This window comes from Thiomonas sp. FB-Cd, from assembly GCF_000733775.1.
Taxonomy (GTDB): Bacteria; Pseudomonadota; Gammaproteobacteria; order Burkholderiales; family Burkholderiaceae_C; genus Thiomonas_A.
Window position 1 is genome coordinate 964,823 of the sequence record NZ_JPOE01000002.1, and the last position, 57,671, is coordinate 1,022,493.

A 57,671-nucleotide genomic window follows, 5' to 3' on the forward strand; every position below is an offset into this window, starting at 1 on the left:
GTGCTTGGGGACTCGCCTGTGGCGCGTGCGCTGGCGGCGCTGGCGCCGCGCGTGGGGTTTTCGGTATCGGTGGCGGCCGAGGGCGCGACCGAAGCGGACTTCCCCGATGCCGAACAGGTTCTGGCCACCGACGACGCGGCCAGCGTGCGCGAAGCGCTTCCGACGCCAGCCTTTGCCGTCGTGGCCACCCAGGGCCGACGCGACCTGCAGGCGCTGAAGGCTGCGCTCGGCCTGCGGCCCACGCGACTGTGGTTCGTGGCAAGCGCCCGCAAGGCCGCGGTGCTCAAGCAAAGCCTCGTCGCCAGCGGTGAAGATGGGCAGCAGGTCGCGGCCATCGTGGCGCCTGCGGGCGAACATATCGGCGCGCAAACCCCCGAGGAGATCGCGCTGTCGGTGCTGGCAGCAGTGGTGGCCGCACGCCGTGCACCCGCGCACGCCACCGCGGACACGGCGGCCGAGCCGCTGCCGGCCACGACCGTCACGGCGCAAGAGCCTGCGGCGCCAGCCCATTCCTGCTGTGGCGGTGCGGCGAAAATGGCCGCCGCGGCCGTGGCGCAAACCGCTGAGGCGGCGGCTGTGGCCGAAGCGCCTGCAGCGGCCCCCAAAAAATCCTGCTGCGGGGGCTGAAGCACCATGGGTTGCATTCTCAAAGGAGGCGGCGGGCTGTACAGCCGGCTCGCCGTTGGTGCGGTGCTGCTGGCCGCGGGTTCGGGCTCGCGCATGGGCCATCGCCCGAAAAGCCTGCTGGAGCTCGGCGGCGTCCCGCTGATCCGGCGCCAGATCATTGCGCTGTCGGGCGCCGGTGTGGACGAGTTGGTGGTGGTGCTGGGCCACCATGCGCAGCGGATCGAGCAAGCCGTGCAGGAGTTTCCCGTCACTGTGGTGCACAACCCGCAGCCCGATGCGGGGCAGGTGTCGTCGCTGCGCCTGGGTCTGCAGGCGCTGTCCTCAAAAATCGACGCCGTGCTGGTGGCGTTGGCCGACCAGCCGCTGATTCATGCGCAGGACATTACCGATCTGATTGGCGCATACAAGAAACGCGCGGCCCCCGCGCAGGTCGTGCAGCCCACGGTGGATGGCCAGCCGGGGAACCCGGTGATGTTCAGCGCCGCCGTGCGCGAGCAGATTCTGAACGGCGACGCCCGCATCGGCTGCCGCCAGTGGCAAGCCGCGCACCCCGATGAGGTGCAGCACTGGGCAACGCCCAACCAGCGCTACCGCATCGACGTGGACACCCCGGAGGACATCGAGGCCTTGGCCGCGCGCACAGGCCACCAGCTGCGCTGGCCGGCAGACCTCGTGCGCTCGGCGTGACCCATCGCGACATGCTCACGCCCACTCCATTGCTTGCGCTGTGGCCGACGCCCCTGGGCTTGCACCGTTTTGCGCAGGCCGACTCCGTCAACAGCCTGCTGGCGCGGGTGTTCCAGGCCATGCGCGCGACCGATCCGAATGCGCCGCACGACAGGCGAGCGTTCTACGCCAGTGGCGACGACCTGCTTGAGCGCATCCGCCTGCCCGAGTGGGACGCGCTCGTTGGCTTCATCGTCGACAGCATGCGCCAGACCGTCGTGCTGGCCAACCAGGGCGCCTGGCCCGTGGCCACGCCCGGCCTGCAGATCGCCCTGCGCGGGATGTGGTTCCAGATCGCCAGCCAGGGCAGCCACCACGACGTGCATACCCATGGCAACTGCTCGTGGTCGGGCGTGTATTGCCTGCAGGTAGACCCCGAGGCGCAACGCGCAGCGCATCCGGTTCTGGGCGCAGGCAACGGCGTCACGCGCTTTTACGGCCCCCACTTCAACCATTTGGGCGGCGCCCACATGGATTTCGGCAACGCCTACCTGCTCTCACCCCATCTCGATGTGCCGCCCTTGCCAGGGCAGCTGGTTGTGTTCCCGTCCTGGCTTGCACACCAGGCCATGCCCTATGCGGGCGAAGCCGAGCGCATCATTGTGTCCTTCAACGCCAGCGTGCACGCGAGTTCGGGCTCCGATCAGCTGCACGCCTATGCCGATGCGTGAGCCCATGCCTGTGCCAGCCGTACGCCGGCCGTGCAGCGCCGTTGCCATCGCTCGGCCGGTGCCGGGCCTGGGGCGCAGTGCCTCGTCTGTGCGGCTGTCCTCGGCAAGCACTTGCACCGGGTTTTTCGGTTGGCGGCGATGCGCCGGAAGAGTCCCCGCACGCCCCGCTCTCACGTTCTGGAGTGGATCATGAATAGCGTCGACATCGAAGTCATGCGCACCGCGCTGCAATGGTTGGACAAGGGACACCGGGTCACGCTCGGCACCGTGGTGCGCACCTGGGGTTCGGCGCCGCGTCCACCGGGCTCGCTCATGATCATCCGTGACGACGGGCAGGTAGCCGGTTCCGTGTCGGGCGGCTGCATCGAGGATGACCTCATCGAGCGTGTGGCCCGCGGGGAGCTGGCCTTGCGCAAGCCGGAGGTCACCACCTACGGACAAACCGCCGAGGAGGTGCGCCGCTTCGGCCTGCCTTGTGGCGGCACGGTGCAGATCGTGCTGGAGCCGCTGGCGCCGCACTCGCAGCTGCGCGAGCTGCTGGTGGACATTGAGCGCCGCCATCGCGTGCAGCGGCGCATGGACCTGAAAACGGGCCTCGTCCGCCTGGAGCCGGCACTTGACGGCGACCGCGTGACGTTCGATGGCACCCATCTCGTGACCGTGCACGGCCCGCGCCTGCGCCTGCTCATCATCGGTGGCGGACAGCTCTCGCGTTACCTGGCATCGATGGCGGTGATGATCGACTATCAGGTCACGGTGTGCGAGCCGCGCACCGAATATCACGAAGGCTGGAGCGAACTGCCCGGCGTCACCCTGTCCACATTGATGCCCGACGACCTGGTGCTGGCCATGAACCTGGACCACAACAGTGCGGTGGTGGCGGTGACACATGACCCCAAGCTCGACGACCTGGCGCTCATGGAGGCGCTGCGCACGCCCGCGTTCTATGTGGGCGCGTTGGGATCCATGCACAACAACGCCAAGCGCCGTGAGCGGTTGCTGCAGTTTGACGTCAGCGCCGAGGAGGCCGCTCGCCTGCGCGGGCCGGTTGGATTGCGCCTGGGTGCGCTGACGCCGCCGGAGATCGCCATGAGCATTGTGGCCGAAATGACCGCGATGCGCCGCGGCGTCGACTTGAGCCAGCCGTTGGTTCGGTGGGAGGCGTCAACCACCGTCTGCGCCCTCGCCTGAGCCGCTGCGCGCGGCGGTGCGCTTGGCGTTGCGACCGTTCCCGCGCGCGCGTTTGCCTGGACGCCGCGGTTGCTCCTTGTGGAGATTGTGGAGATTGGGCCCGGCCGTTGTGGAGATTGTGGAGATCCAGCCGAGGCTCGAAAAGCAATGCTATTCGCAGACCGGGGTGGAACTGCGGAACGTCAACAACCCATCGCTGAGCGTCGCCATGACCCTCGGGGATGGCGCGATCGTCGCATCATCGGCGCGTTTGATGGCGACACCGATGAGAAGTTGGACTGGCGAATCGCGGGGAAATTTGCCTGGTGACTCGGAGTCCTGCGTTTCGAAGTCACTTCAAGACGGCACGCCCGTGCGTGATCGTGGCTCCAGGGCGCCGTGTGCCGCGCCATCTGGCAAAAGACGCTCATCTTTGACGGCGCAGAGATCTGGGATGGGTTCGACGGGGACGTGCGCCTTTGAGCGTTTTAGAGGGAAGTTCGCCAAACTGTGTGTAGTAATCGTGCGCGAACCGCGCCAAGTGGAAGCAGCCCCAGCGCATGGCGGTCGATGTCACGGAAACGTCTTCGGCGTTTGGCGCTTGCAAGGCGCGCCGCACTTCGTTGAATCGCAGAGTACGAAGATACAAGCGCGGCGGAATTCCAAAGGCTTGCAAGAAGCAGCGCTGCAAAGTGGAGCGACTGACCCCCAACGCGCTGCACAGGTCGATCACGGTCAACGGTATGGCCGTGTTCCTCATCATGGCGCGCGCACGCTGTGCGAGGCAATAGGCATCGATGCGTAGCATTTGCTCGGGGCGACGCGCTGGTGCAAACAGAAGGCCAACCAAGCGAGCCATCATCAATGACGCAAGCAGGTCATGGTCGAGTGCGACCGATGACGACAATGCGCTCAAATGTTGGAGACAGAGCAGCGTATTGGCCACCGCGTTCAAATCGCCCGGTGCGACGCCGACAAAAAGCAGCGGTTGACGCCAACGCCCCGGGACAAGGTGGCCCAGCGTATCGGCTTCTCGCAGGAACGCGGATTGACTCAATCGGCAGGAAAAAATCTCGCTGGCAGGCAAGAGGATTTCATGGTCTTTGCGACCTGGCACATACGCGATGGCGCCCCTGGACAGCAAGTCCGGCCCGCCCCCACCCTCCGGAAGGGAAACCTCGCAGATCGCGCTCAGCGTGCAGCACTCGACCGGGACGTGCTGCCGCCTGAGCACGAGGCGACTCTGCCGTTCGACTCTCACGAATCCGCTCGGCAGTTCGAGTTGTTGGTATTGCCCAGTAAAGGCGCCGGATTCGATCTGGGTGGATTGCATCGACGGCGCCATTTGTACTGCATGGATCCAGCCAGCTCCACGTCAGTCGTGGAGCGATCCAAACCAGAGCAGGCGGGCTCGCGGTGAACAGCGCGATGAGGGATCCAGGCAGTTGATCCCCCCTGAATGCGTGGGCGGCGCATCGAGCGAAAAACGCCGCGATGACTGATATCGGATAGAGCTCACCTTGCCATCTGCTTAATCTTCGTGTCGTCAAGTTATCACTTGACTGTTGAAATGGCAAGTTCCACTCCATTCCGCGTCTCATATGAAAGGGGTTCATTATGTCTCGACTGCTACTTATCGTCGTCATCATCGGCATGCCATTGTTGTTGGCGGGTTGTGGCACGGCACTGCTTCTCTGAAACAGTGGCTTGCGGCGACCCTTACAGCATTTATTTGGACAAGCACGAGGATGTGAATGCTCCCACGACTAAGCGCCTTGTGGCGCTGTAGTCGGGGATGTGCGGTGTCCATGCTCAAGCCGAGACCCGATTGCGCCCCAGGTGCTTGGCGTGATACAGCGCGCGGTCGGCGCGCTCCAGCAGGTCGCTGGCGCGCCGGTCTTCAGCCAGCGCCTGCGCATACCCGATGCTCACCGTGAGGTGCGTCACCTGCCCCTCGCCCAGATCCACCGGCGCCTCCTCCACCCCCTGGCGGATGCGCTCGGCCGCGCGGTATGCCTCGTCCGCGTCAGCCCCCTCCAGAATCAGCAGGAACTCCTCCCCGCCCAGCCGCCCCAGCCGGTCCACGCTGCGCCGCCTGCCCTCCACCGCATCCACCACCTGGCGCAGCACCCGGTCCCCCACCGCATGCCCATGCCCGTCGTTGATGCGCTTGAAATGGTCCAGATCCAGAATCAGCACCGACAGCGGCGACTGCGCGCGCCGGTCCCGCCGCCGCTGCAGCGCCTGCTCCAGCTGCTCCAGTATCTCGCGCCGGTTCGCCAGCCCCGTCAGATCGTCGTGCGTGGCCATGCGCTCGAGCTCGCGCTCCATCGCCTTGCGCTGCGTGATGTCGCGCCAGATCCCCTCCACCCCAGCGTACTGCCCCTGCTCGTCGCGCAGCGCCTGCGTGCTGATCGATATGTCGATGATCACCCCGTCCTTGCGCCGCATGCGCCCCGGAAAATCGTGCACGAACCCCTGCTCGCGAATCGCCGCAATCAGCGCATCGCGCTCGCGCATGTCCGGGTAAAACGCCGCCGCCGGCAAGCCGATGATCTCCTGCGCCTCGTACCCCAGCACGTTCTTCACCGCCGGGCACACATAGCGCGTGATCCCCTGCGCATCCGTGCGGTAAAACACATCCTGCATCGTGTGCATGATGCGCTGGAAATTCTCGTCCGTCTCCCGCAGCCGCTGCTCCATCGCCGCGCGCTCGCTCATGTCCAGGAACGCCGCCAGCACCCCGCCCTGCCCCTCGTGCTCCACGTGGTTGCTCGTCATCGCCACCACCCGCTGGCGCCCGCTGCACGTCAACGCCCGAAACTCCGTGGGCGGGTTCGACACCGCCTCGCGCTCGGCGCGCCGGATGCGCGCCAGCACCCGGTGCAGATCCAGCGGATGGATGAAATCCACCACCGCGCGCCCCACAAACGCCTCGCCCTGCCCCGCCTCCATCAGCTCCAGCGCCGCCGCATTCGCATACCGGAAGCGGTCGCCCACGATCACCACCACGCTCGCCGGCAACCGCTCCAGCCACGCCAGCTGCGCTTGCACCCCGTGCGGGTGCCCCATGAAGATTGGCGCCTGCGTCATGATCGCCCGCGGCCGCCCTCAGCCTTGCGCCCCACGCGCCGCAGCACCCCCACGTAATGCCCCAGCCGCTGCTCCCCGGCGCGCCGCCCCGGCATGCAGCTCTCCAGCTCGAACCACGTCCCCACCGCATCCATCTCTCCCATCGCGTCCCGATGCCCCGCCGCCGCCGTCCACCCCGTCACCCGGTACGCATGCTCCGCCGCCAGCGCCTGCGCCACCAGCACCACGATCCGCTCGCCGTCGCGCACCCCCACCAGCATCGCCGCATGCCCCTGCGGGTGCGCCGCCGATTGCAGCACCACCGGCTCCGCATCCGACGCCAGCCAGCGCCCGCGCCTCCACGCCTGCCCCGATGCCACCTCCTGCATCCGCTCCTCGTCCATGATCGCCTCCCTCACCCAGTCCCGTTTGGATGCCTCGAAGTTTAGGAACGCCCCACCGCCCACGCGGTGAATAAATGCACACATTCGCCCCTTTTCTGCCCCCAGGCGCCCTTGCCGCCCCCTATGCACCCGCGTCAGGCGACGATCCGGACACGGGTAGTGCCAAAGTGCAGGGCGGCAAGATGCCAAGCAGGCGTGCGTTGCGCACGCATTGCGGCGGCGGGAACCTCGTCCCCGTGCCGGGGCGGGCTCGGGGGTGTGCGCCCGGCTGGGCCAGAGCCGCCGTGCGGCCCCAAGGAGGGCCGGCGACGGGGCTCAGCCCAGCGCGTCGTTGACCTGGTCGTGAAACTCCGCCAGGTTGATCGCAGCGCCGATCTCGCGTGGCAGCGCGTCCCGCACCGAGAACACCCCAAGGATCTTCGACGTGGGCGCCACGACCGGTAGATGCCGGAAGCCGCGCTCGATCATGATCAGCACGGCTTCGGAGACTTTCGTGTCGGGCCCGACGCACTGCGGATCATGCGTCATGACCTCCGACAGCTTGGTCGTTTGCGGATTGAGGGCCTTGGCCAGCACGCGCGTCATCAAATCGCGCTCGGTCACGATGCCCACCATGCGCCCCGAGGGGTCAATGACCAGGACGCTGCCGCAATTGGCCTTGGTCATGACACAGGCCGCATCCCACACGCTGGCCTGCGGGGCCAGGCTAATGACGTGGCGGTGCGACATCGATTGGAAAACCGTGCGTTCAGTCATGATCAACCTCCCGACCCTACTGCGGCAACCCGAACCCTGGCAAGACGCCTTCAGCGCAGCGATGCATTGATCTTCTCAAGCGCCTGCGCGCCGGGGCAAAGCTCGCTCGCCTGCAGTGTATTGAGCGGCGTGTCGCTCGTATTGAGCGACACGTGCAGATCCACCGCAACCGGATCCAGATACAGCAAGCCTGTGACGATTTCTCCGCGCGCCTGGCGCTCGTGCATGTAGCTCAGCGCTGCGTAACGATCGGTTGGATCATAGTCCGCGTGCAGCTTGCTCAAGCGCAACGTGGAGCCGTCGTGCTGCAGCACGTCGATCGTCGAGCCGGCAGCATAGTCCACCGTGATCTCGCTGTGCGCCGGCAGAAAGTCGATGCGGCTCACGGCCTCGTCGTGCCAGCGCACGTAGTCGTAGCTCTTGGTGCTGCCGCTATGGTTGTTGAAGGTCACGCACGGGCTGATGACGTCGATGAATGCTGCGCCGCCATGTTCCAGTGCGCCCTTGATGAGGGGCACAAGCTGCTCCTTGTCACCTGAAAAACTGCGCGCGACGTACGTGGCGCCCAGTTGCAGGGCCAGACCGACCAGATCCACCGGATTGTCCCGGTTGACCGCCCCCTTCTTGCTCTTGGAGCCGCGATCGGCCGTGGCAGAGAACTGTCCCTTGGTCAGTCCGTAAACACCGTTGTTCTCGACGATGTAAGCCATGCGCACGCCACGGCGCATGGCGTTGGCAAACTGCCCCAGACCGATGGAGGCCGAATCGCCATCGCCGGAGACCCCGAGGTACAGCAGATCCCGGTTGGCCAGGTTGGCGCCCGTGAGCACCGAGGGCATGCGCCCGTGCACGGTGTTGAAGCCGTGCGAGGCGCCGAGAAAATAGTCCGGTGTCTTTGAGCTGCATCCAATACCGGAGAGCTTGGCGACCCGATGGGGCTCGATATTGAGCTCCCAGCAGGCCTGCACGATGGCTGCCGAGATCGAGTCATGGCCGCAACCGGCGCACAGGGTGGACACGCGGCCCTCGTAGTCGCGGCGCGTGTACCCGACCGCATTGGTGGTGAGGGTTGGGTGATGCAGTTTCGGCTTCGCAAGGTACGTCATGCCGCCTCCTTTTGCAGCGGGGTCTCCGTCTGCACCGGGGTCAGGTTTTGGGCAATCGCTTCGCTGATGAAGCGCGCCGTGATGGGCGTGCCGTCATAATGCAGCACCTTCACCAGACGCGCCGGATCGATCGACAGCTCGTTGACCAACAGCGTGTGCATCTGGGCGTCGCGGTTCTGTTCGACCACGAACACCTTGTCGTGTTCCGCCATGAACTGGCTCACCGACTCGGCAAACGGGAATGCGCGCAGCCGCAAGGCATCGAGCTCGTAGCCTTGCTGCGTTAGCACATCGAGCGCTTCGCGCATGGCCGGACTGGTCGAGCCGAAGTACAGCACGCCAAGCCGCGTTGCACGCTCGGCGCGGCGCAGCTCGGGCTGCGGCGCAAGCGCGGCCGCCGTCTTGAACTTCTTCAGCAGCCGTTCCATGTTGTACACGTAGTCGGACCCCCGCTCCGAATAGCGCGCGTACGGATCACGGGTCGTGCCGCGCGTGAAATAGCTGCCGAGCGTGGGGTGCGTGCCAGGCAATGTGCGCCAGGGAATTCCGTCCCCATCCACATCCTTGTATCGACCAAAGTCCTTGCCGGCCTCGAGCTCCTCCGCGGTCATCACCTTGCCCCGGTCATAGGCGCGCGCGTCGTCCCATGTGAACGGCTTGCACAGGCGCTGGTTCATCCCGATGTCCAGGTCACTCATGACGAAGATCGGTGTCTGCAGCCGCTCAGCAAGGTCCAGTGCGGCCGCTGCATGCTCGAAACATTCATGCGGGTCTTCCGGGAACAGCAAGACATGCTTGGTGTCGCCGTGGGACGCATAGGCGCAGGCGAGCAGATCGGATTGCTGGGTGCGCGTGGGCATGCCCGTCGACGGTCCGCCGCGCTGCACATCGATGATCGTGATGGGGATCTCGGCAAAGTACGCCAGGCCGATGAACTCCGTCATCAGCGAGATGCCGGGGCCGGATGTGGCCGTGAAGGCCCGCGCGCCGTTCCAGCCTGCGCCGACCACCACGCCGATGGATGCCAACTCATCCTCGGCCTGGACGATCGCCACCCTGTTCTTGCCGCTTTGGGGTTCGACGCGGAATTTGTCGCAGAACTTCTGGAAGGTTTCCGCCACCGACGATGACGGGGTGATCGGATACCAGGCTGCAACCGTCGCCCCTCCGTAGACGCAGCCAAGTGCCGCCGCGCTATTGCCGTCGGTGAAAATCTGGTTGCCCACCTTGTCGGCGCGCTGCACCCGGATGCCCAGCGGCGCCTGGAGATGGTTTTTGACGTAATCACGCCCAAGGTGCAAGGCCCGCACGTTCGATTCGAGCAGCAACTCCTTGCCCCGGTACTGTTCGGCAAAGAGCGTCTCGAAGACCGCGGCGTCCACATCCAGGAGCACCGACAGTGCGCCCACATAAATGATGTTCTTGAACAACTGCCGCTGACGCGGGTCCGCATAGGCCGCATTGCAGATCTCGGTCAACGGAACGCCGATGACCTCGATGTCCTTGCGCAGCGCCGACTCCGCCACCGGGCGCGTGCTGTCATAAAAGAGGTAGCCGCCGCTTTGAACTTCGGCCACGTCCGCGGCCCAGGTTTGCGGGTTCATGGCCACCATCATGTCCACCCCGCCGCGCCGGCCGAGATAGCCCTTTTCGCACACGCGCGCTTCGTACCACGTCGGCATCCCCTGGATGTTGCTGGGGAAAATGTTGCGCGGACTCACGGGCACGCCCATGCGCAGGATCGCCTTGGCAAACAGCTCGTTGGCCGAGGCCGAGCCCGAGCCGTTGACGTTGGCAAACTTGATGACGAAGTCGTTGACCGCCTCGATGCGTTTCATGCGACCTCCAGGGTGCTGGGAATGGGTTGAGCGGCGCGGCTATACGGGCCGGCCTGAACGGTCGTGAGCTGAAATTTCTGCATGTCCCAGGCCCCCGTGGGGCAGCGCTCGGCACACAGTCCGCAGTGCAGGCAGACATCTTCGTCCTTGACCATGACGCGCCCGGTCTTGAGCGGCGCCGACACGTACAGCGCCTGGGTCAGGTTGCGAGCCGGCGCCTTCAGTCGCGTGCGCAACTCCGCCTCCTCGCCGTTGTGGGTAAACGTGATGCAGTCCATCGGACAGACATCCGTGCAGGCGTCGCACTCGATGCAGGCCTGCCGATTGAAGACGGTTTGCACGTCACAGTTCAGGCACCGGCTGGCCTCCTTGAAAGCCGTGGCGGCGTCGAACCCCATTTCCACCTCGACTCGGATGCTCGCCAGAGCCACCTCGGCGGCGGCCCAGGGCACCCGAAATCGCGTGTCGGGGGACACGTCATTGTGATAGGTCCACTCGTGGATCCCCATCTTGGTGGACATCAGGTTGGTGGTCGGAGCCGGGCGCACGCGCACGTCCTGTGCGTGCACGAAGCGGTCGATGGAAATGGCCGCCTCGTGGCCATGCGCCACCGCCGTGATGATGTTCTTCGGGCCGTAGGCCGCATCCCCACCGAAAAAAACGCGCTCGAGCGTGGACTGGAACGTGCTGCCATGCAGCACGGGCAAGCCCCATTTGTCGAACGCAATGCCCACATCGCTCTCGATCCAGGGAAAGGCGTTCTCCTGGCCCACGGCGATCAGCACGGCATCGCACTCGACAAACACCTCGGGCTCGCCCGTGGACACGAGGGTGCGCTTGCCGTTGCCATCGTAGACCGCCTCGACGACATCAAAGCGCATGCCGGTGAGCTTGCCGTTTTCGTGCACGAACGCTTTCGGCACATGAAAGTTGAGGATCGGAATGCCCTCGTGCAGCGCGTCTTCCTTCTCCCACGGCGACGCCTTCATTTCCGCAAAGCCGCTGCGCACGATCACCTTCACGTCGGTGCTGCCCAGCCGTCGGGCCGAGCGGCAGCAATCCATGGCCGTATTGCCACCACCCAGCACGATCACGCGCTTTGCGCTGCTCGTGATATGGCCAAACGACACCGAGGCCAGCCAGTCGATGCCGATGTGCACGAGGTCCGCCGCCTCACGGCGTCCGGGAAGATCCAGATCGCGCCCACGGGGCGCGCCGCAGCCGACGAAGATTGCGTCGTAGCCCTCGTTCAGCAGACTGCGCATGGACTGCACGCGCTGCCCACTCCTGAACTCCACACCCATGTCCAGGATGTAGCCGGTTTCCTCATCGATCACGGCCTCGGGCAGGCGAAACCGCGGAATCTGCGAGCGGATGAACCCCCCGGCCTTGGCTTCCCCATCAAAGATCGTCACCGCGTAGCCCAGTGGCGCAAGATCACGCGCCACGGTGAGGGACGCAGGTCCGGCGCCGACGCAGGCGACGCGCTTTCCGTTGCTGGGGCCGATGGCCGGCATGCGGCTCCTGACGTCGCCCTTGTGGTCGGCCGCGACACGCTTGAGGCGGCAGATGGCCACGGGCTCGGGCTGTGCGCGGTTGTTCTGCTCGACACGGCCGCGGCGGCAGGCGGGCTCGCAGGGCCGGTCGCAGGTGCGCCCGAGCACGCCGGGGAACACGTTGGAGACCCAGTTCACCATGTAGGCGTCGGCGTTGCGGCCTTGCGCAATCAGACGGATGTACTCCGGCACCGGAGTGTGGGCCGGGCAGGCCCACTGACAATCAACGACTTTGTGGAAGTAGTCTGGATCGGCTGTGTCCGTGGGTTTCAACTCGGTCTCCTGCAAGGCGTGCTGAACAACTCCGACGGCGACCGTCAAGCCAGCGCCATCGTCTGAAGCCGCCCCAAACCGCGCGCGCTTTGCCGGCCAGGGTGCAAAGTGCGGCCATCCGAGCACCCCATTGCCTTCCAGCGCCCATGGCCCCTTTTCTGCGATTTGGGTGGAAATCAGTGTAGAACCTCGGGCGCCCCAGCGTTTCCATGCAAGCGGCCATTTCCCGACTTTGTTTGATTTGGAACAAGTCGGCTTTTGCCGGTTCGACCATGGCACAGCCTCGCGCATTTCCCCGTTTGTTTGACTTCGGACAAAGCGTGCCTCGCCCAGCCGCGCTGCAATGCAATCCATTCACGGCCCACCGGGAAGTCCGTCATGCAAGCTGCCAATCTCGCGAAGTACCTGCAAACGCACACCATTCTCTCCGCGCTCAGTGCGCAGCAATTGGCGCCGCTGGTGGCCCATGCCAAGGAACAGCATCTGTCGCCCGGCGAGGTGCTCTTCAGTCAGGGCGACGCAGCCCGGCACTTTTATGTCCTGCGCGAGGGTGCCGTGCAGATCGGTGTGCCGGCGATCAACGGCCCGGCACTCGAAGTGCAGGCGCTAGGCGCGGACGCCGTGATCGGCTGGTCGTGGCTCATTCCACCGTATCGGTGGAGTTTCGAGGCCAAGGCGCAATCGGATGCGTCCCTGGTGGCGTTTGACGGCAAGGCGATCCTGCAGGAATGCGAGAAGGATCCGGCCCTGGGCTACGCGCTGATGAAAGTCTTCGCCGCGCTGATGTCGCAACGGCTGGATGCAGCGCGCCTCAAGATGATGGAAAGCTGGATGCCACCCGGCTGGGCCTGAGGGCACGACACGCCCCCCGGCCGTGTGGCCATCTGGGGCGGTGACTGCGGCTCCTGGGTCTCATCCAAGAAAACACGTCGACAGCCACGGCACCGCGGCGACGATGAGGATCCCAACGAGCAATGCCACCATGTAGCCCAGCATCGGGCGGATCCCGGCGTCGGGATTCACGCGCCCAATGGCGCACGCCGCGTAGTAGCCGACCCCAATGGGTGGCGTGAACAGGCCAAGCCCCATGGCCAGGACCGCCACCATCGCGTAGTGCACCTCGTTGAGACCGAGCTGCTGCGCAATCGGAAACAGCAGTGGCCCGAACAGCACCATCGCGGGAATGCCCTCGAGCACCGATCCCAGTGCGATGAAGAGCACGATCGATACGGCAAGAAAGGCGATCGCGCCACCGGGCATGCTTGCCATGGCGCTGGCCAGATCGCCCGAGAACCCCGACTGGGTCAGGCCCCAGGCAATGGCCGTGGCCGTGCCGATGATGAGCAGGATGGCGCCCGACAGGCTGGCGGTGTCGATGAGCATCGGCACGATGCGACGCCACTCGAACTGGCGGTAGAACAGCAAACCGGCAAACACCGCGTAGACGATGCCCAGCGCGGAAACCTCGGTGGCTGTTGCAACACCGTCCACCACGGCCCCGCGGATGACAAACGGCAGCACGAGTGCGGGGACGGCGACGGCGAACAGGCGCCCGATCTCCCGCAGCGGTGCGCGCCTGACCTGACTCAGGTCCTCATGGCGATGGCGCATCCACACCACCACGCACAGAATGAGGCCGGTGACCAAAGCCGGAAGCATGCCTCCGGTAAACAGCGCCGAAATCGACACGCCGGTGACCGATCCGATCGTGATGAGCACAAGGCTTGGCGGGATGGTCTCGGTCTGCGCGCCCGTGGCTGCAAGCAGCGCGACCAGTTCGCCGGGCTGTTCACCGCGCCTTTGCATCTCGGGGAACAGGGCCGGTGCGATGGCCGCCATGTCCGCGGCTTTCGAGCCGGAAATGCCCGAGACCAGGTACATCGCCCCCACCAGCACGTACGACAGGCCGCCGCGAACATGCCCCAAAAGGCTGGCGAGAAACGCAACCATCGCGCGCGCCATACCGGTCATCTCGATCAACAGTCCAAGAAATACGAAGAGGGGCACGGCAAGCAAGATCAGGTGGGACATGCCTTCGTCCATGCGTCCCACCATGATGAGCAGAGGCGTCTGCGTGGACAGGGCAAGATAGCTGAATGCAGCCAGACCGAACGCGAAGGCGATCGGGATGCCGGCGAACACGCAGGCTCCGCCCACGCCGACAATGAAGATCAGCAGGTTGAGTCTGCCCAACGGACTGAACAGCGGTGCGGCGGCCCAGAACGCAGCAACGAGGAGCGCAACCAGCGCGCACGCCATCAGCGCATGCCTGGGCTTGGCCACGCGCGCCAGGCGAAGCGTGGCAACCAGCCCCATCAACACGATGCCCACCGGCATCGCCGCCGCGCGCCATACATCGGGCAGACCGAGCGCCGGCGTGGTGATCGCAGCCTGATCATGCGCGAACAGGGTTGCGGGCCAGACCACCAGGACAAGAAACGCCAGGCTGGCGGCGATCGCCACCGCCTCGGCGAGCGCCCGGGCCTGCGGCCGGAGCCTGTTGACGAGCGCCGTCATCCGCATATGGTCGCCGCGCCGCAGCGCAACAACCGAGCCCATCATCGCAAGCCAAAGGAAGAGAATCGAGGCCAGTTCGTCCGACCACACCAGGGGGTGGCGAAACACCGTGCGCGCAACAATGCCCGACAGCAACACGCCAATCTCGACCAGCACGAGCAGGCCGGCCGGGATCTCGATGGCCCAGCCCAAAACGCGATCCAACCCGCCCAGCCAAGTGGGGGGCGGCAAGCCTGCGGCGCCTGCTTGCCCCGTCCCCTGCCCCGAAGGCTGGCCCATGACGGCACCTGGCGGGCGCCGTCCTTCATCGCTCATGCAAGTCTCCCGGAGCTGGCCTCCAGGATGCCCCATGCCTCATCGCCAAACTTGGCCTTCCACTGCGCATAGAACCCTGCACGGCGCAGCTGGTCGCGGAAGCTGTCGGGTTTCGTGGCGTTGAATTGCATGCCCTTGGCGGTGAGCTGCGTCTGCAGCGTCGCGTTGAGCGCCGCCACGTCCACGCGCTCCTTCATGGCTGCCGCATTGACGTGCTTGGCAACGATGGTGCGCAAATCGGCAGGCAGGCGATCCCACAAGCTGCGGTTCGAGAGGAACCAGAACCCGTCCCACATGTGGTTGGTGAGCGAGCAGTACTTTTGCACCTCGTACAGCTTGGCGGTCGAGATGATCGCCAGCGGATTCTCCTCGCCATCGACCAGCTTGGTCTGCAGCGCCGAGTACACCTCGGAGAAATTGATCGAAGTCGGCGCGGCGCCAAAGGCCTGGAACATCGACGTCCACAGCGGTGAGACCGGGACCCGGATCTTGAAGTCTTTCAGATCGGCCGCTGTGCGGATCGGCTTGGTGGACGAGGTGATCTCGCGAAACCCGTTGTCCCAGATTTTGTCCATGGCCACCAGGTTGGCCTTGGCGATCTGGCCGCGCACGTAGGCCCCAAGCTTGCCATCAAGCGCCTTCCACACGGCGTCGTAGTCCGCAAACGCAAAGCCAATGCCGGTGATCGCCGCTGCCGGCACGAGTGTGGCCAGAATCAGGCCCGACAGCGTGAAGAAGTCAATGCCCCCAGCGCGCAGCTGCGTCAGCATGTCGGTATCCGAGCCGAGCTGGTTGTTCGGAAAAATCGTAATGTTGACCCGCCCTTTGGTCGCGGCGCGGATGGCGTCGACCATCTCCTTCGCACGCACGTTCATCGGATGCGTGACAGGCAGGTTGTTGGCGTACTTGAGGTTGAAAACCTCCGGCGCCGCGTTGGCGCGCGTCTGCGGCAGTCCGAGCATGAGCGCGCCGCTGCCGGCAGTTGCAAGGAAATCGCGTCGGGTGATGGTCATTGTTATGCCTCCTGAGATTGTTGTGGATGATGCGGCCAAAACCTCCACTTCAAGGCGCCGCGACCTGGCCTGGGCCGCGGCGGTTCAAATCTGTGCGCTCAGGTTCCCCATACGGCCCTGGCAAGCCGTGGCGACGCATCGTCGTGCATGCGCTGAAGATCGTTGCCGGGCAACTACGCGGCATTGCGGCGCAGCGTGGGCAGGCCAACGCCGGCTGCCTCGAACCCGCCATCGACGGCAAGCACCTGGCCGTTGATGAAACTGGCATCCGCACTGCACAGGAAGCCGACGGTCGCGGCCATCTCTTCGGCCGTGCCGTACCGGCCCAGCGGAATGGCGTCGTAATAGTCCGAGCGCACCGCAACACTGTGCACGAGCTTGGCCATGTCGGTTTCGACCGGCCCGGGCGCAATCACGTTGGCGCGGATGCCGATCGTGCCCAACTCCACCGCCTGCTGCTTGGTCAGGTGAATCAAGGCGGCCTTGCTCGTGCCATAGGCCACGCGCAGCGTGCTGGCGCGCAGTCCGGAAATCGAGGCGATGTTGACCACCGCGCTGCCTTGTCGCATCAGGGGCGTGAAGGCCTGCGTGCACAGGAAGGCGCCATCGAGGTTGGTGCCGAGCACATGGCGCCACTCGGCATAGGACGTTTGCGCAATCGGCTTGAAGACCGCCACACCGGCGTTGTTGACCAGCGCATCCACACGCCCGAACCGGCGCTCCACCGCTGCGGCAGCGCGCGCGACTTGCTCGGGGTCCGACACGTCGCAATGCACGGCAAGCACGTCGTCGGCACGCGCCAGCGCCTTTTCCGTGCGCCCCAGTGTCTCGGCATCGATATCCACAAGCGCCACGTGGTAACCGTGGGCGAGGAACCAGCGTCCGATCGCAAGACCGATTCCCCGTGCGCCACCAGTGACGACCGCCACGCGAAACTCAAGACCCGTTGAAGGCATGCAAATGTCCTCGTTGCCCTGATGAAGAACCCTCAACGCATCGTATTACATGTCCCTGCACGGCAGTGCGCGCAGTGTCCAGCGCACAGCGCACGGACCTCATTTTGTGCAGAGTCGACAAGGCTCGCAGCCGGCGCTGCGGCAGCAGTGATGCGTGCCGGGCCTGGGCCGTGCAGCCTTGGCACGTCGCGTCCGAAAAGCCTGCGCGGGTCTTCCCAGCGAGCAGCAGGTGCAGGCGATCGAGCCTGGCGCAAGCGTGTGCGTGGTCGGGTCCGGCACTCACCCATTGGAGTGCCGGCGCCTTCAATCAGCGTTGCCCGAAGAGAAGCGTTCCGAATTGCCGAGTCGGGTCGACGACGCCGACGAGCAGCTGTCGGGTCGTCGAGTTTGCGGTCAGGTAGCTCAGTCCGATTCCACTGGCCGTGCCATTGGCGAGCACGCAGGGATAGGAGCCAAAAGTGACTGCCACATCGAAGACGTTCTTGCCCGAGGCACGCGGCGTCAGCGTGCCGCTGAAGGTGCAGCCTTGCGACGAGCCCGAGAAGGTTCCATTCGGATTGATCGTGACAGCAGCGGGCGCGCCTTGCAGCGTGTAGGCCGTCCAGGGTCCGCTCACCGTGTTGATATCGGCTGGCGCGCTGTACGTGTAGGAGCTGCTTTGAGGCACCGTGCCGGTAAACGTGTTTGAGACGCTGGTGTTTGACGCGCTGGTCTCGTTGACGGTTCCATTTATGCTGACCCCTGGCGTGTACGTGGCTGATAGCGTGCCTGAGAGCGGTTGCCCGCTGGAGGTGTAATCACGCAGGTTCGAGCTCGTGAATGTGGTTCCACTTGATGTCCCCTGCCCCTGGACAAAGCCCTTGACCGTGAGCCCCGTACTCGAGCTCGTCCCGTAGATGGTGTAGTAAGTCCCGTCCTCAAGCACCACGGTGTCGAAGACCGACCCGCTCGATGTGCTTCCGGTGTAGACGCCTTCCGCAGTCGCGGTGGCGGCTGTCGTGGTCGCTGTTGTCGACGTGGTCGTTCCACCACCGCCACCGCCGCCGCACCCGGCCAACAGCGCGCTGACGCCGAATGCGCCGATGAATGATGCCCTGAACTTCATGGTGATCCCCCTGAAACGTTGGTTAGCCCGGTCGGACGCCGGCACATGTGCTGGAAATTTGCAAAAAAAGTGCACATGAGCAACCATGCGCTTAGACGCTCCATGAGGAAGGTGGCCCTGCAACAAGTGTGAGGAAACATTGCCAAGCGCGGCCCGAGCCTGGGCGATCGCGGCGCAAAGCCGCGATCTGTATACAGGCTCCGGGTCTTCTGGTGTCCGGCCAGCGACGGCCCGCACTGTGGCGTGCGCGCATGCGTGTCCCGAAGGCACGCGATCAGACCGTGCCAGCTTGCCCATGCGAGTCCCATGCCCATGCGTGAGCACCCAGGCCTCGCCCCTCGCTCCACGTTCGAGGACGTCCCCCACCCACCAGCGCGCCAGTGCGCCGTGCGTCGGATCGCGTGCTGGCTTATAGCTGGCGAAGCCCGGCTCGACGTCGCGCACACTCAGCGGATTCGATCGGCGTCGGCAATCCGGAGTTGTGTTCGGCTTAGAATCGTTCGCGCGGCGCTACCCATTGCCGTGCATAAATTTGTCGCGGATCAATTTGATCATTGGATCCGAGTGCGGCAAACGACCAATCGGAGGACTGTCGAGCATGGCGTTGCGTCAATCGCTCCGATTCCGATAATTCTTTCAAAAGGAGAAATGCGTTGAAGAACAAAACACTCGCCACGCTCATCGTTCCGATGATTGCCGGATTGGCATTCACCCTCGGCTCGACCACCGCAATGGCTGCCGGCGCATCGACGGCCCCGACCAATATTGTCGTGGGTGCCGATACAACATTCCCCCCGTTCGAAACCGAGGTCAACGGCAAGGTCACGGGGTTCGACATCGATCTGATCAAGGCCATCGCCAAGGCTGAAGACATGACGGTGACCGTGGAGACGATGCCCTTCGATGGGATCATCCCAAGCCTGCAGGCCGGCAGAATCGATGCCGCCGTGGCTGGCATCACGATCAAGACGGGCCGCTTGAAGAGCGTCGATTTCAGCGATGCGTACTACAAGTCGGGTTTGTCCGTGCTCGTGAAGAACGATTCGAAGATCACGAACTTTGCTGGACTCAAGGGCCACGTCGTCGCCACCAAGCAGGCCACGTCGTCGGTGGACTACATGACCAGCCACGGCTTCAACCCGAGCTACATCAAACAGTTCCAGGATATCGACAGCGCGTATGAGGCGCTGGAAACGGGCGGCGCCGACGCGGTGGTTTTCGATAACCCCGTGAACGTCAATTTCAAGACCAGCCACCCGAACGTCAAGATCGTGGGCCCGCTGCTCACGGGCGAATACTACGGCGTTGCGATCAGCAAATCGAAGCCTCAACTGGTCGCGAAGATCAACGCCGGTCTGGCCAAGATCAAGAAAAACGGCGAATACCATCAACTGTTCGTGAAGTACTTCGGCGGTGATGTGAGCGGCCAGGTGATGGCCGTCATGAAGCCCGCTGCAGTTGCCGTCGCTGACTGAAGAGCTTCAATTCATCTGCCGGATGAAACGGATACGCGCGGTGCGATGCACTGCGCGTTTTCGTTACGGCTGTACACGCAACTGATCGCTTCGGTCAAACCAGCAACGCAACGCTCATGCACGTAATCTGGCAAAACCTTCCCGTCATTCTCGACGGCTTGCGCTTGACGATTCAGTATTCGATCGCCGCGATCATCCTGATGGTGATCATCGGACTCGTCGCGGCGCTCATGCGCCTGTCCCGTTTCAAGGTGCTCCAATGGATCGCGACCGCATACGTCGAGCTATTCCGCTCGACGCCGCTGCTGGTCCAGCTGTTCTTCATCGTACTGGGGTTGCCGGCGATTCTGCCGGTTAACGAATGGTTCGGACAACTGCTGTATCCGGTCCTGGCCGCGGCGATCACGCTCAGTCTGAATGAAGGCGCGTACGTGACGGAAATCATCCGCGCTGGGATTCTCGGCGTCGACCGCGGCCAGAAGGAAGCCGCAGAGAGCATCGGGATGACGGGGATCCAGACGATGCGCTACATCGTCCTGCCGCAAGCGTTCAAGCGAATGATCCCGCCGCTGGTCAATCAGGCGGCGCAGACGATCAAGGACACGTCACTGCTCGCGCCGGTGGGCATCGTCGAACTCGTCTACAAGGGCGAGGTCGTGATTGCGGCCACATTTGAATCATTCAAGATCTGGGGCCTCATTGCCACCCTGTACTTCATCATCATCTTCTCGGTGTCGAAGTGCGCATCGTATCTGGAGAGGAGGCTTCAAGTTGATAAGCGTTAAGAATCTGCACAAATCCTTCGGCCATCACGAGATTCTCAAGGGCATCTCGAATCATGTCGACAACAATGAAGTGGTCGTCGTCATTGGTCCGTCCGGCAGCGGCAAGAGCACGTTTCTGCGATGCCTGAACGGGCTGGAGACGGTGACGAGCGGTGAGATCGAAATCGCCGGCATGAACCTGACCAATCCCAAGGTCGACATCCACAAGCTGCGCCAGCACGTCGGCATGGTGTTTCAGCAGTTCAACCTGTTCAAACACCTGACCATCCTGGAGAACATCACGATTGGCCCGCGCAAGGTCAAGAAGATGGGTGTCGAGGAGAGCACCCGGATCGCGCGCGAGCTGCTCGCGAAGGTTGGCCTGGCCGGCAAGGAAAGCAGCTACCCCGATCAGCTGTCAGGCGGCCAGCAGCAGCGGGTGGCGATCGCCCGGGCGCTGGCGATGCAGCCCGACGTCATGTTGTTCGACGAACCCACCTCCGCGCTCGATCCGGAAATGGTCGGCGAGGTCCTGCAAGTCATGAAGGATCTGGCAAAGGAAGGGATGACGATGGTGGTCGTCACGCACGAGATGGGTTTTGCCCGCGAGGTCGGACACCGGCTCATCTTCATGGACAACGGCTATATCGTCGAGGAAGGGCCGCCGAAAGACGTGTTTGCAAACCCGCAGGCCGAGCGTACGAAGAATTTTCTCGCGAAGGTGCTATAACGACGGCGTGGATCCGGCGACGGATCTTTGAGTTGGCCAAGCCAGTGCCCAGCGATGTCGGCTGCCGGGCCCTGGTTTTTCTCTGACGCCGGCACATGTGCTGGACATTCATAAGCCAGGTTAACGAGCAACCACGCTCGGAAGCTTTCCATGAAGGGGGTGGCCCTGCAACAAGTGTGAGGCGAGGTTGCGAATCGCGGCCAGCCGAATCAGCCCTTGCTGGGCTCGAACACGAGCTCCGGAACGATCACTTCCCACGCGTCGACGCGAAGCCGCGACCTGTACTCAGGCTCCGAGTCTTCTGCTGTCCAACGAACGACGGCGCGCACTGTAGCGTGCACACATTGGTGCCCGGGATGGGCGAGATAGGCCCGCGCAAGCTTGCCCACGCGATTGCCATGCCTATCAATGAGCTCCCCGGCCTCGCCCCTCCACACAAGCTCGATGACGTCCCCCACCCGCAAGTGCGCCAGTGCGCCGTGAATCCGATCGCTTGCTGGCTTACGGCCGGCGAAGCTAAGGTCGACGTCGCTCAGACTCAGAGGATCGATGATCCGATCCATGCCGCCCAAAACGTGCGTTGGAATTGGCGCCTGACGCCAAAGTACCGAATCGTCACCGTCCAGCCGGCCCAAAAAGGGGTGCCCCGCGGCACACACCAAGGTCAAGGTCTCAATGGCGCGTGTCATCGCCACGTAGAACAGCCTCCGCGCGGCATCAGCGTCGTCGTCGAGCGCACCCTCCCACCCGCCATCCAGAACCGCGACATGATCAAACTCAAGCCCCTTGGCACCATGCGCGGTTGTCAACAAAACCCCCTTCTGGACTTGGCGCTGACCTCGCCCCCATTCCGCTAGCCATTCCCGGAAAAAGGCCGTTGAGATCGGCAGTTCGCCCGCCTCCAAGCCAAACTCAGTGACTGCCAGTCGCAGCATATCGATCCAGGGGGATGCGGGTTGGTGCGCAACCCAGGCCTGCAGCATCTCCGCCGTAATCAATCCTTGATTAGGAAACGCTTCGAGCATGGACTGGACTTCACGCAAACGCCAGAATGGAATCGGCTTCGCGTCCGCCTTCTGAGCTGGGATGCCAAGACGGGTGCACAAGGCCAGAGCCGGATTCAGCGCGTTCCAATTGCGCGCAAGCAAAGCGCAGCGCGCCCAATCCCACCCGGGCGCGAGCGCCTGCATGCGCTGCCATTCGGCAATGACTGCAAGGGCCTGTTCCTTGGGGTCATGCGAGCAGCGCAGCACCTGCACGCGCCCCTGTACCACAAGATCCAGAGTGGCCCATTCGCCACCGGGCGGACGCTTCGCGCGCGCCCGGTCAACAATTGTGATCGGATGATCGACCTTCATGCGGTCCGGCGCCGCAGCGATGACTGCGTTCGCCGCGGCGATGATGTGTTTGGTCGAGCGATAGTTCTCCACCAAGTAAATCGGGCGCGCCGCGTAGTCCATCTCGAAACGCCGGATGAACTCGACGCGGGCGCCGCGAAACGCATAGATATTCTGATCGTCATCACCCACCGCAAAGAGGCTTAGCTTTTGTTCGGCATCCTGCAGTGTGCGACCGGCGAGCGCTCCAATCAGCGCGTAAAGGCGTTCATCAATATCCTGGTACTCGTCAACCAGGATCCACCGAAATCCGCGCAGCAACCGATCGCGTTGGGCATCAGCCTCATCCTGTGGGAGTCCCCGCCCTTGCAGAAGCGCAACAGCTTCATCGAGGATTGCGTCGAAATCGCGCTCGTCATCGCCGGCGCGCAGGGCTCGGCCCTCAAAGCTTGCGCCCACCAGGCGCATGGCTAGCGCATGGCCTGTCATCACCAGCACCCCCTTGGCATCGTCGCCAATCAACGTGTTCAGACGCCTGCGGATCTCACCCGCCGCGCTGCGGTTGTAGGTCAGCGCGAGGATGCCGTGGGAATTTTCCCGACGGACACGAACCAGATAGGCGATGCGATGGACCAGCGCGCGCGTCTTTCCCGATCCGGGCCCCGCGAGGACCAGAACGTTGCTTTGCTCGCGGTCATCGGCAACGATGCGCTGCTGCACCGGATTGCGAAGCGAGCCGACGATGGCCTGCCACGATTCCGGCGTGGTCTGGCGTTCGAGCTCCTTATCACGCCCGGGAAGCCAACGCACCAGGAACTCCTGCTGCGGCAGCTGGAAGTAGTCCATCGCCAGGCGCAAGGCGTCGGCCATGGCGTTCAGACCCCGCTGAACATACTCCGCCATGACGTGGATCTGCAGCACCTGTTCCTGGTAATGGATCTGCAAGGGCTGAAACTCGACCTTGCCGAAGGCGCGGCGCTCTCGCTGCAGACGGATGGTCATTGCAGGGCGGAAAACGGCCAGGCCCTTGTTGAGGCGAATGACTTCCAGCTCATGCAACCAAAGCAAGCCCCGATCCAGCAGCTTGCCCAGCTTGTCCGGCCTCACCGACGCGCCCACGGTGACATCGGTGCGTAGCACCTGGGTCAGCTCGCCCAATGTGGTCTGAGCAAGCAGATCAATCCCCCTTGCCCCACTCGGCAGCGTCTGCAGAAGGTGGTCGAGCAGCAACCCTGCGGCATTGCGTCGCACCTCCACGCCCTCAATGATGCGTCCCCACTCACGATTCAGGCGCAGCTCAATGGCCTCGGCATCGAGCCGCTTGAGGGTCATGTTGGCCGTGCCACCATCGTCGTCGCGCCCGCCCAAAGCAATGCCGCGAAGACAGCGCGCCACGATCTCCGGTAGCGCATCCGGATGCCCGTCATCCTTGAGTCGCTGTGTCAGATGACGGATGTGCAACACGCTGGGCTCGCCCTTGGCAAGATCCGGCGCCGACTCGCGCAAGCGCTCGATCAGCACGCCTTCCAGAGCAACGATGCGCTCCAGGCGCCTCTTCGAGGACCGCTCGACGCCTGCGTGGACAAACGCGGTCAGGGCCGTATCGTTGCGCGCAATGCCGAGTGCCTCCAGATCGAAAAGCGCCTTGCGTACACCCGAGGATGCAAGTCCAGTTGCTGCCATCAGTTCATCGGTCGAGACCCCTTCGTCGGCATCCGCATTCATGAGCACCTCAACCAGGCTCAGAAGCTGCCTTTGGTATTCGCCTTGGGGGATGCGCCCCTGCAGCTTTGCTGCGGCCTCGTCCAAAGAGGCGATGCGAAGTGAAGACGGAAAGACCTGTACATGGTTTTCCTCGCGCATCAGCAGCCGGGACTCTTCGAGCCAAGCCACAGCCGTGCGCACCCGTGTATCGTCAGTGGCCGTGTCGCGCTCGAAATCTCGGGCCTCATCCTCCAGGAGAATCTCACCCGTCGTCACGATGACCTCGACGGACTCATCGGGCCGCGCCTTTTTCCGCCGCTCCAGGGACCGCAATGCACGCAGAATGGACTGAATCTCAGCCTGGGTGAGGCGTGCGCGGGCTGACAGTCCGAACTGGCGCTCGATGTCCTCAGGCGTGTACAGAAGGATGCAGGTTGCCGCCAGACGATCGCGCCCGGCGCGCCCGGCCTCCTGGAGATAGTTTTCCAGGGAACCCGGAACGTCCGCATGGACGACCAGCCGCACATTAGGCTTGTCGATGCCCATGCCAAAGGCATTGGTCGCGACCATGACGCGCAGCGCGCCCTCGATGAACTGGCGCTGCGTGTCGGTCTTCGCTTCGCCCGACAATCCGGCGTGGAAATGCTTTGCGTGGATCCCAGCCTCGCGCAAAAAAGCGGCGAGATCCTCGGTCCGCCGGCGGCTTGCGCAGTACATGATCGCTCCACCTTCTGCCCCTTCGGGGAGATGATCCAGCAGAAGCTTGGCCACATGGGGAAACTTCTCGGCCGGCGACGTCGGAACAACCGCGAAGTCCAGGTTATCGCGCCGTGCACCACCGTCGAAGACCTTGAGCACGACGCCAAGTTCGCCTTGGAAGTGGGCAACGATGTCTTGCACGACGTCGGGTTTGGCCGTTGCCGTGAGGCAGAGTATGGGCGGAATCGGCCCATCGCAGGCCCTCTCGCGAATGAATCGGCCTACGTAGCGGTAGTCAGGGCGGAAGTCGTGGCCCCATTTCGACAGACAATGCGCCTCATCGAGCACCCAGGCACCGATCTCGCGCTGCCCGAGAACGCGCCGAAACGTTTTGCTGCGCAACTGCTCGGGCGCGACGATGACAATGCCCGCGTCGCCGAGGCGAATGCGATCGAGCGCCTCCCCGCGTTCGGGCATCGACAACAGTCCGCTGATCGCCACACAGCTATCGATGCCTCGCCCCTGCAGACCCGTGACCTGATCTGCCATCAGTGCAACCAGCGGTGAGATGACAACCGTCAACGATCCGGTCTTGTCGAAGCGCGACAGCGCGGGAATTTGGTAGCAGAGCGATTTCCCGGTCCCGGTTGGCAGGATGCCAAGGGCGTGATCGCCGTGCATGGCTGCCTCGACGATCGCCTGCTGCAATGGGCGACCGTCCTTGTCGGCCGGCTCGGGGCGAAAGGCCGAGAATCCGAACCATTTGCGCAACTCCCTTGTCGCATCGTGGCGCTCGCGACACCATGCGCATGTGGGGTCGGTGCAGGCTCGGTCGCGCAACCTTTGAATCAGTGAGCATGCTTGTGGGAACTGATACCGGACCCAGGGCGGCATCACCGAATTGTCGCCCGCGACGGACAGCCACGCCAAGGCATAGGCAAGGGGCCAACCTCCATTCTGAGCCTGGCTCAGAATGTCGCGCGCCTGGGTCAGGCAGGCGCTTCCGGCCAGTAGCCGCCCAATCGCCATGCCGAGTTGTTCCGGCGTGGGATCCAGAGCAGCGCGCAAGGAACGAAAGTAGCGCCCGAAACCGGCCTCTTTGCGAGACCCACGCGCGCACAGGCCGTGCCAGGCAAGCAGCAGATCAGCTGCCGTCTCGCGCATGCCTTGCAGCACCCGGTATTGATCATCAAAGAGATCGAGGGTCAGCGCCGTGTCGAGCAGTGGGTCATTGAAGCGCGCACGCTGCAACTGGCCATCTTGATAATGTTTGACCAGGTGGTGGTAGGGGTTGCGCGGAAATGCCAGGGGGTTGAGCCACAGCGTGTCAAGCACGGGCAGGCTCAGCAATGCAAGGCCGGGCGCGACAGCCGCGAGGTGCGGCCTGTCGAATGCAAGGATGTTGTGCCCAAGCAAAAACTCGCAGCCTTCGGCAAATGCATCGAGCTCAGCAAGCCCCCGCTCCACGTCTCCCCTGTGGAACACAAACTCCGTGCGGTCACGGCCGCGCTGTGCCGCAAAACGGTGAATGCGTCCATCCTTGACGCCGACCTCGAGATCGATACAAAGGCAGTTGGGTGTGAGTACGCGTGTTGCTGCTCGCGCCTGAGACCCCACGTTAGACGTTATTGATTTGGCCCTCATTCATGGCATTCTCCCATCGTTGGCGCGCTTCATGGCCTACACGGCCCTACCCGGACAAATCCCGATCAGGTCCCACTTCGCGTTTGCGCGCCCGGAAGATCCCGATCATGAGGTAGACAAAGGTCAGGATGAACGCCGATGCCAGCACGATCAAACCTGTGCTCGACGACCTCACCGGGCCGGCTTGCACATGTTCCTGAACCTGCGCCGTGAATGCCTTGAGCGCCTGCGCATGCTCGAAACCCGCGCCAGGATCGAGGCGCTCGGCCCGTTGCAGCTCGGCTTGCGCCAGGGGCCACTTGCCTTCATCGGCCAGCAAGCGGGCATCGACATAGTGCACTGCGGCCGAATCCGGATGCGCAGCGAGAACCTGCGCAATGGCCCGGTCCGCTTGGGCAAAGTGGCCCGCCTGCACGGCCGCTTCGACGACAGCCTGGATGGTCTCAGGCGCCGGGGCTTGCGCCGCGAAGACGGGCGCGACCAGGGCGGCCGCAAGGGTGCCGGCGAAGAAGGGGCGCAAACGTTTGTTCACACGAATCATGATCGAAAGAAACCGTCGTTGCCGGGCTCGGCCATCAAGGAGCGGCGTTGCCACCCTCGTTTGGAAGCAATGGTGGTGGCACCGCTTGGGGCTGCCACCGTGTCACACCATACAACAGCGCGAGCTGGTGACGGCGATCGGCTACTCGCAATGGCCAAGGGCCGGGCGCCGACGCCGAACCCCTTTGGCCCGCATGGATCACTCGGCCACGCTGACAAGATTGCGCCCCGCAAATTTGCTTTGATAAAGGGCCTTGTCGGCCCTTCCGATCGCCGCGTTGATGTCTTCGGCGGGCGCCAGCGTGGACACGCCAGCTGACAGCGTGAAGCGGATGTCGGCTTGACGCCATTCGACCCCGGCGGCTTCGCAGGCCACGCGAATGCGCTCGGCCAGCTGGCGCGCATCCTCCGAGTCCGTGCCTGGCAACAGAAAGAGAAACTCTTCGCCGCCCCACCGTGCAACGATATCCCGGTTGCGGCACATGCTGCCAAACATTTTTCCCGCGTGTCTGAGAACCTGGTCGCCGGCTTCATGCCCAAACCGATCGTTGATCTGCTTGAAATGGTCAATATCCGCGAGGACCACCGACATGCTCTCGCCGCGACGCCCTGTCTGTGCGATGCACTGCTTGGCCAGGTCCAGCAAATGCCCGCGGTTGGCCAATCCCGTGAGCGCGTCGGTCGTGGCGCTCTGGCGCAGTTTGCGTTCGGACTTGCGCACGTTTTCCGAGTAAAAGCGCGCTGTGTAGCTGGCCATCACGAAGAAGATCGCGACATTGAAGACGTTGAGGGCCCAGAGCTCAGCGCGACCGATCGGTGCCAGGGCCCCCAGCGCAGACGACGCCGCATGCAGACCCAGATAAAACGCAAAGAGGAACAGCAACGGAAAAACTGTGACGCGCCAGCCGCCACTCACGATGATGGCCGGGATGAACATCAACAGGTAGTAATGAAATCCGCTATCCCAGCCCAAAAACAGGGTTCCCAGGGCTGCGTGGCCGACAACCTCCGTCCAGACCAGAAACAGGGCAAGAGCGTTCCGGCGTTTGGTCAGCAGGGCGTAGGAGGCCGCGTACATCGCGATGCTGAGCACGTTGGGCCAGGCCTGTCGCGGCGCGCCGATCGCCAGGAAAAACGCCAAAAACGCGAAATCCACGCATGCCGCCAACACGACCACGCGGCGCACCATGATCCAGAACGCGCCGTGGGCGCGTGTGCGCAGCTCCCCGCCGCCGACGCCATGGATTTCAGCCCGTCGAGCGCCCCGGGTCACATCCAATATCGATTGGGTGGTCTCTTGCGATGCGGACATTGCATTCCTGATTGATGAGTCGTCTTGAGAACAGGTCCCACCGAGGCCCGCCCTGCAATCCCAAGCCCGGCTGCATCGCAGACGATGACGGGCAGGGACAGACTGGCGAGCACGCCCTGGGTGGCCTCGCGCTCGTCGGACCGGCTTTCGCCCTTGTGCGGGTGCAGCGCGAGGTCACAAATGTACCGCGGTGCATCATAGTGGGGCCCATGCACCCACCAGCGTTGCCGACGGTTGCCAGCGACATGAAGCACTGGACTTTATGACAGTGCAAAGGTGGTGGCGTCGTCCCGGCAGCCGGTTAACCTACATCGAAATGCTCCCGATGCGTGCGTCAGCGTTGAATGTCCCAGCGGAAAATTGCGGAAAGACAAGAACACCGTCGGAAAAATCGCCTCAGCAGTTAGCATGCGCCTGCCCCTTGGACAAGGACATGCCGAGGGAAGCGCACACGCTTCAACCTTTCCTCATTCCCCATTTCCCCACCTGAACCCTGATCAAGGATCCGCAATGTCTCTTTTGTTTTCCGAAACCACACTTGGCCCGCTGAAACTGCAAAACCACCTCGTGATGTCACCGCTGACGCGCAACCGCGCCACGGGCAACGTTCCCAACGCCCTGATGGCAGAGTATTACGCGCAGCGCGCAACGGTGGGCCTGATCATCACCGAAGGCACCTCGCCATCCCCGAATGGCCTGGGCTACCCGCGCATTCCGGGTGCGTTCTCCCCGGAGCAGACCGCTGGGTGGAAGATTGTGGCCGATGCCGTGCATGCCAAGGGGGCGAAGATCTTCATGCAGCTCATGCACTGCGGGCGCATCGCGCATCCCCTCAATCTTCCTGCGGGAGCGCACATGCTCGCGCCTTCGGCGGTGCCGGCGGCCGGTGAGATGTACACGGACGCCGAGGGCTTGAAGCCGCACCCGGTGCCACAAGCGATGACGCAAGCCGACATCAAGGCGACCATCGAGGAATATGTCACAGCCGCGCGCAATGCAATCGCAGCGGGCCTTGACGGCGTTGAGTTGCATGGCGCAAACGGATATCTGCTGGAGCAGTTCATCCGCCCGAACTCGAATCAGCGCACCGATGCCTACGGCGGCTCGATCGAGAATCGCGCACGCTTCGTGCTGGAAGTCGTGGACGCAACCATCGCCGCCATCGGCAAGGACCGCGTGGGCATCCGCCTGTCACCGTACGGTGTCTTCAACGACATGCCCATTTATGAGGCCATGGAAGCCGACTACACGTATCTGGCCCAGCAGCTTAACGAGCGCGGCCTGGTCTACGTGCATCTGGTGGACCACTCGCCAATGGGCGCGCCGGCTGTTCCCGATGCCATCAAGACCATGTTCCGCAAGACCTTCAAGCGCACCCTGATCCTCTCGGGTGGCTACGACGCCGGGCGCGCCGAGAGTGATCTGGCAGCGGGCAAATGCGACCTCGTTGCAGTGGGGCGGCCAATTCTTGCAAACCCCGATCTCGTGGCGCGCTGGAAATCCGGTTCGGCGCTGAACCAGCCGGACATGACAACGTTCTATACGCCCGGCCCCACCGGCTATACGGACTATGCGGCGTTGAGCGCGTAGCGTTGCATCGAGATCATCGTGGCCATCCGCGCCACGATGATCTCGACGTTGTGCCCCACCATACGAGATGCCGCCCGCCTGGCGACATCGGGGATTGCTCCTGCAGCCGAGACCGGGCACGACCCGCTTGCCAGTCGGGGCTGCGATGGGTTTCACCCATGCGTCGCGCTGCTCAGTCCGGCGCCGTCCATCCGCGACGTTGTTTGCCGCCCAGGCGAACGCCGAGCGCATCGCGCGACGGCCGTCCTGCACCGTGCCGCTGTCTGGGCGCGCGGTCTGGCCCGACGCCGATGCGATGACCCTCGCTCCGCCTTCTCGCCCTGGCGCACGCGCAATCTGACCGCGCCCTGCCCCAACGATCGCTTTGATCCAGCCGGATATCGGCCGGTTGGTGTCTTGCGGCGCTTGAAGGCGCTCGCGCTCCAAGGCTGACAGGGAACGCGACACTGTACGCGCCAAGACTCACGGTGACACTCGCGCGAGGCGTAGGAGCCCGGCTGCAGGCCCCGCCACGCACCAACTGCACGCCAGAGGCCCGGCTCGCGGCGGCGATGCGCCCTTTTCTCGCCGCAGCCGTGGATCAACCGACCGGGACTCGGCCGAACGTTCGATTTTCGAACGTCGCATCAGCCCGGCCCATGGCGCGTCGCATCTCCGCGTAAACCCGGATCACGTCCATACAAATCAAGGCATTGCAGCGCCGCCTGCGAAGGCCTCATCCGGTTGGCATGAAGCCTGCAAGAACAGTGGGGCGCAAGTCAAAACGCGCTCATGCGGGTGGCAGCAAAGCCTGGCGCCCAACGGCTTTAGACCAGAAATGGAGACATGCAATGGAAGTGCACTCACAAGTCCAGGTACTGGGCATCGATGCCGGCGGCACGATGACCGATACCTTCTTTGTTCGCGCCGATGGGCGATTCGTCGTCGGCAAGGCCCAGAGCAATCCGGGGGATGAATCCCTGGCCATTCTGGAGTCGTCCAAGGATGCACTCGCCCACTGGGAGCGCGACGTGGACGAGGTGTACCCGGAGCTCGTCACCTGCGTGTATTCGGGCACCGCCATGCTCAACCGGGTGGTCCAGCGCAAGGGGCTTGACGTCGGGCTGCTCGTGAACCGCGGCTTCGAGCAGGTCCATTCCATGGGGCGCGCAATCCAGAGCTACCTCGGCTATGCGCTCGAGGACCGCATCCACCTCAACACGCACCGCTACGACGAACCCCTGGTGCCGCTGTCGCGCACCCGGGGCGTGACCGAGCGCACCGACGTGCAGGGCCAGATCGTCATCCCGCTGCGCGAAGACGAAGTCCGTCAGGCAACCCGCCAATTGGTGGACGCGGGGTCCAAGGCGATCGTCATCTGCCTGCTGCAATCGCACAAAAACGAACGCAACGAATTGCGTGCCCGCGACATTTGTCGCCAGGAGCTCAAGGCCCTCGGCATGGACATCCCGGTCTTCGCCTCGGTGGATTACTACCCCTCGCGCAAGGAAAGCCATCGCATGAACACCACGGTGCTCGAGGCTTACGCCGCCGAGCCCTCGCGCCAGACCCTGAAGAAGGTCAGCGACCGGTTCAAGAAACACGGCGCGCGCTTTGACCTGCGCGTCATGGCCACCCATGGTGGCACCATCAGCTGGAAGGCCAAGGAGCTGGCCCGCACGATTGTCTCGGGACCAATCGGCGGCGTGATCGGCTCCAAGCTTCTGGGCGAGAAGCTCGGCTACGAGAACATCGCCTGCAGCGATATCGGCGGCACGAGCTTCGACATGGCCCTGATCACGAAGGGCAATTTTGCCATCGCCTCCGATCCCGACATGGCGCGCCTGGTGCTTTCGTTGCCGCTCGTGGCCATGGACTCGGTGGGCGCCGGTGCCGGCAGTTTCGTTCGGCTGGACCCCTACAGCGGATCCATCAAGCTCGGACCCGACAGTGCCGGCTACAGGGTCGGCACCTGTTGGGAAAAAAGCGGTCTCGACACGGTTTCCGTATCCGATTGCCACGTCATCCTGGGCTACCTCAACCCGGACAATTTCCTCGGCGGCGCCATCAAGCTCAATGTCGAGCGCGCCCGCCAGCACATCAAGGCCCAGATCGCCGATCCGCTGCACCTGTCGGTGGAGGACGCCGCAGCCGGGGTCATTGAGCTGCTCGACCTGAATCTGCGCGAGTATCTGCGTGCCAACATCAGTGCCAAGGGCTACAACCCGACGGATTTCGTCTGCTTTTCCTATGGTGGTGCCGGCCCCGTCCACACGTATGGCTATACGGAAGGCCTGGGGTTCAAGGACGTCGTGGTGCCGGCCTGGGCCGCCGGGTTCTCGGCCTTTGGCTGCGCGTGCGCCGATTTCGAATATCGCTACGACAAGAGCGTGGACATCGCCCTGCCCCAGCTCGCTTCCGATGAGGACAAGGTGCAGGCCTGCGAGGTGATCCAAGCGGCCTGGGGCGAACTCGCCAACAAGGTGGTCGAGGAATTCGTCATCAACGGCTTCAAGCCCGAGGACGTCATCCTGCGCCCCGGTTATCGCATGCAGTACATGGGCCAGCTCAATGACCTGGAGGTCAATTCCCCGGTGTCAGGCGCTGCCACGGCGGCCGACTGGGACAGCATCGTCAATGCCTTCGAAACCACCTACGGTCGCGTGTATTCCAACTCGGCACGCTCGCCGGAGCTTGGCTTTTCCGTCACGGGCGCCATCATGCGCGGCCTGGTCATCACCCAAAAGCCTGTGCTGCCCGAGGACCCCGATGGCGGGGAGGCGCCGCCGCCTGAGGCGCGCGTCGGCACCCGTCCGTTCTATCGCCACAAGAAATGGATCGAGGCGACGATCTGGAAGATGGAGTCGCTCAAACCTGGAAACCGCATTGTGGGCCCGGCCATCATCGAATCCGACGCCACCACGTTTGTGGTCCCCGACGGGTTCGAGTCGCGGCTCGACAAGCATCGCCTTTTCCACCTGAAAGAAATCCTCTGAGGAGATCAGCATGAACATGATGAGCATGAAAGAAGTGGGCTGCGCCGACCTGCTAGGCACCGGCGAGACCCTCAAGCAATTTCGCGATGCCATCCTGGAGCGCACCGCAAGCACGGGCCATTACAACGGGCTCAAGCGACTGGAGTTCCGGGAGGCCGATCCGATCCGTTATGAGAAGCTTTTCTCCAAGCTGCGCGGCGGCCTGGTGCACGCACGGGAAACGGCCAAGAAGATTGCCGCCAGCCCCATCGTGGAGCAAGAAGGCGAGCTGTGCTTCACCCTGTACAACCCGGCTGGCGACTGCGTGCTGACCTCCACCGGGATCATCATTCACGTGGGCACCATGGGCGCCGCGATCAAGTACATGATCGAGAACAACTGGGAAGGCAACCCCGGGATCAACCCCGGGGACATGTTCACCAACAACGACTGTCAGATCGGCAACGTCCATCCCTGCGACATCGCCACCATCGTGCCCATCTTCTGGGCGGGCAAACTCATTGGCTGGGTCGGTGGCGTAACCCACGTGATCGACACCGGCGCAGTCACTCCCGGCTCCATGTCCACGGGCCAGACCCAGCGTTTTGGCGACGGCTACATGATCACCTGCCGCAAGACCGGCGTCAACGACGAACCGCTTCGTGACTGGCTGCACGAATCGCAGCGCTCGGTGCGCACGCCGAAGTACTGGATCCTCGACGAGCGCACCCGCATTGCAGGCTGCCACATGATCCGCGACCTGGTCGAGGAAGTGATCGCCGAAGAAGGTCTGGAGGCGTACCAGAAGTTCGGCTTCGAGGTCATCGAGGAAGGTCGCCGGGGCCTGCAAACACGCATCAAGGCCATGACGATCCCCGGCAAATACCGCAAGGTGGCTTTTGTCGACGTGCCCTACAAGCACGAGGACGTGCAGACCTCCAACGCCTTTGCCAAACTCGACTCCATCATGCATGCGCCGGTGGAGATGGAAATCCGCGGGGACGGGTCCTGGCGCCTGGACTTTGAAGGTGCGAGCCGCTGGGGATGGCACTCCTACAACGCCCACCAGGTGGCCTTCACCAGCGGGATCTGGGTCATGATGACCCAGACGCTCGTGCCCACGCAGCGGATCAACGATGGTGCGTACTTCGGCACGGAGTTCCACCTGCCCAAGGGCTGCTGGATGAACCCCGACGACCGCCGCACCGGGCACGCCTACGCGTGGCATTTTCTGGTCTCGGCCTGGACCACGATGTGGCGGGGATTGGGCCAGGCGTACTACAGCCGCGGCTACCTGGAAGAAGTCAATGCGGGCAATGCCAACACCTCCAACTGGCTGCAAGGCGGAGGCATCAACCAGGATGGCGAGATTCACGCCGTCAACAGCTTCGAGGCCTCGGCCTGCGGCACAGGGGCGTCGGCCATCAAGGACGGGCTGAACCACGCTGCGGCGATCTGGAACCCGGAAGGTGACATGGGCGACATCGAGATCTGGGAAATGGCCGAGCCACTCCTTTACCTCGGCCGCAACGTCAAGGCCAATTCCGGCGGTTACGGGAAGTACCGTGGTGGATGCGGCTTCGAGACGCTGCGCATGGTGTGGAAGGCGCACGACTGGACGATGTTCTTCATGGGCAACGGCTACATGAACAGCGACTGGGGAATGATGGGTGGCTACCCCTCAGCCACCGGTTACCGGTTCGAGGCGCATCAAACGGGGTTGAAGGAGCGCATCGCGCGGGGCGACTCCCTACCGCTTGGCGCTGACCTCAATCCGGATCAGCCCGACTACGAGCGTCACATCGACGCAACCGCCACCGTCAAGCGCGATCACCAGTGCATGACCACCGAGGACTGCTACGACAACTATGACCTGTACCTGAACTACCTGCGTGGCGGCCCCGGGTTTGGCGATCCCCTGGATCGGGAGACCGAGGCGATCGCCCTGGATCTCAACAACAACGCCTTGCTGCCCGAGTACGCGCGCAAGGTCTACGGTGCCGTGCTGACCCAGGACGCCAAAGGTGTGTGGTCGGTCGATGCAGGAAAGACCACCGCGCGGCGCGCCGAAATCCGCAAGGAGCGTCTCGCCCGCTCGGTCCCGACCCGGGACTGGATGAAGGAAGAGCGCGAGCGTGTTCTCACCAAGCATGCATCGGTTCAGGTTCGGCACATGTTCGCCACCAGCTTCGATCTTTCGGCGAAATTCCGCGATCAATTCAAGGCGTTCTGGGACTTGCCTGCGGATTGGGAACTGACCGAGGCCGAGCTTGGCGTGCCCTCCTACGGCTCGGTCTATCGCATGGACCTGTCGAAGATGCCTGATGTCCACACCGTGGTGCTGGTCGAAGAGTGAGCTGACCAGGCCTCACCTGCACGGGGACCCGGTTCCCCGTGCACCCCACCCCAAAGAATCAAGGAGCAATCACATGTCTGCCTACACTCAGGAACAGGTCAAGAATCTCGTCGACGGAAAGCTCGACTGGGACACCACAATGCGCATGTTGTCCATGCCCAAGGACAAGGAGCGCTTCGAGCTCTTCGTGCACGCGCTGCAGGCCAAGGTCGCGTGGAAGGACAAGATCGTCCTTCCACTGGGTCCGCACCTGTACATCACGCAGTCGCCCACGACCAAGCAGTGGAACGTCAAGTGCGACTGCGGCCATGAGTTCTGCGATTACCGGGACAACTGGAAGCTGCACGCCAATATCTACGTGCGTGACACCGAAGAGGCGATGACCGAGGTTTATCCAAAGCTCATGGCCCCCGACGTGCAGTGGCAGGTCTATCGCGAGTATTACTGCCCCACCTGCGGAATCATGCACGACATCGAGTCACCCACGCCGTGGTATCCGGTCCTCCACGACTTCGAGCCGGACATCGATGTTTTTTACAAGGAATGGCTTGGCCTGCCGCTGCCCGAACGCGCGGCTTGAGTGGATGGTCCCGATCACCGGCCGCGAGGGCAACCCCGCGGCCTGGGATGCCCACAATCGTGGTGATTCGGGTTCCGGTTTTTGAAGCAAGCAGCATCGACGGAAGATGATCATGCAAGATGGCAGAAAGCGAAGCAAGGTTTATGCAAATGCGCCGTCAGCGCTCGACGGCATCGTGTTTGACGGCATGACCCTCGCCGCCGGTGGCTTTGGCCTGTGCGGAATTCCCGAGCATCTGATCGATGCCCTTTTAGAGGTCGGCGCCAAGGACCTCACCATCATCGGGAACAACGCCGGTGTCGACGGGTTCGGCATGGGATTGCTGCTCAATGCGCGCCAGGTCAGGAAGGTTGTCGCCTCCTACGTCGGCGAGAACAAGGAATTCGAGCGCCAGGTTCTCGCTGGCGAACTGGAGCTGGAACTGGTGCCGCAGGGCACGCTGGCCGAGCGCCTGCGTGCCGGCGGCGCGGGCATTCCTGGGTTTTATACCCGCACCGCCCTGGGCACGCTGCTGGCCAAGGACAAGGAAACCAGAGCCTTTGACGGGCTGGAGTACGTGCTGGAGCCAGCCATTCGGGCCGATGTGGCCTTTGTCAAGGCGTGGAAAGGCGACACCTCCGGAAACCTGGTCTTTCGCAAGACCGCGCGCAACTTCAACCCGATGATCGCCGCCTGTGCGCGCACCACGGTGGCCGAGGTTGAGGAACTCGTGGAGCCCGGCGCACTCGACCCGGACGAGATCCACACGCCGGGCATTTATGTCGACCGCATCATTGCGGGGGACCGTTACCAGAAGCGCATCGAATTTCCGACCATCCATGGCGCCGCAAACGGCGCGCCACCAGATCCCGTGCGCGAGCGCATGGCCCGGCGCGCCGCAGGCGAGTTGCGCGATGGCGACTATGTCAACCTGGGCATTGGCATTCCAACGCTGGTGGCCAACCACATCCCTGCCGGGATCCATGTCACCCTGCAATCCGAAAACGGGCTGCTGGGCATTGGCCCGTTTCCGACCGCCGACACCATCGATCCCGATCTGATCAATGCCGGCAAGCAGACCATCACCAGCCAGCGCGGTAGCAGCTTCTTTTCGAGCGCCGAATCGTTCGCCATGATTCGTGGCGGCCATGTGGACCTGTCCATCCTCGGGGGTCTTGAAGTTTCCGAGAACGGTGACCTTGCCAACTGGATGATTCCCGGCAAGATGGTCAAGGGTCCCGGGGGCGCCATGGATCTGGTCTGCGGTGTGCAACGCGTGATCGTCCTCATGGAACACACCGCGAAGGATGGTTCCCCGAAAATTCTCAAGCGCTGCGCCCTGCCCTTGACGGGCCAAGGCGTGGTCGACATGATCATCACGGACCTGTGCGTCTTCGTCGTCAACCCGGGTGGCACGCTGATTCTCACCGAGTTGCATCCGGGTGTGACAGTCCCGGAGATCAAGGCCAAAACAGGGTGCGGATTCACCATTGCGGAGGACCTGGTCATCTGCCATTGAGGCATCACGCCCTGCCCCTTCGGCCATCGCGCGCGCATGCAAGGAAGCCCGCGCAATCGCGTCCGAGGCCAGGGGCGCAGGCATGGGCGCGTGCGCCGCACGCGCCCGGATCTCGACGCTGGCGCGAGGCGCAGCGGCCCCATGGCACGGGTTAGCACCATGTGGACGGCCACTGCAAATGGGCGTATAAGTCAGCGTTTGGAGGTGCGGAACGCGTGGCGCAATGCCGCCGATGTTTACGTTCGGCATCAGCAGGCCACGACCGATCGGACGGCATGCCCCGCAGCAGCCTTTGGCGCCCCCGGGGATCATCCGAATCAGGAGAAAACCCATGGAAATTCTGGACCCCCACCAGATGTTCTCGGATCCCGGCAAGGATGCGAGCGTCATGTATTCGTGGGAGCGTTTCCTCAGCGGCGATGGCAGTGCGACCAACGCCCTGCGCGACCTCGTCAATGCGTCCTGGCAGCGCTGCCAGGACGCCAATGTGGACCCGACGCAGCATGCCGGTCCGCACCCGGTGTCCGAGCAGGATTTCTTTCTTTTGCGCGAGCGCCAGCGGGAGTTGCTGGAAGTCAGTGCACCCATGATGGCGAGCGCGCGCGATTTCCTGGCCGAGACCGGCACCATGATGGTGTTGGCCGACACGAACTGCACGATCCTGACCATGGAGGGCGACACCCCTGCCAAGGACTCGGCCGAGTCGATCTGCCTGGTGCCAGGCGTGACGTGGAGCGAACGGTTCTGTGGCACCAATGCGATCGGCACGGCCTTGGCCGTGGGCCAACCCGTACAAATCCATTCCGCCGAGCATTACTGCGCGGGGATCAAACGCTGGACCTGCTCGGCCACCGTCATCCGCCACCCCACCGATGGGGAGATCATTGGGGTGCTGGATATTTCAGGCCTGTCGCAGACCTTCAGCCGGCAGAGCCTTGCGCTGGTCGTGGCCACGGCGAACCGGATCGAGAGTCGCCTCACCATTGGCGAGATGGAGCGGCGCTACCGCCTGCTCAACCATTGGGCCCAGCATGGCGCGTCCGTCGGCAACCAGGGCGCCGTGCTGTTCGACAGGCGTGGCTTGCCCATCCAGATCAATGAGCACGCGCATGCGGCGATCCACGCCGCAGGCGGCACCCTCGAATGGCCCACGTCGCGCCGCATCCCGGAGCTCGCCGCCGGCACACTACGCCGCAACCTTGCGCGAGGCACCATCCCGTCCTGGATCCAGCCGCAATGGATTGAGCCCATCATCGAACGCGGTGAGAACCTGGGCACCCTTGTCGTCATCCCGTCCCCCGGCACGCGCTCTGGCGCGCTGCGCCCCCCGGTTCGCGCTGCGCAAACATCGGGAGACGGTGCAGGCGAAGGCCGCGAGGTCGACGCATTCGCCGGCATCATCACGTCGGACCCGGCCATGCAGGCCATCATCGCCAAAGCCCGGCAGATCGCGCGCGCCAAGGCCTCCGTGCTGCTGCTGGGCGAGACCGGCGTGGGCAAGGAAGAGTTCGCCCGCGGCATCCATGCAAGCGCGGCCGCACCGTTCGTCGTCCTGAACTGCGGCGGCCTGTCGCGCGAGCTTCTCGCCAGCGAGTTGTTCGGATATGCCGATGGCGCCTTCACGGGCGCGCGAAAAGGCGGAATGGCGGGCAAGATCGAGGCCGCGGACGGCGGCACGCTGTTTCTCGATGAAATCGGGGAAATGCCGCTGGACATGCAACCGCACCTGCTGCGCGTGTTGGAGCAAGGCGAGGTGTGCCGCCTGGGGGAAACGACGCCGCGCAAGGTGAATTTTCACCTGATCGCGGCAACCCATCGCGACTTGCGCCAGGAAGTGGCCGGGGGGCGGTTTCGCATGGATCTGTATTACCGCATCGCCGTCACCAGCTTGCGCATCCCTCCGCTGCGGGAGCGCAAGGGTGACATTGCAACGCTGGCGCAATACTTCCTCGACCATTTCCGCGCCAAGCAAGGCCTCAAGCCTGCCGTCCTGAGTCCGGCTGTGATCCGCCAACTCGAGTGCAACGCCTGGGAAGGCAATGTGCGCGAGTTGCGCAACGTCATCGAAAGCGCGGTGCTCGTCAGCGATGGCGGCGCCGTGACCTGTGCTGACCTGCCGGCCGAGATGGCCCATGCCGAAGCGCTGGTGGCGCCACCACCCGCGCATGCTCCTGAAAGCGACATTCCAAGCATCGCCCAAGGCGAACGCGCATTGATCCAGCGCACGGTAGCAGCCACGGGCGGAAACCTGACGCTGGCTGCACGCCAGCTAAACATTGCGAAAAGCACGCTGTATGCCAAGATGCAGCGCTATGGGCTTTCACGCGACACCATTCGCGGCGTCCGGGATTAAGGCGGCGGCGCACACGAGGACCCTGGAGGCGACGACGGGCCTTGATCGGCCGTTGCTGTCGTTGAGCCGGTTCCGAGGCACATTGGCAATGCGACACGTTGCTGACTTTGGCCGCATCGGGCGGCCAAAGTCTTCTCCCTGCACTGCCGAACTGACCCAATCGACATCAGGCGGGGGTCGAATTGGGCAGCGAAGATGGACGCTGGTCCAGTCCGAACGCGCCCCGTGGCCGAGCCGCAGTCGAAGAAACGCCAAGCGGGTGAACCCTGATTTGGAGCCATCAACGCTGTGGTGTCTCCGGCGGCGCGACGGGCTCCAATCCAAAGCGCCGCATCGTTGCCAGGAGCGCAGCCCGGTCAGGCGGTCCGCCTGCATTGATGATCGCTCCGACTTGATGAAAATATTCCGATCCGATGTCCGGCGTGTTGATCACGAGCGCCCGCGCCATGGCCGCGTGCGGGTTACTGAATGCATGGACCACGCCTCGAGGCGTGGCCATGGCCTCCCCCGGCCGTAGATCGCGCATCTCGCCGCCCACGCTGTAGCGCAGTGTCCCCTCCAGGACATACACCAGCTCTTCGCTGGCCGAATGGCTGTGCGGCGGCGGCACATTGGAGTTCGGGGGCACGCGCAGCTCGAAGCAGCCCAGCTGGCCGGCTTCGTCCGCCTCCTTCACGTACCTGATCTCCAACTGCCCGACGTGGATGACCTCCCGAGTGGCTGGCACCTTCGTCTCGTTCATGTCATACTCCTTCCGTAAAAAATCTGTACTCTAACGTACAAAAACTTTACGTCAATGTCAACGAGCAAGACCAACCCCTCCCGCAAACCACCCGGGCTGGCGATCACGCCCCTCATCGGCGCGTTGCTGCGCCTGCCGCATGAGGCGGTCGCGGCCCGCATGCTGGGCGCACTTCACGCCAACGGCTTTGATATCACGCCCACGGAGCTGAGAGTGTTCTTGTATCCAGGGCCCGACGGGCGCCGTCCGATTGACTTGGCCCGGCAGTGCAACATGAGTCGTCAGGCAATGAACTACGTGATCTCGGGTCTCGAGCATCGTGGCTACGTTAAGCGGCATGCCGGACCCAGTCCGGCGGCCACGGCGCTACGCCTCACCGACAAGGGCTGGCAGGCAGTGCGCCAGATCCGAAGCTGCGTCACAGCAATCGAGAAGGAGTGGGCAGCGCATCTGGGCGAACAGCGCTTCAATGAACTGCGCGAAACCCTGCATGACCTGTCACAGTGGATGGGCAAGCTGGATTGAGGGTCTTCGCGTGCCGCATTGTCACGGTCCCGTGCCCAGAAATGCCGATGCGGCCTTCCAGGCGGCGCAGTCGCCGGTCAAGAGTGGGGAAGCAAATGATGGCGTATGCCCTCCAGTTGGCGCGAGAGAAGGACTGCTACAAGGCTATGCGTTCGTCCAATGTCTCCCGCGAGGACGCGCACGACTACGATGAGTCACTTGGCTTCGCGCGTCATGGGTATAGGCTACCGCACCAGTGCCCAACGAGGCGCTTGAAGCGACGCCGGAAAGCGCTGCGGTTTCCTCACGTGCCGGCCGCAGCGCGCTTTACTCTTGTTGTTGGCCCCCAAATCTCGTGGAGGTTGCACCATGATGAGCATCACTGAAAGGTTAAGCGCAGGTAGCGCGACGACTGAGGCAGCGTTGGAAATCTATGATTCACTGGCGCCGGTTGAAGTCGATTTCATGATCGGCAATTGGACGGGAGAAGGCTTCAACACCGATCACCCCATGGATGGGCTGCTTGAGGCGTATCACTGGTACGGCAAGCGATTTGAAAGTCCAGAAGACGTCCATCCGTTGGTTTTCTCGACACTTCGGGGTGGTGTCGCCAGCGTTAACCCCGTGTTCATGGGGCCATTGCTCGGGCTGGCGGATCGCATGCTCATGCCAAAGTCGCCTGTAGCGGGCCGCCTATTCCAGGTCACCATGCCGCTATTCACGACCTCAAAGAGCCGCGCCAGGCTGCGCATGACGGCTTATCGAGGAAAGTCCAGTGCAACCATGATCTACGACCAGCTCCCGATCAACGACGTATTCCGCCAAGTCGACGAAAACTGCGTATTTGGCATCATGGATCGAAAAGGCATGAAGAAGCCGTTCTTCTTCATCTTGCGTCGTGCGCGTGGGAGCTAACCGTTCGCTGCAGGCACGACGGCCCTGACGGGCCGCAGCCTGAGCTGAATCGCTGAATCACGATATACCCGTCTACAAAAAATTCGCATGCCATTTGCGTTTCGAAATGCTACTGTTCGCATATCCCGGTTAGGCCCCGGGGACTAAAGAGCGACACAGAGGAGAGCATCATGAGCAATGAACAGGCGCAACCTGAAACAAAAGGCATTACGGTGAAGTTACTCGCAGCGGTTGACCTTGGCCCCGAGATCGAGGGCATGCAGGGGCGCCAACTTCGAATGCGCATGGTGACCTTCGAACCCGGGGGCGTTTTCGGCCCGATTCATGATCATAAGGACAGACCGGGCACTGTCTACATCTTGCAAGGAACGATCACTGACCATCGAGATGGAAGGGCCACGGACTATGGGCCAGGAGTGGGCTGGCCCGAGGATAGGAACACGACCCACTGGCTTGAGAACAGAGGAACGACTCCGGCCGTAGAGATCTCGGTCGATATTGTGAAGCTATAGCACGCGCGGGCTCAACCACTATTGATGGGGCCTTAAAGCAGTCGAGAGCTGACTGCATCGCCAAGCCGATCCGGCCTATGACGCACTAAACGCGATCTGTCGCGTGCCGCGACGCCAGCTCAGGTGCGCGCTCTGGCCGAGCGACGGACTTACTCGATCGGTTTGCCGTCCTCAAACACCCCGCCTGATGGTCCGTCGGATGGCAATTGAACACCCCAGAGCAGGCTTGCTGCGCCTTGTTGCACCGAGCGCGGCGCTCCGGCGCCACCCATGTCGGTGCGAACCCAACCAGGGCTGATGGCATTCACCAGAATCCCGCGATCCTTCATCCGATTGGCAAAGATGCGCGCCATCGCCGTGAGCGCGGCCTTGCTCGCTCCATACCCGCCTGGCGCTTCATGCGCCAGGCTCTCGATGTCCTCGAGAGACAGGTTCGGTGCGGAAAGGCGCTTCACGAGTTCTTGAGGCTGCGAAGACAGCCTGCCGAGACCGCTCGTGACCATCACGACGCGCGAGCCCGGCGCCAGCAGCGCTTCAAGGGCGCGCGTCAGGAGCAATGGCCCCAGGACGTTGACATCCCAGATGCGACGTGCCGGTCCGTCATAGATGCCGGCGTTGTTCACCAGGGCGTCCAGTCGCTGTTCGCTCGCGCGAAGCCGCTGTGCCAACGCGTTGATGGAGCCGCAATCCGCCATGTCGAGGCGCTCGCCCCGCGTGCCAGGAGGCGCCGCCATCGGGTCACGAACTCCCGCCAGCACCTGCCAGCCTTGGGACACGAGCATACGAGCCAGCTCGCGGCCGATGCCGCGGCTGGCTCCCGTGATCAGTACAGTCGGCATCTTCGCATTCCTCCTGTTGCGGCTCGCGTCCTGTTGCGCGCAAAGATGGTATTTCGCTGCCCCGTATGGACGCGCAGGGAACTCGTGGACGCGGCGCCAATCTTGCCCGCTCGGCACCATGGCCGCAAAGGAGCATACGCCCTGAGCTTCGGTTGTCGGCCATGAGCGGACTGATACGTGTCTTCACGACTGTGAGCAACGTGTTGCGCCAGCAATCCATACCTTCCGAGACGGCAATCTTGGGGCACACGCTTGCGACTAAGGCCCCTCCCCAACCAGCCCTCACGTCCCTGACCATCAATCAAAGACACAGTTGCTCAAACAGACGGTCCAGCCTGGCACCGTCCAACTCGCGTCCGATGAAGACCAAGCGCGTGCTTCGGTCATCGTCTGGCCACGCATCCAGCCATTGAAGCGGGTAGAACTTCTCTCGAACGGCATGCACCACGAGTGGGCCTTGTGACCTAATGTGGCGCGGCCGTGATTTGACGTTCGCCACGCCTTTGATCCGCAGCAGTTGCTCGCGCATCGAGTTGGTGACGCGATTGAGAAACACGCCGAGCCCTGCCATGTCGACCGGTTGCTCCGTCCGGATCACGTGGGTCGTGGGACGGGGGCCGCGATGCGCGCCACCGCTTGGGTTTCCGCTCAATTGCGCCATCGGCTTGCCGGCCAGCAGCCAGCCACCGAGGCCGGGTAGCGAGCGTCCTGCCTCGAACACCCCACGGAGAAAGATGGTGGCGGCATCGGCCAAGCCCAGTGTGACTTGCATTAGCTGGGCTTGGCCATTAGCGGCGCGCACCAGCGCCTCGGTGCGTGCGCGCTGCTCGGGAGTGGCAAGGTCGCCCTTGGTCAGAATCACTACGTCGGCGAGCTGCACCTGGCTCATCGCTACAGGGTCTTCCGATACCGTCCGCTCATAGTTGACCTGGTCGACACAAGTCACTACCGCGTCGGGAACGAAGCGTGTGTGCATGAGCGGATTGGCCATCAGCGTGTGAAGAATGGGTACCGGGTCGGCCAAGCCCGAGGTTTCGAGGATCACGTGGTCGAACATTGGAACTTCACCCAGTTGCCGCTTCTCGTAAAGGTCGCGCAGCGTCATTGCGAAATCGACGCGCACGGCGCAGCAGATGCACCCGCCACGGAGCTCGACGACGTTCTCGGCCAGCTGAGCCACCATCAGGTGGTCGATGCTGACATCGCCAAACTCATTGATGATGAGCGCAGTGCGCTGCAATGCCGGGTGCTCGAGGCAGTGCTGCAGCAAGGTGGTCTTGCCGCTGCCCAGATGCCCGGCGAGTATCGTTACCGGCGTCGATAGCGTAGGCACGTGTAGCCCTAGCAACGGAGAAGATCCAAGCGGCTGGCGATCCGCTCGGGCAATGCCTGGGCCGGGATGGAACCGAAGCGCATGCCAGGCCAGCTGGGTGCGCAAGCGGCCTCGTCGCACCAGAACACATCGTTCAAGCCACCTGCCAGACGTTCTTCACCCTGCACAGTCAAGGCGGCATCCGACCAGCCGCCAAGCAGCACTACGTCGACGCTAGAGGCCGCAAGAAGTTCGGCCGGCGCTTCGCCCTGGGGCGCGGCGTCGAGGCGCCACGCCACGCCCCAGCCGTAGTAATTGGCCGACTTCTGCAAGGGTGCACACGCCTCCAGCTCGCCGGCCGAAGGGCCCCCAGCCTCGTCGCAGTCAATCATCAGGGCCGTGAAGCGCCGATCGGCGTGCTGGCGCAGCAAGGCAACCAGCGCGCTTGCCACGTCGTCCAAGTCGTCAAAGTCGAAGGGCGGCTCCACACCCCACGCTCGGAGAAGCCTGCTGGGGGAAGGCAATGCCATCACCAGGGCCGCTTGAGCAGCCAGGCGGTGAAATGCTTCATCGAGCACATCGGTGTTGAATCGGTGGGACGCCGGGTCCGACGCCCAAGTGCCGAGCCTCTCGGCCAAGGGCAAGTCTGCGCCCGGTCCTGATTTCGCCAGCGCAGCCTGCGTCAGGTCGAGCGCGATCACGTCACTGCGCACCAGCTTCTGTGCCTGAGCCATGGCATCGGCGTAGCGGTGAGCATTCACCAGCCAATCGGCCGGCGCACCCGCGAATACGCGAGCGGCATAGGCCTCGAAGTCGATCCACAAGGGCGGGCGCTGCAGCCGCTCGGCAATCTGGGCAAAGACGTTGTTCATGGCAGTTGGAATGGATGTTGCTGCTGGGCCCCTTCGTACCCCAGGCTGCATACCTGCGGTCGAAGAGCCCTGCGAGCGGCTGCGACCGTCAGACCTTCTCCTGCTGTGCCAGTTTGGCTTCAAGCTGGGCGATTCGCACATCCTTCGGATCGGGCATCATCACTCCCGCCATAGCGTCGGCTGGACAGGTATCCGTCGGTGTGCCGCGGTAGATCAGCTTTGGGTCATTCCATGAACCATAGAACGGCAGGTGCGCCGGCGGGTGCTTGGTCTCCCAGCCCTTGACGAACTCGGCGTAGGGCTTGCCTAGCTTCTTACGCTTGCCACGCTCGGCTTCGCGCGCCGCGGCAGTGGCCTCCAGATTGGCTGCCTTGCGCGCCTCGTCGATCCGCACGTGATAGATCTGTTCCACGGTGCGTTTGCTGATCAAGCCATCGCGGTAGTCGTCGACCACCATGGACGGGTCGCGCTCAAGCACATCGCCGTAACCGCCGCCGGTGCCCTGCGTCAGCATGTACAGTTCGCCGGAGGTGACCCACTCCAACTGCATGCCCATGTGGTGCGTGGAGTAGCTGGCGTCCTTGAAGGGGCGTTCGTTCATGATTTCCTCGACCGAGAAGCGCAGCAACTCGCGGCGGTCCTTCATCTCGTCGAAGACGTTGACGTCCTTGACCTTGCACAGCGGGTAGGTGCCAGCACCATAGCCGCCGAAGATGCCGTGCGTGCTGGGGAACTTGGAGCCAATTGAACAGCACATGAAACCCCACAGGGCAGAGTCCTTGACGGTGGCGATCTGCTGGTAGCCATGGCCACCGCGGAACTTGCCGAAGCCCTGGTTATCGCGCATCACCCGGTTGGGCACGATCTTCATGATCGGCGTTTCTTCTTCGATCAGTTCCTGTTCGCCGATGTCCGCCATGGGCGCGAAGATCGGAGCGATGGAATGCTCGCCGTCGCGCGTGGCCCGTGCCCCACCCCCCATGCCGTTGAGGTCCGCACAAAGGTTGCCCACCAGTTCCTGGTGCTGAGTCAGGCCGCCATAGATGAAGGTGACGATCATGTTGTACCAGCCCGAGACCACGTCAGTGGCCTTGAACTTTGATGAGTACAGCAGCTTGGGCACGGCGAGCTGCGCCGCCGTGAAGCTGGGGAAGAAGGTCATCATGCTCTGCGCGTTCGGTGCATTGGCCGAACAGTTGAGCGCCGAGTTGGCGTCGGTGATCACCGTCATGGGCTCGAACACCGCCTGGTTGCGCGGCAGATCGGGCCACACGAAAGTGAGGAATTCCTGTGCCAGCATTCCCTTGCAGGAGGCCAGGACGGTATTGTTCGCGCGGTTGACGAACTCCGGCGCTGAGCCGCGGAAGTCCAGGATCAGTTCATCGTCGCGCTTGGTCATGGCCAGGCGCAGGCGAAGCAGCACGTTTTCGCGCAGCGTGCCGTCGGGGAACACGTTCTGCCGGATGGTGCCATCTGGCCAGTCGCGCAGCCGGCGGCGCACTTCCTCGGCAGTGCTGGTCAGGGTTCGCCGCAAGGTGGCCAGCACGGCTTCGAGCCCGTACTCGCCAATCGCCTCCTTGATGCGCGACTCCATGCGCATAGCCGCGTAGAGCTTGGACTTCATGCCCTCGAGCTGCAGTTTTGGCTCGCGCACCGAATTCTGCAGGAAGGTCATCAAGTCCTTGCGGAAGGTGTAATTCTCGCCGACCTTGAACGGAGGCATCTTGAGCCCTTCATCGAACGGCGACTCGGCCTTGGAGGGCATGCCACCTGGTTCGGTGGCGCCGTTCTCGCCCTCATGCACCATCGCGCCGGTGAAGCAGATCAGCTCGCCTTCGTGAAAGACGGGGATGATGACGCTCTGGTCGGTGTTGTGGATGTTCCCGTAGCGCGCATCGTTGTGCATGAAGATGTCGCCCGGGCGCACGCCGACGGTAGGCTCCTTCATCCAGTACTTGATGATGAATTTCACCGGGTGCTGGGTCAGCACGGAGAACAGCAGTACACCGCCGGCGCTGGACAGCGCCAGGTCGCCCGAGGCCGTCCACACTCCGGAGATCAGGTCACCCCATTTGGCGCCCGGCGCGGCGCCCATCTGCTCGACCATGTCAAATGATTCGTTGCAGGCAGTCTGCAGTTTGTGCCGAACCAGGTTCATCTGGTCGGCGTCGTTAAACACGGCCAGTGCACGCGTCTCGGCGGCCGACTCGGGGGCCAGCTTATGGTTGTCCATGATCTCGGGATCGGGCCCGAGGAAGAGCACGTTCTCGTCCAGGAACTTCTGCAGGATGGACTTTTCTTGATCGTTCAGGTTTTCAGCCATGTGTTTCTCCTCAGGCGGCCAGGGCCGCGGTGGATGGGGTGCGCGCCTTGCTGACCTCGGGCTCATGTCGTTCCAGCCACGCGGCGCCCGAAGTGCCCATCGTTAGCCTCCAGCCTGGCTCGACGAGGAAACTGGTGCGCGGCGATTCAATCAAGGCAGGCCCCTCCACGACGGCACCCTCTTCGAACGCATGGGCGTCGTACACACGAGTCATCACACCTGCAGATTGCTGCACAAAGTGGCAGATGCGCTCACTGCGCGGTTTGGGCGGCTTGCCGCCGCGCCTGCTGCTGGGCTTCAAATCGAGGCGGTCGTGCTCCACGTAAGAGATCACACGAATGACGTTGATGCGCACGCCGGCTTCCGGCGCCTGGCTGCCCTCGCCAAAGCGTTGTGCGTAACTGCGGCTGAAGATGTCCAGCAGTTTGATCACCTGCGTGGAGTTTTCCAGGCGGTGGAAGGGGCTGACCACGGCGGTCTGCGCCAACTGGTTGCCATAGCGCAGATCCAGTTCGACGCGCACCTTGATTTTGTCCGGCGTTGCGCCCTGGCGCATCAGGTCTTCGCGTCCGCGTGCCTCCAGTTCGGTCACGGTGTCATTGAACGAAGCGAAGTCGCCCAGAATCTTGCGCGCGTTGGCGTCGAAGAGCATTTGGTAGACCGAGCTTTCGTGGATGTGCAACTGATCCATGTTGCCGGCGCCGAGTGCCGAGAACACGCAACTGAACGGCGGAATCAGCACGCGGTCGATGCCGATCTCGCTGGAAAAGCCGCAAGCGTGCATCGGGCCGCCACCGCCGTAGGCCAGCAGCACGAAATTCTTCGGGTTGTAGCCCTTGACGGCCACTTCCTTGAAGATCGCTGCGGCCATGTTGGCGTCGACCTTGCGCTTGATGGCCTTGGCCGCGTCGATCAGGCTGAGGCCCGACGGTTTGCAGATGTACTCCTCGATGGCGCGCTCGGCCCGCCTGCGGCTGAGTTCGATTGAGCCGCCCGCATAGTTCTTTTCGTCCAGATAGCCGAGCACCAGGTTGGCGTCGGTGGTGGTCGGCAACTTGCCGCCACGGCCATAGCACGCCGGGCCGGGGTCGGAGCCGGCACTCTGCGGGCCGACCTCGATCGCGTTCCACATGCGGTCGTAGCGCGCGATCGAGCCCCCGCCGGCACCTAGCGTGTGGAGGTAGGTCATTGGCGTACTGACCAGCCAGCGGTCGATGACCGGGTTGAAGTCGTAGAACTTCACGCCGTCCGCGGTGACAAGACCGATGTCAAAGCTGGTGCCTCCCATGTCAGTGGCGATCAGGTTGGGTTGATCGAATTTCTTCGAAAGGTAGTTGGTGGCCTCCAAGCCCGCCACGGGCCCGGAGTGGATGGTTTGCAGTGAGGAAGTCGAGTTCATCTGCGCCATGCCCGAAGTGTTGTGCACGAGCAGCATCGGCTTTTTGTAGCCGGCTCGACGAAGTGCGATCTCCAGCGTCGCCATGCCGTGGTACATCTGCTCGTGCAGGAAGGCGTCGATGATCGACGACATGGTCCGCGTGTACTCGCCTTTGCGTCCCGCAACGCGGTGCGAGAGCACAATAGGCATAGCGCCCAATTGGTGCGTCGGGTATTCGGAGAGGATGATCTTCTCGACCGCCTTCTCGTTGGCCGGATTGACGACCGCATTGGCGAGGCAGACCACGAACGACTGCGCCCCTTCGTCGACTAGCTTGCGAACCTGCTGGCGTACGTTGTCTTCGTCGATGGTTAGCAACACGTCGCCCTTGTAGTCCACGCGTTCGTCGATGCCGACGATGCGCGAGACCGGCACCAGCATGGGGGGCCGTGCGGCGCCAGGTAGATCCGCCTGCTTCGCTTCGGACAAGCCATCGCCATAGCCGCGCGCGCGCATCAGCACCGCAGTCGACTCGAACCCTGTGGTGGTGAGCAGCGCCACCTTAAGGCCCTTGCGCTCGATCAGCGCATTGGTGCCCAGGGTCGTGGCATATCGCACCGCGTCCACGTTGGCTAGCACCTCGCCGACGTCCTTGCCGATTTCGCGGCAGGCGCCCTCCAGCGCCTCCATGAAGCCCGTGGCCAGATTGTTGTGGGTCGTCAAGGCCTTGGATTCGACGTAGCGGTCGTCGTAGGCCAGAAAGCAGTCTGTGAAAGTGCCCCCGATATCAACACTGACGCGCTTCATATTACTGGCCCTCCTTGGCGAGATGGCGTTGCTTCAATTTGTCGATGTCGAGCTCAATGTCGTGGGTCAGCGGGTGACCCGGAGGCAAGTACTCGTTCTCGATCTGCGTGCCGCACGATGGGCAATAGAACTCGACGATGCGGCACCACGTGGGGTCGGGCGCATAGGTGAACTCGTACTTCGTCTCGTCGAGGATAGGGGCGTGGATTTCGCGCGGATCGCGGTCGTAGACCAGCAGGCCGGTCTTGTAGTTCTCCCGCGCCGAGGCGATGTCGTGCCCGCATGAGCGGCAGTGCCAACGCTCTGAGTTAAGCTCGATTTCCAGGTATTCGGTAATGGCAACTCGCGTGCTCATGTCAAGCCTCCTCGATGATCAGGTCGTGGTTGTCGGAAACGCGCATCGACCAGCCGCGGTCCAATAGACAGGTTAGGTAGCTGCTGCGCAGCAATGCGGGCCCATCGGCGTAGTGGCCGGGCTCGAGCGCCGCTACATCGACGACGGGAGTGGCATCGCCCGCGCCGCTGCCGTAAAGCACCTGGGTCGAGCCGGCGATCGGCGCCGTGGCGGAGCGCGCGGCGCGGTCGCTCGAGAGCTGGAACGCCGGCAGTTCATGCGATGCGGTCAGAACGAGCCGCATGTCGTTGCTGGCCTTCAGCGCCTTGAGCGCCGCATCGTCCAGCGGCAACTGCGTCACTCCGGCGGCGGAGTCCTCCCAGAGCGCGAAGTCATAGCGGCACTTTGCGGCGTCGACCCCCTCCCCCGACATGTCGCGCCGGGCGCGTTGGAGCATGCTCTTGCAAGCCTCGGCGATATCAGCCGCCGACAGTCCGTCCAGCGACGTCTGGTATTGGTGCGCCAGCGACGAGAAGCCGATGCCATAGGCGCTGAACACTGCCGCCATCTGTGGCACGATGATTTGTCGTATCCCGGCATCGCGTGCAATGCCTGAGGCGATCATCGGTCCGCCGCCGCCGAAGGCCAGTAGCGTGGCGTTCGACGCGCTTCGGCCCGCCGCTGCCAGTGCCTGTACCAGCACCGCCGCCACCTCGGCTTCGAAGGCACGTATTGCGCGTTCGGTGGCGTCGGCGAGCGACAGTTTGAGCGGGTCAGCAATGTTCTTCTGGATCGCGGCAGCCGCGCGGCCACGGTCGAGTCTGAGCTCGCCGCCGAGGTAGTTCTCGCCGTCGAGCACGCCGGCAAGCAGCAGGGCATCGGTCAACGTTGCACTCGTGCCGCCGCGGCCAAAGCAAGCGGGTCCGGGCACAGAGCCCACGCTCTGCGGGCCGATCTCCAGGCGACCGCCTTCGACGCGCATGATGGAACTGCCGCCCAACCCGAAGCTCTGCAACTCGGGCATGGCAAACGAGGTTTGTCCAGCCTCGACACGGCCGTAGGCGTTTAGGCGGACTTTTCCGTCAGCCACGACGGCCACGTCGGTCGTCGTGCCGCCGATGTCCATCGCCAGCAGCGTGGGCACACCATACAGCCTGGCATAGGCCAACGCACCCTCGAGCCCGCCTCGCGGCCCGGAGCCCCAGGTCTTGATCGCGGTGGTCTTGGCCACCCGGGCCGAGTTGCCATCGTTGCGGTAGATGAGTAGCGGGCTGGCCAGATGGTGCTGCTTGCACACGTTCTCGGCTCCGTAGAGAAAGTGCTCCATGCCGGGATGCAGATAGGAATTGAGCAGTGCCGAGAAGACACGGCGCGCGTGGTCGCTGTCGCTCACCAACTCGTGCGAGAGAAGGAAAGGCACGGCGCCCAGCAGGTGGCGCGGATAGCGGTCGAGCAATCCGTCCTTGACCTGCGCCTCGGCCTCGGGGCTGCGCAAGGCCACCACCAGACGCTGCGCTCCCTTGGCCAGCAGATCGTTCACGACGCTCGTGAGCTCGGCCGCATCAATGCGGTTGCCGTCGTGAACGGTGATGCCCGCTGGCGGGATGGGCATCATCGAATTCCACAGGCTGTCGCCCTGCAGTGTCTTCGCCAGCCCGTAGACCTGGCCCTCCTCTCCCTTTTCCACCAGCAGCGCCACCGGCGTACCCTTGCGTTCCACGACAGCGTTTGTGCCGGAGGTGGTCGAATAGCGGATGTAGTCGATGTCGCCCACCAAGCGCGACAGGTCTTCGCCACCGTACAGGTCGCGCGAAACGCGGGCGAGCGCCGCAACGAAGCACTGTGTCAAGTCGTGCGGCGTGGTGGGTGACTTGGCGTGCAACACCTCGGTGTCAGAATGGACGCAGACGTCGGTGAACGTGCCTCCGTTGTCGATGTTCACTAGCAAACCCATTACTTGTCTCCTTCAATGTCCTGATATGGACAGAGGCAAGCGTAGGAAGCCGCAGCCAGTAAATCACCTCCCAAACGGGTAGCGTGCGGTGCAATAAACAGGTAGGCGCGGTGGGTAGTGGTGAAAACCCGCACTCGTTAACCCGCGTTCCTTAGCCAGGCAGGCCGGCGACGCGGCTAATCAGCGTTGCGGCGTTGTGAGCGCCATAGCGTTGGCGCAACTTGGCGCGCAGCTTCTCCACGGTGCGGGGGCTCAGACCCAGCTCGCGCGCGCATTCCTTGGCCGTCAGGCCCCGCTTCATGTCCGCGAGCACGTCGCGCTCCCGCGGGCTGAGCTTGGCCACGTCCGCGCCGGAGGGCAAGGCCTCGAACACCCAGCTCGCCAAGCGGAAGGGATCGGCGAAGTCCTGCGACTGACCGTGAACCCGGAACCAGCGCAGGCTGCCGTCACGCAGCCGCATCAGCCTTTCGTCATCGTATGTGCCGCGCTCGACGAGGACATGCATGCCGCGTTCGCCTATGCGTTCGTAGTCGGATGGGCTCGGGTAGAGCATGAGCAGGTTGCGACCCACCAATTCGCCGAAGTCGTAACCGAACATCGCAGCAAATGTGGTGTTGCACCACTGCACCTTGCGCTCGGCCGACAGTAGCAAGCCCAGCGGGCACAGGGAGGCGGCCACGTCGCTCAGCGGCGAGTCGGGTTCGACCGGATCGCGGGAAAACCCCGGTGTAGTTTTGCGACTGTCGGCGGCTTTCATTTCCGAATACTCTAGTTCCAATCCTCAACACATTGCAAGGACACATCATGATCGACCTGATCGGATTCGCTCACACGCCGTTTACCCGGGCACCCACAGCGCAGGTCGAAACCTTGCTGGCGCAGGTCGCGAGGGACGCGCTCGCCGACGCGGGGCTCGAGGCCAATGACATCGATGCTGTCGTCATCGGCCACTTCGGCCATGGGTTGTCTGCGCAAGGTTTCGTCGCCGGACTTAGTTCAGGGCTCGCACCGGGGCTGCGCGGGAAGCCCTCAATGCGCGTGGAAAGTGCTTGCGCTTCAGGCAGTGCCGCAGTGCACCTGGCAGCCTTGCGCATTCGCGCCGGTGAAGCGCAACGAGTGCTGGTGCTTGGCGTGGAGGTCATGTCGGCGCTGCCCACTCGTGACGTCGGTCAGGCGCTGCTGAAGGCGTCCTACGTCAAGGATGAGAGCCAGCTTGACGGCGGCTTCGCTGGCATGTTCGCGCAGATCGCTGAGAGGTACGCGCAGCGCTTCGGTGATCCGCACGACGCTATGGCCCGCATCGCCGTCAAGGCGCATGCCAACGGAGCGCACAACCCATACGCGCAATATCGCCAGCCACTGGATCTGGCGCTTTGCAGTACGGCTTCCGACAAGAATCCGCGCGTGGCCGGCATGCTGTTGCGCAGCGACTGCTCGCCGATCTCGGATGGGGCAGCGGCCATCGTGATGTGCGCTGCATCGGCCGCGCCCGCCAGTGCGCCGCGCGTTCGCTTGCGTGCGATGACGCAGGTCAACGACGTCATGCCCGTGGCCCAGCGCGACATGAGCGAGTTGCGCGGAGCGCGCCAGGCTTGGCAGCAAATGCTCGCAGCGGGGAAGGTCACGCTGGACGACCTCGCCTGTGCGGAAGTGCACGACTGTTTCACCATTGCTGAGCTGATGCTCTATGAATCCATCGGACTCACCCCACCTGGGCAAGGACATACGGCGTTGGACAATGGGTGGGTTCAGGCTGGTGGTCGGCTGCCGGTGAATCTGTCGGGCGGGCTCAAGTCCAAGGGACACCCGGTGGGCGCAACGGGCGTGTCAATGCATGTGCTAGCTGCTTGGTTGCTTCTCGGGCGATTCCGGCCCGGCGCGCTAACAGGTCGCGCACAGCTGGCTGGCGTGCTGAACATGGGGGGTACTGCAGTGACCAACTTCGCCTCGCTTCTCGAGCGCGTGCATTGACAGAAGGGGACACATAATGAACATTGCTCAGTGGTTGCAACGCACGGCGTGGCGGTACGGCAATCAGACTGCCATCGGACATGGCACCCAGGCATGGTGCACTTACAGCGAATTCGCGGCGATGGCCGCCCGGGGGGCTACTTGGTTGGGCCACCGTGGGGTCAGGCCGGGCGATCGCGTCGCGCTCTTCATGACCAACAGGCCGGAGTACCTGCCAGCCCTGTGGGCCGTCTGGTGGAGCGGCGCGGCCGCGGTCCCGATCAACGCCAAGCTTCATCCGAAGGAGGCAGCTTGGATCTCATCGCACAGCGGCAGCAGCGTGGTCTTCACCAGCGCCGACCTCGCCGAGGAGCTGGGCGCAGCGCTGCGCGACGAGGGCTGTTCGGCGACTGTGGAGACCGACATGCGCCGCGTGTTCGATGCCATGCTGCCCGAGGCCGCCCTTGCCCCTCGCGAGGAGCACGACCCAGCTTGGCTGTTCTACACCAGTGGCACTACCGGTCGCCCAAAGGGCGTGGATCTCGGCGCTCGGCAGCTGCGTTGGACGAGCATGGGCATGCTCACGGCCGTGCAAGCCGTGGAGCCCGGTGACGTCGCTCTGCATCCCGCCCCGATCTCTCATGCCAGCGGCATGCTGCACCTGCCCTATGTGCTGCAGGGCGGAATCAATGTCGTACCTGAATCGGGTGGCTTTGACGCCGCCGAGTGCTTGGCGCTGGCGGCACATTGGCACAACGCATCGTTCTTCGCGGCGCCTACGATGGTCAGGCGCCTTGTGGACGCCGTCAAGACGGCTGGCCAAAGGCCGCCAGGTCTGGCCACTGTCTGCTATGGTGGCGGGCCGATGTACTTGGCCGACCTGGATGATGCGTTGCAATACATCGGCCCCCACTTCGGGCAGATCTACGGCCAGGGCGAGAGTCCGATGATGATCACCGCGCTGCCTCGCACGATGATCAATCACCTGTACGAGACGAGGCCCGAAGGGTGGCGTGAACAGCTTGCTTCAGTGGGCGTCGCGCAGTCCATGGTGGAGGTCAGCGTCTGCGATGCCCAAGGCGATGTGGTCGCCGCCGGCGAAACGGGCGAGGTGTGCGTGCGAGGTGACGTAGTGATGAACGGCTATTGGCGGCAGCCCGAGGCTACTGCAGCCACAATCGTCGATGGCTGGCTGCGTACTGGCGATGTCGGTCGCATGGACGAACACGGATTTCTCACGCTGCTTGACCGCAGCAAGGACGTGATCATCAGCGGTGGAACGAACATCTATCCGCGAGAAGTGGAAGAGGCGTTACTGACGCACGACGATGTGGTCGAGGTGGCCGTCATCGGCCGGCCGGATCCCGAATGGGGCGAGCAGGTCGTAGCGTACATCGTGAGCTCGCGCGGCGTCGATGCCATGGCGCTCGACGCCCACTGCCTGGCGCACATTGCGCGCTTCAAGCGACCCAAGCACTACCGCTTCGTCGCCACGCTGCCGAAGAACAATTACGGCAAGGTTTTGAAGACCACCCTGCGGGAGTGGGACGCACAGGTATCGACCTGAGGCGGCGCATCGAGAACCGGACGAGACGAGGCCGCCTATCATGCCGCACGACCCGAACCGATTCGACCGCCCGCTGTTGATCACGACCAAGTTCCGTGCCCCTTCCGGCGCCTGTTCACTGGTCACAAGGGAGCGCCTGCTGCAGCGCCTGCACGCCCAGCGGCAAAGGCGTCTGACGCTGATTCATGGGCCGGCGGGATTTGGCAAGACAACGCTGTCGTTGCAGTGGCGCCAGCGGTTGCAGGATGCAGGCGTCAACGTGGCGTGGCTCAGCCTGTCAAGAGAGGACAATCCCCTGGACCGCTTCCTCACCTATCTGGTCGAGGCGGTGCGCGTGGGCGACCCGACACTGGACGTCGATGTAGCCGCGCAATTGGAGGCGCATCCCGAGCAGGCGGCTTCGATCGTTGTCACGGAGTTGATCAACGCCTTCGAAGACGCCGAGCGCGACTTCTACCTCATTCTGGACGACTGGCATCTGATCGTCGAGCGGCAAGTGCGCGACATGATGAATTCCTTGCTTGAGCACGCACCGCCAGGATTCCACGTCGTCATTACGAGCCGCGAGCGTCCGTCGATGCCCCTGGCGCGGCTTCGCGTATCCGGCGAACTGTCCGAGGTCGACGCTTCCGATCTGCGCTTCACGGTTTCGGAATCGCAGGCGTTCCTATGCGATCTCAATGAATTGAAGTTGGACGCTGCCGCTGTCCATTCGCTGTGGAGCAGCACCGAAGGCTGGGTGGCCGCGCTGCAGCTTGCCTCGCTGTCCTTGCGCAACGTGGCCGACGCACCCGGATCGGTCGAACGCCTTTCCAGCGATCTGCACGACGGGGTGGCCACCAGCTTCGGCGGCGATCACCATGCGCTCGGTGAGTACCTGGTCGAGAACGTGTTGGATCTCCTTCCCGCCGACGTGCTGGACTTCCTGCTCGCCACGTCCATTCTGGACCGGCTGTGCGCCGACTTGTGTGCTGCCGTCAGCGGATGCAATGACAGCCAGCGCATGCTGGAGTTGCTGGAGAAGCAAGACCTCTTCATCCAGCCGCTGGACGAGCACAGGGCGTGGTACCGCTATCACCACCTGTTTGCAGCGCACCTGCAGGGGCGGCTCGAGCGCCAGTCTTCGGAGCGCAAGGCGCAGCTGCACCGGGCCGCTTCAGCGTGGTTCGGCGCCAATGCCCACACCGATGAAGCTGTCACCCATGCATTGGCGGCCGGGGAAGCCGAGCGCGCGATCGAGCTGGTCCAGCGCGACGCGATGTGGCTGGTGCAGCACAGCGCCATGAGCACCCTGCGCGAGCTGGTGCTGCGCCTGCCGCCAAATCAGCTGCGCGACCGACCGGCCCTTCAACTGGCGATTGCATGGGCACACTGCCTAACGCACCGACCGGTGCAAGCGCGTGAGTCGCTGGCCTTGGCCGAAGCCGAATTGACCCGGCGGTCCTTGCGCAATGACGTGCTCGACCCGGACAAAGAGACGACCGAAGCCCTGGCAGAGGTACGCGTGCTCGAGGCCTGCGTTCGCATCTACCAAGACGAGGTCGACGGTGTGGAGGAACTCGTGCGCCCCTGCATCGCGCCGGATGCGCCGTACCGTCCCTGGCTCGTAGCGGTCGCGTCGAACATTTTCACCTACGTGCTGCTGCATCGCCATGCGTACGACGATGCCATCACCCTGCAGGCGCTGACGCGGCCCTTCCATGAGCGCACGGAAGGCCCCTTCAGCGGCGTGTACGGGCGCTGCTTTGCCGGGATTGCGTCGCGCGAGCTGGGCCGACTGGACGAAGCTGCATCGACCTTCCGTAGTGCCCACGCGCTCGCCGTCACCGGCATAGGTCGCCACTCCCACGCAGCCCGCCTGGCAGAGGCCCTATTGGGCGAGTTGCTGGTGGAGATGAACCAGCTCGATGAGGCCGCCCGCCTGCTGCAGGACAGCCGCAAGCTGGGTGTCGAAGGCGGCGTGGCCGATTTTTCGATCGCCACCTACGTTGGTTCGAGCCGTTTGCTCGCACAGTACGGCG

At 63.6% G+C, this 57,671-nt stretch carries 44 protein-coding genes (2 of these 44 running past the window's edge); 20 read left to right on the plus strand and 24 right to left on the minus strand.

The window, feature by feature from the left end; translation table 11 throughout:
* The 4 genes from CD04_RS21395 to CD04_RS0104750 all read left to right on the plus strand — a co-directional run.
* Window positions 1-627: the 3' portion of an XdhC family protein gene (locus tag CD04_RS21395; protein WP_051848937.1), read on the plus strand. 345 nt of this gene lie to the left of the window's left edge; 627 of the gene's 972 nt are visible here — the last part of the coding sequence; its start codon lies beyond the left edge, outside the window; its stop codon occupies window positions 625-627.
* Window positions 628-633: 6 nt separating this feature from the next.
* Window positions 634-1,314, plus strand: coding sequence for an NTP transferase domain-containing protein (locus CD04_RS0104740; protein ID WP_031404640.1), 681 nt, complete (start codon window positions 634-636; stop codon window positions 1,312-1,314).
* Window positions 1,315-1,325: 11 nt separating this feature from the next.
* A complete protein-coding gene (locus CD04_RS0104745; RefSeq protein WP_031404641.1) occupies window positions 1,326-2,024 on the plus strand; it encodes a TIGR02466 family protein in 699 nt (232 codons plus the stop codon).
* 189 nt (window positions 2,025-2,213) lie between these two features.
* On the plus strand, window positions 2,214-3,215 hold the full coding sequence (locus CD04_RS0104750) for an XdhC family protein (protein ID WP_031404642.1): 1,002 nt from the start codon (window positions 2,214-2,216) through the stop codon (window positions 3,213-3,215).
* A 406-nt stretch (window positions 3,216-3,621) separates the two neighbouring features.
* Here CD04_RS0104750 and CD04_RS22450 read toward each other — a convergent pair whose 3' ends face one another.
* The 7 genes from CD04_RS22450 to CD04_RS0104790 form a co-directional block, all read right to left on the minus strand.
* On the minus strand, window positions 3,622-4,527 hold the full coding sequence (locus tag CD04_RS22450) for a helix-turn-helix domain-containing protein (protein ID WP_197033021.1): 906 nt from the start codon (window positions 4,525-4,527) through the stop codon (window positions 3,622-3,624).
* Window positions 4,528-5,006: 479 nt separating this feature from the next.
* On the minus strand, window positions 5,007-6,266 hold the full coding sequence (locus CD04_RS0104765; RefSeq protein WP_051849222.1) for a GGDEF domain-containing protein: 1,260 nt from the start codon (window positions 6,264-6,266) through the stop codon (window positions 5,007-5,009).
* Between the two features lie 17 nt (window positions 6,267-6,283).
* Window positions 6,284-6,754 (minus strand): hypothetical protein, encoded by a 471-nt coding sequence (locus CD04_RS23565; protein ID WP_156030094.1) that lies wholly within the window; start codon window positions 6,752-6,754, stop codon window positions 6,284-6,286.
* Between the two features lie 231 nt (window positions 6,755-6,985).
* Window positions 6,986-7,426 (minus strand): cyclic nucleotide-binding/CBS domain-containing protein, encoded by a 441-nt coding sequence (locus CD04_RS0104775; RefSeq protein WP_031404646.1) that lies wholly within the window; start codon window positions 7,424-7,426, stop codon window positions 6,986-6,988.
* Between the two features lie 50 nt (window positions 7,427-7,476).
* On the minus strand, window positions 7,477-8,532 hold the full coding sequence (locus CD04_RS0104780; protein WP_031404647.1) for a 2-oxoacid:ferredoxin oxidoreductase subunit beta: 1,056 nt from the start codon (window positions 8,530-8,532) through the stop codon (window positions 7,477-7,479).
* Window positions 8,529-10,370, minus strand: coding sequence for a 2-oxoacid:acceptor oxidoreductase subunit alpha (locus CD04_RS0104785; RefSeq protein ID WP_031404648.1), 1,842 nt, complete (start codon window positions 10,368-10,370; stop codon window positions 8,529-8,531). Before CD04_RS0104785 ends, CD04_RS0104780 begins: the two co-directional genes overlap by 4 nt.
* Entirely contained in the window at window positions 10,367-12,199 is a 1,833-nt protein-coding gene (locus tag CD04_RS0104790) for an FAD-dependent oxidoreductase (RefSeq protein WP_031404649.1), read from the minus strand. Before CD04_RS0104790 ends, CD04_RS0104785 begins: the two co-directional genes overlap by 4 nt.
* Before the next feature lie 378 nt (window positions 12,200-12,577).
* Between CD04_RS0104790 and CD04_RS0104795 the strand changes: the two genes are divergently transcribed.
* The gene (locus CD04_RS0104795) at window positions 12,578-13,051 is read left to right on the plus strand and encodes a Crp/Fnr family transcriptional regulator (protein ID WP_031404650.1); all 474 of its coding nucleotides are present in this window, start codon (window positions 12,578-12,580) and stop codon (window positions 13,049-13,051) included.
* A gap of 60 nt (window positions 13,052-13,111) precedes the next feature.
* Here the strand turns inward: CD04_RS0104795 and CD04_RS0104800 are convergent, their stop codons facing one another.
* The 5 genes from CD04_RS0104800 to CD04_RS24070 all read right to left on the minus strand — a co-directional run bounded on the left by CD04_RS0104800 (window position 13,112) and on the right by CD04_RS24070 (window position 18,817).
* Window positions 13,112-15,031: a TRAP transporter large permease subunit gene (locus CD04_RS0104800; RefSeq protein WP_231480468.1), complete on the minus strand. Its 1,920-nt coding sequence runs from the start codon at window positions 15,029-15,031 to the stop codon at window positions 13,112-13,114.
* Window positions 15,028-16,044 (minus strand): TRAP transporter substrate-binding protein, encoded by a 1,017-nt coding sequence (locus tag CD04_RS0104805; protein ID WP_031404652.1) that lies wholly within the window; start codon window positions 16,042-16,044, stop codon window positions 15,028-15,030. Before CD04_RS0104805 ends, CD04_RS0104800 begins: the two co-directional genes overlap by 4 nt.
* Before the next feature lie 173 nt (window positions 16,045-16,217).
* Window positions 16,218-17,000 (minus strand): SDR family NAD(P)-dependent oxidoreductase, encoded by a 783-nt coding sequence (locus CD04_RS0104810; RefSeq protein ID WP_031404653.1) that lies wholly within the window; start codon window positions 16,998-17,000, stop codon window positions 16,218-16,220.
* A 307-nt stretch (window positions 17,001-17,307) separates the two neighbouring features.
* Window positions 17,308-18,105, minus strand: coding sequence for a hypothetical protein (locus CD04_RS0104815; RefSeq protein ID WP_156030096.1), 798 nt, complete (start codon window positions 18,103-18,105; stop codon window positions 17,308-17,310).
* Between the two features lie 490 nt (window positions 18,106-18,595).
* Window positions 18,596-18,817, minus strand: coding sequence for a hypothetical protein (locus CD04_RS24070; protein ID WP_031404655.1), 222 nt, complete (start codon window positions 18,815-18,817; stop codon window positions 18,596-18,598).
* Between CD04_RS24070 and CD04_RS0104825 the strand changes: the two genes are divergently transcribed.
* From CD04_RS0104825 to CD04_RS0104835, 3 genes are all read left to right on the plus strand, one after another.
* Window positions 18,807-19,580, plus strand: coding sequence for a transporter substrate-binding domain-containing protein (locus CD04_RS0104825; protein ID WP_231480469.1), 774 nt, complete (start codon window positions 18,807-18,809; stop codon window positions 19,578-19,580). The two genes, CD04_RS24070 and CD04_RS0104825, sit on opposite strands and share 11 nt — an antisense overlap.
* A 116-nt stretch (window positions 19,581-19,696) precedes the next feature.
* Window positions 19,697-20,365 (plus strand): amino acid ABC transporter permease, encoded by a 669-nt coding sequence (locus CD04_RS0104830; protein ID WP_031404657.1) that lies wholly within the window; start codon window positions 19,697-19,699, stop codon window positions 20,363-20,365.
* Window positions 20,352-21,074 (plus strand): amino acid ABC transporter ATP-binding protein, encoded by a 723-nt coding sequence (locus tag CD04_RS0104835; RefSeq protein ID WP_031404658.1) that lies wholly within the window; start codon window positions 20,352-20,354, stop codon window positions 21,072-21,074. The genes CD04_RS0104830 and CD04_RS0104835 overlap by 14 nt, the downstream gene beginning before the upstream one ends.
* Before the next feature lie 209 nt (window positions 21,075-21,283).
* Here the strand turns inward: CD04_RS0104835 and CD04_RS0104840 are convergent, their stop codons facing one another.
* The 3 genes from CD04_RS0104840 to CD04_RS0104850 form a co-directional block, all read right to left on the minus strand.
* Window positions 21,284-26,431, minus strand: a complete 5,148-nt coding sequence (locus CD04_RS0104840) for a RecQ family ATP-dependent DNA helicase (protein ID WP_031404659.1) — start codon at window positions 26,429-26,431, stop codon at window positions 21,284-21,286.
* A gap of 73 nt (window positions 26,432-26,504) precedes the next feature.
* A complete protein-coding gene (locus CD04_RS22455) occupies window positions 26,505-26,990 on the minus strand; it encodes a lipopolysaccharide assembly protein LapB (RefSeq protein ID WP_156030100.1) in 486 nt (161 codons plus the stop codon).
* A gap of 207 nt (window positions 26,991-27,197) precedes the next feature.
* Window positions 27,198-28,310 carry a GGDEF domain-containing protein gene (locus CD04_RS0104850; RefSeq protein WP_081857805.1) on the minus strand — a complete coding sequence of 371 codons (1,113 nt, stop codon included), beginning with the start codon at window positions 28,308-28,310 and terminating at the stop codon, window positions 27,198-27,200.
* A gap of 510 nt (window positions 28,311-28,820) precedes the next feature.
* Between CD04_RS0104850 and CD04_RS0104860 the strand changes: the two genes are divergently transcribed.
* The 6 genes from CD04_RS0104860 to CD04_RS0104890 all read left to right on the plus strand — a co-directional run bounded on the left by CD04_RS0104860 (window position 28,821) and on the right by CD04_RS0104890 (window position 39,641).
* A complete protein-coding gene (locus tag CD04_RS0104860; RefSeq protein ID WP_031404663.1) occupies window positions 28,821-29,900 on the plus strand; it encodes an alkene reductase in 1,080 nt (359 codons plus the stop codon).
* 830 nt (window positions 29,901-30,730) lie between these two features.
* Window positions 30,731-32,875, plus strand: coding sequence for a hydantoinase/oxoprolinase family protein (locus CD04_RS0104870; RefSeq protein WP_031404664.1), 2,145 nt, complete (start codon window positions 30,731-30,733; stop codon window positions 32,873-32,875).
* 10 nt (window positions 32,876-32,885) lie between these two features.
* On the plus strand, window positions 32,886-35,210 hold the full coding sequence (locus CD04_RS0104875; protein WP_031404665.1) for a hydantoinase B/oxoprolinase family protein: 2,325 nt from the start codon (window positions 32,886-32,888) through the stop codon (window positions 35,208-35,210).
* Between the two features lie 73 nt (window positions 35,211-35,283).
* Entirely contained in the window at window positions 35,284-35,790 is a 507-nt protein-coding gene (locus CD04_RS0104880) for an acetone carboxylase subunit gamma (protein WP_031404666.1), read from the plus strand.
* Window positions 35,791-35,902: 112 nt separating this feature from the next.
* Window positions 35,903-37,288 carry a 3-oxoacid CoA-transferase gene (locus CD04_RS24985; protein WP_031404667.1) on the plus strand — a complete coding sequence of 462 codons (1,386 nt, stop codon included), beginning with the start codon at window positions 35,903-35,905 and terminating at the stop codon, window positions 37,286-37,288.
* Between the two features lie 331 nt (window positions 37,289-37,619).
* Window positions 37,620-39,641 carry a sigma-54-dependent Fis family transcriptional regulator gene (locus CD04_RS0104890; protein ID WP_031404668.1) on the plus strand — a complete coding sequence of 674 codons (2,022 nt, stop codon included), beginning with the start codon at window positions 37,620-37,622 and terminating at the stop codon, window positions 39,639-39,641.
* A gap of 280 nt (window positions 39,642-39,921) precedes the next feature.
* Here CD04_RS0104890 and CD04_RS0104895 read toward each other — a convergent pair whose 3' ends face one another.
* Window positions 39,922-40,383: a cupin domain-containing protein gene (locus CD04_RS0104895; protein WP_031404669.1), complete on the minus strand. Its 462-nt coding sequence runs from the start codon at window positions 40,381-40,383 to the stop codon at window positions 39,922-39,924.
* Window positions 40,384-40,437: 54 nt separating this feature from the next.
* Between CD04_RS0104895 and CD04_RS0104900 the strand changes: the two genes are divergently transcribed.
* The 3 genes from CD04_RS0104900 (at window position 40,438) to CD04_RS0104910 (ending at window position 42,314) form a co-directional block, all read left to right on the plus strand.
* Complete coding sequence (locus tag CD04_RS0104900) at window positions 40,438-40,908, plus strand: MarR family winged helix-turn-helix transcriptional regulator (RefSeq protein WP_051848941.1); 471 nt, start codon at window positions 40,438-40,440, stop codon at window positions 40,906-40,908.
* 348 nt (window positions 40,909-41,256) lie between these two features.
* Entirely contained in the window at window positions 41,257-41,802 is a 546-nt protein-coding gene (locus tag CD04_RS0104905; protein WP_231480471.1) for a DUF4334 domain-containing protein, read from the plus strand.
* Window positions 41,803-41,972: 170 nt separating this feature from the next.
* Window positions 41,973-42,314 (plus strand): cupin domain-containing protein, encoded by a 342-nt coding sequence (locus CD04_RS0104910; protein ID WP_031404672.1) that lies wholly within the window; start codon window positions 41,973-41,975, stop codon window positions 42,312-42,314.
* A 149-nt stretch (window positions 42,315-42,463) separates the two neighbouring features.
* Here CD04_RS0104910 and CD04_RS0104915 read toward each other — a convergent pair whose 3' ends face one another.
* The 8 genes from CD04_RS0104915 to CD04_RS0104950 all read right to left on the minus strand — a co-directional run bounded on the left by CD04_RS0104915 (window position 42,464) and on the right by CD04_RS0104950 (window position 52,890).
* Window positions 42,464-43,153: an SDR family NAD(P)-dependent oxidoreductase gene (locus tag CD04_RS0104915; protein WP_031404673.1), complete on the minus strand. Its 690-nt coding sequence runs from the start codon at window positions 43,151-43,153 to the stop codon at window positions 42,464-42,466.
* Window positions 43,154-43,454: 301 nt separating this feature from the next.
* Window positions 43,455-44,486: a GTP-binding protein gene (locus tag CD04_RS0104920; RefSeq protein WP_031404674.1), complete on the minus strand. Its 1,032-nt coding sequence runs from the start codon at window positions 44,484-44,486 to the stop codon at window positions 43,455-43,457.
* An 8-nt stretch (window positions 44,487-44,494) separates the two neighbouring features.
* Window positions 44,495-45,337, minus strand: a complete 843-nt coding sequence (locus tag CD04_RS0104925) for a hypothetical protein (protein ID WP_031404675.1) — start codon at window positions 45,335-45,337, stop codon at window positions 44,495-44,497.
* A gap of 88 nt (window positions 45,338-45,425) precedes the next feature.
* Window positions 45,426-47,660 carry a hydantoinase B/oxoprolinase family protein gene (locus tag CD04_RS0104930; protein WP_031404676.1) on the minus strand — a complete coding sequence of 745 codons (2,235 nt, stop codon included), beginning with the start codon at window positions 47,658-47,660 and terminating at the stop codon, window positions 45,426-45,428.
* A 10-nt stretch (window positions 47,661-47,670) separates the two neighbouring features.
* Window positions 47,671-49,845, minus strand: a complete 2,175-nt coding sequence (locus CD04_RS0104935) for a hydantoinase/oxoprolinase family protein (RefSeq protein WP_051848943.1) — start codon at window positions 49,843-49,845, stop codon at window positions 47,671-47,673.
* Between the two features lies 1 nt (window position 49,846).
* On the minus strand, window positions 49,847-50,200 hold the full coding sequence (locus CD04_RS0104940) for an acetone carboxylase subunit gamma (RefSeq protein ID WP_031404678.1): 354 nt from the start codon (window positions 50,198-50,200) through the stop codon (window positions 49,847-49,849).
* 1 nt (window position 50,201) lies between these two features.
* Window positions 50,202-52,133, minus strand: coding sequence for a hydantoinase/oxoprolinase family protein (locus CD04_RS0104945; protein WP_031404679.1), 1,932 nt, complete (start codon window positions 52,131-52,133; stop codon window positions 50,202-50,204).
* Between the two features lie 151 nt (window positions 52,134-52,284).
* The gene (locus CD04_RS0104950; protein ID WP_081857807.1) at window positions 52,285-52,890 is read right to left on the minus strand and encodes a LuxR C-terminal-related transcriptional regulator; all 606 of its coding nucleotides are present in this window, start codon (window positions 52,888-52,890) and stop codon (window positions 52,285-52,287) included.
* 47 nt (window positions 52,891-52,937) lie between these two features.
* On the opposite strand from CD04_RS0104950, the gene CD04_RS0104955 reads away from it, so the two are divergent.
* The 3 genes in view from CD04_RS0104955 to CD04_RS0104965 are tightly spaced (at most 40 nt apart) and all read left to right on the plus strand, a layout consistent with a single transcriptional unit that may run on beyond the window.
* Entirely contained in the window at window positions 52,938-54,104 is a 1,167-nt protein-coding gene (locus CD04_RS0104955; RefSeq protein ID WP_031404681.1) for a thiolase domain-containing protein, read from the plus strand.
* Between the two features lie 16 nt (window positions 54,105-54,120).
* A complete protein-coding gene (locus CD04_RS0104960; protein ID WP_031404682.1) occupies window positions 54,121-55,650 on the plus strand; it encodes an AMP-binding protein in 1,530 nt (509 codons plus the stop codon).
* Window positions 55,651-55,690: 40 nt separating this feature from the next.
* Window positions 55,691-57,671, plus strand: the 5' portion of a protein-coding gene (locus CD04_RS0104965) for a LuxR C-terminal-related transcriptional regulator (RefSeq protein ID WP_051848944.1). The gene runs 875 nt beyond the window's last position; the window shows 1,981 of its 2,856 coding nt (coding positions 1-1,981); it begins with the start codon at window positions 55,691-55,693; the stop codon falls past the right edge of the window.

Coding starts and splice junctions, on each gene's coding strand:
- CD04_RS0104960 (WP_031404682.1), top strand. CDS start 54,121: ATGAACATTGCTCAGTGGTTGCAACGCACGGCGTGGCGGTACGGCAAT.
- CD04_RS0104875 (WP_031404665.1), top strand. CDS start 32,886: ATGAACATGATGAGCATGAAAGAAGTGGGCTGCGCCGACCTGCTAGGC.
- CD04_RS0104745 (WP_031404641.1), top strand. CDS start 1,326: ATGCTCACGCCCACTCCATTGCTTGCGCTGTGGCCGACGCCCCTGGGC.
- CD04_RS0104800 (WP_231480468.1), bottom strand. CDS start 15,031: ATGAGCGATGAAGGACGGCGCCCGCCAGGTGCCGTCATGGGCCAGCCT.
- CD04_RS0104935 (WP_051848943.1), bottom strand. CDS start 49,845: ATGAAGCGCGTCAGTGTTGATATCGGGGGCACTTTCACAGACTGCTTT.
- CD04_RS0104765 (WP_051849222.1), bottom strand. CDS start 6,266: ATGGGGCACCCGCACGGGGTGCAAGCGCAGCTGGCGTGGCTGGAGCGG.
- CD04_RS0104780 (WP_031404647.1), bottom strand. CDS start 8,532: ATGACGTACCTTGCGAAGCCGAAACTGCATCACCCAACCCTCACCACC.
- CD04_RS23565 (WP_156030094.1), bottom strand. CDS start 6,754: ATGTGTGCATTTATTCACCGCGTGGGCGGTGGGGCGTTCCTAAACTTC.
- CD04_RS0104900 (WP_051848941.1), top strand. CDS start 40,438: ATGTCAACGAGCAAGACCAACCCCTCCCGCAAACCACCCGGGCTGGCG.
- CD04_RS0104940 (WP_031404678.1), bottom strand. CDS start 50,200: ATGAGCACGCGAGTTGCCATTACCGAATACCTGGAAATCGAGCTTAAC.
- CD04_RS0104910 (WP_031404672.1), top strand. CDS start 41,973: ATGAGCAATGAACAGGCGCAACCTGAAACAAAAGGCATTACGGTGAAG.
- CD04_RS22450 (WP_197033021.1), bottom strand. CDS start 4,527: ATGCAATCCACCCAGATCGAATCCGGCGCCTTTACTGGGCAATACCAA.
- CD04_RS0104810 (WP_031404653.1), bottom strand. CDS start 17,000: ATGCCTTCAACGGGTCTTGAGTTTCGCGTGGCGGTCGTCACTGGTGGC.
- CD04_RS0104750 (WP_031404642.1), top strand. CDS start 2,214: ATGAATAGCGTCGACATCGAAGTCATGCGCACCGCGCTGCAATGGTTG.
- CD04_RS0104950 (WP_081857807.1), bottom strand. CDS start 52,890: ATGAAAGCCGCCGACAGTCGCAAAACTACACCGGGGTTTTCCCGCGAT.
- CD04_RS0104895 (WP_031404669.1), bottom strand. CDS start 40,383: ATGAACGAGACGAAGGTGCCAGCCACTCGGGAGGTCATCCACGTCGGG.
- CD04_RS0104775 (WP_031404646.1), bottom strand. CDS start 7,426: ATGACTGAACGCACGGTTTTCCAATCGATGTCGCACCGCCACGTCATT.
- CD04_RS0104805 (WP_031404652.1), bottom strand. CDS start 16,044: ATGACCATCACCCGACGCGATTTCCTTGCAACTGCCGGCAGCGGCGCG.
- CD04_RS0104740 (WP_031404640.1), top strand. CDS start 634: ATGGGTTGCATTCTCAAAGGAGGCGGCGGGCTGTACAGCCGGCTCGCC.
- CD04_RS0104915 (WP_031404673.1), bottom strand. CDS start 43,153: ATGCCGACTGTACTGATCACGGGAGCCAGCCGCGGCATCGGCCGCGAG.
- CD04_RS0104925 (WP_031404675.1), bottom strand. CDS start 45,337: ATGAACAACGTCTTTGCCCAGATTGCCGAGCGGCTGCAGCGCCCGCCC.
- CD04_RS0104785 (WP_031404648.1), bottom strand. CDS start 10,370: ATGAAACGCATCGAGGCGGTCAACGACTTCGTCATCAAGTTTGCCAAC.
- CD04_RS0104815 (WP_156030096.1), bottom strand. CDS start 18,105: ATGAAGTTCAGGGCATCATTCATCGGCGCATTCGGCGTCAGCGCGCTG.
- CD04_RS0104945 (WP_031404679.1), bottom strand. CDS start 52,133: ATGGGTTTGCTAGTGAACATCGACAACGGAGGCACGTTCACCGACGTC.
- CD04_RS0104955 (WP_031404681.1), top strand. CDS start 52,938: ATGATCGACCTGATCGGATTCGCTCACACGCCGTTTACCCGGGCACCC.
- CD04_RS0104850 (WP_081857805.1), bottom strand. CDS start 28,310: ATGTCCGCATCGCAAGAGACCACCCAATCGATATTGGATGTGACCCGG.
- CD04_RS0104860 (WP_031404663.1), top strand. CDS start 28,821: ATGTCTCTTTTGTTTTCCGAAACCACACTTGGCCCGCTGAAACTGCAA.
- CD04_RS24985 (WP_031404667.1), top strand. CDS start 35,903: ATGCAAGATGGCAGAAAGCGAAGCAAGGTTTATGCAAATGCGCCGTCA.
- CD04_RS0104890 (WP_031404668.1), top strand. CDS start 37,620: ATGGAAATTCTGGACCCCCACCAGATGTTCTCGGATCCCGGCAAGGAT.
- CD04_RS0104880 (WP_031404666.1), top strand. CDS start 35,284: ATGTCTGCCTACACTCAGGAACAGGTCAAGAATCTCGTCGACGGAAAG.
- CD04_RS0104905 (WP_231480471.1), top strand. CDS start 41,257: ATGATGAGCATCACTGAAAGGTTAAGCGCAGGTAGCGCGACGACTGAG.
- CD04_RS0104795 (WP_031404650.1), top strand. CDS start 12,578: ATGCAAGCTGCCAATCTCGCGAAGTACCTGCAAACGCACACCATTCTC.
- CD04_RS0104870 (WP_031404664.1), top strand. CDS start 30,731: ATGGAAGTGCACTCACAAGTCCAGGTACTGGGCATCGATGCCGGCGGC.
- CD04_RS0104830 (WP_031404657.1), top strand. CDS start 19,697: ATGCACGTAATCTGGCAAAACCTTCCCGTCATTCTCGACGGCTTGCGC.
- CD04_RS0104930 (WP_031404676.1), bottom strand. CDS start 47,660: ATGGCTGAAAACCTGAACGATCAAGAAAAGTCCATCCTGCAGAAGTTC.